General features: G+C 71.3%; 54 protein-coding genes and 2 tRNA genes (1 of these 56 cut by a window edge). 41 read left to right on the forward strand and 15 right to left on the reverse strand.

The window, feature by feature from the left end:
• Positions 1–72: 72 nt before the first annotated feature.
• From metG to IFT51_RS04185, 5 genes are read left to right on the forward strand one after another with little or no spacing between them, the layout of a single operon-like run.
• Positions 73–1,641, forward strand: coding sequence for a methionine--tRNA ligase (gene metG / locus IFT51_RS04165; RefSeq protein ID WP_192059520.1), 1,569 nt, complete (start codon positions 73–75; stop codon positions 1,639–1,641).
• Positions 1,642–1,697: 56 nt separating this feature from the next.
• The gene (locus IFT51_RS04170) at positions 1,698–2,621 is read left to right on the forward strand and encodes a TatD family hydrolase (protein WP_192060173.1); all 924 of its coding nucleotides are present in this window, start codon (positions 1,698–1,700) and stop codon (positions 2,619–2,621) included.
• Positions 2,621–3,496, forward strand: a complete 876-nt coding sequence (gene rsmA, locus IFT51_RS04175; protein WP_192059522.1) for a 16S rRNA (adenine(1518)-N(6)/adenine(1519)-N(6))-dimethyltransferase RsmA — start codon at positions 2,621–2,623, stop codon at positions 3,494–3,496. The genes IFT51_RS04170 and rsmA overlap by 1 nt, the downstream gene beginning before the upstream one ends.
• Positions 3,497–3,500: 4 nt before the next feature.
• Entirely contained in the window at positions 3,501–4,148 is a 648-nt protein-coding gene (locus tag IFT51_RS04180) for a hypothetical protein (RefSeq protein WP_192059524.1), read from the forward strand.
• Positions 4,149–4,161: 13 nt separating this feature from the next.
• Positions 4,162–5,100, forward strand: coding sequence for a 4-(cytidine 5'-diphospho)-2-C-methyl-D-erythritol kinase (locus IFT51_RS04185; protein WP_192059526.1), 939 nt, complete (start codon positions 4,162–4,164; stop codon positions 5,098–5,100).
• A gap of 12 nt (positions 5,101–5,112) precedes the next feature.
• Here IFT51_RS04185 and IFT51_RS04190 read toward each other — a convergent pair whose 3' ends face one another.
• Positions 5,113–6,789 (reverse strand): hypothetical protein, encoded by a 1,677-nt coding sequence (locus tag IFT51_RS04190; RefSeq protein ID WP_192059528.1) that lies wholly within the window; start codon positions 6,787–6,789, stop codon positions 5,113–5,115.
• Here IFT51_RS04190 and IFT51_RS04195 point away from each other — a divergent pair.
• Positions 6,788–8,062: a ThiF family adenylyltransferase gene (locus IFT51_RS04195; protein WP_192059530.1), complete on the forward strand. Its 1,275-nt coding sequence runs from the start codon at positions 6,788–6,790 to the stop codon at positions 8,060–8,062. The two genes, IFT51_RS04190 and IFT51_RS04195, sit on opposite strands and share 2 nt — an antisense overlap.
• Before the next feature lie 43 nt (positions 8,063–8,105).
• Here the strand turns inward: IFT51_RS04195 and IFT51_RS04200 are convergent, their stop codons facing one another.
• The 3 genes from IFT51_RS04200 to IFT51_RS04210 are packed head-to-tail and all read right to left on the reverse strand — an operon-like array spanning position 8,106 to position 10,984.
• A complete protein-coding gene (locus tag IFT51_RS04200; RefSeq protein WP_197981783.1) occupies positions 8,106–8,432 on the reverse strand; it encodes a MoaD/ThiS family protein in 327 nt (108 codons plus the stop codon).
• Between the two features lies 1 nt (position 8,433).
• Positions 8,434–9,528, reverse strand: a complete 1,095-nt coding sequence (gene moaA / locus IFT51_RS04205; protein ID WP_192059532.1) for a GTP 3',8-cyclase MoaA — start codon at positions 9,526–9,528, stop codon at positions 8,434–8,436.
• Entirely contained in the window at positions 9,482–10,984 is a 1,503-nt protein-coding gene (locus tag IFT51_RS04210; protein ID WP_371740676.1) for a glycosyltransferase 87 family protein, read from the reverse strand. The genes moaA and IFT51_RS04210 overlap by 47 nt, the downstream gene beginning before the upstream one ends.
• 66 nt (positions 10,985–11,050) lie before the next feature.
• Between IFT51_RS04210 and IFT51_RS04215 the strand changes: the two genes are divergently transcribed.
• A complete protein-coding gene (locus tag IFT51_RS04215; RefSeq protein WP_192059534.1) occupies positions 11,051–12,382 on the forward strand; it encodes a molybdopterin-dependent oxidoreductase in 1,332 nt (443 codons plus the stop codon).
• A complete protein-coding gene (locus IFT51_RS04220) occupies positions 12,382–12,888 on the forward strand; it encodes a hypothetical protein (RefSeq protein ID WP_192059536.1) in 507 nt (168 codons plus the stop codon). Before IFT51_RS04215 ends, IFT51_RS04220 begins: the two co-directional genes overlap by 1 nt.
• Here IFT51_RS04220 and IFT51_RS04225 read toward each other — a convergent pair.
• Genes IFT51_RS04225 through IFT51_RS04235 form a run of 3 tightly spaced genes read right to left on the reverse strand, consistent with a single transcriptional unit; the run spans position 12,834 to position 14,964 of the window.
• Positions 12,834–13,556 carry a class I SAM-dependent methyltransferase gene (locus IFT51_RS04225; RefSeq protein WP_192059538.1) on the reverse strand — a complete coding sequence of 241 codons (723 nt, stop codon included), beginning with the start codon at positions 13,554–13,556 and terminating at the stop codon, positions 12,834–12,836. The genes IFT51_RS04220 and IFT51_RS04225 overlap by 55 nt on opposite strands.
• Complete coding sequence (locus tag IFT51_RS04230) at positions 13,553–14,284, reverse strand: DUF2064 domain-containing protein (RefSeq protein ID WP_192059540.1); 732 nt, start codon at positions 14,282–14,284, stop codon at positions 13,553–13,555. Before IFT51_RS04230 ends, IFT51_RS04225 begins: the two co-directional genes overlap by 4 nt.
• Entirely contained in the window at positions 14,281–14,964 is a 684-nt protein-coding gene (locus tag IFT51_RS04235; protein ID WP_192059542.1) for a glycosyltransferase family 2 protein, read from the reverse strand. The genes IFT51_RS04230 and IFT51_RS04235 overlap by 4 nt, the downstream gene beginning before the upstream one ends.
• Positions 14,965–15,073: 109 nt before the next feature.
• Between IFT51_RS04235 and IFT51_RS04240 the strand changes: the two genes are divergently transcribed.
• Both IFT51_RS04240 and IFT51_RS04245 read left to right on the forward strand, forming a co-directional pair.
• On the forward strand, positions 15,074–15,403 hold the full coding sequence (locus tag IFT51_RS04240; RefSeq protein ID WP_192059544.1) for a hypothetical protein: 330 nt from the start codon (positions 15,074–15,076) through the stop codon (positions 15,401–15,403).
• The gene (locus IFT51_RS04245; RefSeq protein ID WP_192059546.1) at positions 15,400–15,819 is read left to right on the forward strand and encodes a type II toxin-antitoxin system VapC family toxin; all 420 of its coding nucleotides are present in this window, start codon (positions 15,400–15,402) and stop codon (positions 15,817–15,819) included. The genes IFT51_RS04240 and IFT51_RS04245 overlap by 4 nt, the downstream gene beginning before the upstream one ends.
• A gap of 81 nt (positions 15,820–15,900) precedes the next feature.
• Here the strand turns inward: IFT51_RS04245 and IFT51_RS04250 are convergent, their stop codons facing one another.
• Positions 15,901–17,001, reverse strand: coding sequence for an NAD(P)-dependent oxidoreductase (locus tag IFT51_RS04250; RefSeq protein WP_192059548.1), 1,101 nt, complete (start codon positions 16,999–17,001; stop codon positions 15,901–15,903).
• The gene (locus IFT51_RS04255) at positions 16,998–17,879 is read right to left on the reverse strand and encodes an MTAP family purine nucleoside phosphorylase (protein ID WP_192059550.1); all 882 of its coding nucleotides are present in this window, start codon (positions 17,877–17,879) and stop codon (positions 16,998–17,000) included. Before IFT51_RS04255 ends, IFT51_RS04250 begins: the two co-directional genes overlap by 4 nt.
• Positions 17,880–17,916: 37 nt before the next feature.
• Here IFT51_RS04255 and glp point away from each other — a divergent pair, with 37 nt between their 5' ends.
• Genes glp through IFT51_RS04280 form a run of 5 tightly spaced genes read left to right on the forward strand, consistent with a single transcriptional unit; the run spans position 17,917 to position 22,484 of the window.
• Positions 17,917–19,167 carry a gephyrin-like molybdotransferase Glp gene (gene glp, locus IFT51_RS04260; protein WP_371740677.1) on the forward strand — a complete coding sequence of 417 codons (1,251 nt, stop codon included), beginning with the start codon at positions 17,917–17,919 and terminating at the stop codon, positions 19,165–19,167.
• Positions 19,160–19,660: a cyclic pyranopterin monophosphate synthase MoaC gene (moaC, locus tag IFT51_RS04265; protein WP_192059553.1), complete on the forward strand. Its 501-nt coding sequence runs from the start codon at positions 19,160–19,162 to the stop codon at positions 19,658–19,660. The genes glp and moaC overlap by 8 nt, the downstream gene beginning before the upstream one ends.
• Positions 19,657–20,145, forward strand: a complete 489-nt coding sequence (locus IFT51_RS04270; RefSeq protein WP_192059556.1) for a molybdenum cofactor biosynthesis protein B — start codon at positions 19,657–19,659, stop codon at positions 20,143–20,145. The genes moaC and IFT51_RS04270 overlap by 4 nt, the downstream gene beginning before the upstream one ends.
• Positions 20,138–20,614, forward strand: coding sequence for a molybdenum cofactor biosynthesis protein MoaE (locus IFT51_RS04275; protein ID WP_192059558.1), 477 nt, complete (start codon positions 20,138–20,140; stop codon positions 20,612–20,614). The genes IFT51_RS04270 and IFT51_RS04275 overlap by 8 nt, the downstream gene beginning before the upstream one ends.
• Positions 20,615–20,669: 55 nt before the next feature.
• The gene (locus IFT51_RS04280) at positions 20,670–22,484 is read left to right on the forward strand and encodes an ABC-F family ATP-binding cassette domain-containing protein (protein WP_192059561.1); all 1,815 of its coding nucleotides are present in this window, start codon (positions 20,670–20,672) and stop codon (positions 22,482–22,484) included.
• Between the two features lie 118 nt (positions 22,485–22,602).
• On the opposite strand, the gene IFT51_RS04285 is transcribed toward IFT51_RS04280, so the two are convergent.
• Positions 22,603–23,097, reverse strand: coding sequence for a MarR family winged helix-turn-helix transcriptional regulator (locus IFT51_RS04285; RefSeq protein ID WP_192059563.1), 495 nt, complete (start codon positions 23,095–23,097; stop codon positions 22,603–22,605).
• A gap of 65 nt (positions 23,098–23,162) precedes the next feature.
• Between IFT51_RS04285 and IFT51_RS04290 the strand changes: the two genes are divergently transcribed.
• The 9 genes from IFT51_RS04290 to IFT51_RS04330 all read left to right on the forward strand — a co-directional run bounded on the left by IFT51_RS04290 (position 23,163) and on the right by IFT51_RS04330 (position 30,626).
• Positions 23,163–23,237 (forward strand) — tRNA-Gln (locus IFT51_RS04290).
• Between the two features lie 71 nt (positions 23,238–23,308).
• A complete protein-coding gene (locus tag IFT51_RS04295) occupies positions 23,309–25,219 on the forward strand; it encodes an alpha/beta hydrolase (RefSeq protein ID WP_192059565.1) in 1,911 nt (636 codons plus the stop codon).
• Between the two features lie 182 nt (positions 25,220–25,401).
• Positions 25,402–25,800: a hypothetical protein gene (locus IFT51_RS04300; protein ID WP_192059567.1), complete on the forward strand. Its 399-nt coding sequence runs from the start codon at positions 25,402–25,404 to the stop codon at positions 25,798–25,800.
• Positions 25,801–25,832: 32 nt separating this feature from the next.
• Entirely contained in the window at positions 25,833–26,351 is a 519-nt protein-coding gene (locus IFT51_RS04305; RefSeq protein WP_192059569.1) for a hypothetical protein, read from the forward strand.
• Between the two features lie 37 nt (positions 26,352–26,388).
• Positions 26,389–26,877, forward strand: a complete 489-nt coding sequence (locus IFT51_RS04310; RefSeq protein WP_192059571.1) for a hypothetical protein — start codon at positions 26,389–26,391, stop codon at positions 26,875–26,877.
• A gap of 94 nt (positions 26,878–26,971) precedes the next feature.
• The gene (locus IFT51_RS04315) at positions 26,972–27,460 is read left to right on the forward strand and encodes a DUF4126 family protein (protein WP_192059572.1); all 489 of its coding nucleotides are present in this window, start codon (positions 26,972–26,974) and stop codon (positions 27,458–27,460) included.
• Positions 27,461–27,578: 118 nt separating this feature from the next.
• Entirely contained in the window at positions 27,579–29,012 is a 1,434-nt protein-coding gene (gene glmU, locus IFT51_RS04320) for a bifunctional UDP-N-acetylglucosamine diphosphorylase/glucosamine-1-phosphate N-acetyltransferase GlmU (RefSeq protein ID WP_192059575.1), read from the forward strand.
• A 42-nt stretch (positions 29,013–29,054) separates the two neighbouring features.
• Positions 29,055–30,032, forward strand: a complete 978-nt coding sequence (locus tag IFT51_RS04325; protein ID WP_192059577.1) for a ribose-phosphate diphosphokinase — start codon at positions 29,055–29,057, stop codon at positions 30,030–30,032.
• Positions 30,033–30,137: 105 nt separating this feature from the next.
• Complete coding sequence (locus tag IFT51_RS04330) at positions 30,138–30,626, forward strand: SRPBCC family protein (protein ID WP_192059579.1); 489 nt, start codon at positions 30,138–30,140, stop codon at positions 30,624–30,626.
• Between the two features lie 467 nt (positions 30,627–31,093).
• On the opposite strand, the gene gndA is transcribed toward IFT51_RS04330, so the two are convergent.
• Positions 31,094–32,566, reverse strand: a complete 1,473-nt coding sequence (gene gndA, locus IFT51_RS04335) for an NADP-dependent phosphogluconate dehydrogenase (protein WP_308196172.1) — start codon at positions 32,564–32,566, stop codon at positions 31,094–31,096.
• A 403-nt stretch (positions 32,567–32,969) separates the two neighbouring features.
• Here gndA and IFT51_RS04340 point away from each other — a divergent pair, with 403 nt between their 5' ends.
• From IFT51_RS04340 to IFT51_RS04395, 12 genes are all read left to right on the forward strand, one after another.
• Complete coding sequence (locus IFT51_RS04340; protein WP_192059581.1) at positions 32,970–33,605, forward strand: 50S ribosomal protein L25/general stress protein Ctc; 636 nt, start codon at positions 32,970–32,972, stop codon at positions 33,603–33,605.
• Between the two features lie 45 nt (positions 33,606–33,650).
• Positions 33,651–34,241 carry an aminoacyl-tRNA hydrolase gene (gene pth, locus IFT51_RS04345; RefSeq protein WP_192059583.1) on the forward strand — a complete coding sequence of 197 codons (591 nt, stop codon included), beginning with the start codon at positions 33,651–33,653 and terminating at the stop codon, positions 34,239–34,241.
• 43 nt (positions 34,242–34,284) lie between these two features.
• Positions 34,285–37,899, forward strand: a complete 3,615-nt coding sequence (gene mfd / locus IFT51_RS04350; protein WP_192059586.1) for a transcription-repair coupling factor — start codon at positions 34,285–34,287, stop codon at positions 37,897–37,899.
• A gap of 31 nt (positions 37,900–37,930) precedes the next feature.
• Positions 37,931–38,695: a MazG nucleotide pyrophosphohydrolase domain-containing protein gene (locus IFT51_RS04355; RefSeq protein ID WP_192059587.1), complete on the forward strand. Its 765-nt coding sequence runs from the start codon at positions 37,931–37,933 to the stop codon at positions 38,693–38,695.
• A 336-nt stretch (positions 38,696–39,031) separates the two neighbouring features.
• Positions 39,032–39,622, forward strand: a complete 591-nt coding sequence (locus tag IFT51_RS04360; protein ID WP_192059589.1) for a TetR family transcriptional regulator — start codon at positions 39,032–39,034, stop codon at positions 39,620–39,622.
• Between the two features lie 243 nt (positions 39,623–39,865).
• Positions 39,866–41,110, forward strand: a complete 1,245-nt coding sequence (hisS, locus tag IFT51_RS04365) for a histidine--tRNA ligase (protein WP_192059591.1) — start codon at positions 39,866–39,868, stop codon at positions 41,108–41,110.
• An 88-nt stretch (positions 41,111–41,198) separates the two neighbouring features.
• Positions 41,199–42,479 (forward strand): phosphopyruvate hydratase, encoded by a 1,281-nt coding sequence (gene eno, locus IFT51_RS04370; RefSeq protein ID WP_192059593.1) that lies wholly within the window; start codon positions 41,199–41,201, stop codon positions 42,477–42,479.
• Positions 42,480–42,572: 93 nt separating this feature from the next.
• Positions 42,573–43,112: a septum formation initiator family protein gene (locus IFT51_RS04375; protein ID WP_192059595.1), complete on the forward strand. Its 540-nt coding sequence runs from the start codon at positions 42,573–42,575 to the stop codon at positions 43,110–43,112.
• Positions 43,109–43,660 (forward strand): DUF501 domain-containing protein, encoded by a 552-nt coding sequence (locus tag IFT51_RS04380; protein WP_192059597.1) that lies wholly within the window; start codon positions 43,109–43,111, stop codon positions 43,658–43,660. The genes IFT51_RS04375 and IFT51_RS04380 overlap by 4 nt, the downstream gene beginning before the upstream one ends.
• 3 nt (positions 43,661–43,663) lie before the next feature.
• Complete coding sequence (locus IFT51_RS04385; RefSeq protein ID WP_192059598.1) at positions 43,664–44,926, forward strand: S8 family serine peptidase; 1,263 nt, start codon at positions 43,664–43,666, stop codon at positions 44,924–44,926.
• Positions 44,927–44,966: 40 nt separating this feature from the next.
• On the forward strand, positions 44,967–46,439 hold the full coding sequence (locus IFT51_RS04390) for an FAD-dependent oxidoreductase (RefSeq protein WP_192059600.1): 1,473 nt from the start codon (positions 44,967–44,969) through the stop codon (positions 46,437–46,439).
• 93 nt (positions 46,440–46,532) lie between these two features.
• Positions 46,533–46,606 (forward strand) — tRNA-Leu (locus IFT51_RS04395).
• Here the strand turns inward: IFT51_RS04395 and IFT51_RS04400 are convergent.
• On the reverse strand, positions 46,581–48,911 hold the full coding sequence (locus IFT51_RS04400) for an Ig-like domain-containing protein (protein WP_192059602.1): 2,331 nt from the start codon (positions 48,909–48,911) through the stop codon (positions 46,581–46,583). The genes IFT51_RS04395 and IFT51_RS04400 overlap by 26 nt on opposite strands.
• A 217-nt stretch (positions 48,912–49,128) precedes the next feature.
• Between IFT51_RS04400 and IFT51_RS04405 the strand changes: the two genes are divergently transcribed.
• Positions 49,129–49,710 (forward strand): LemA family protein, encoded by a 582-nt coding sequence (locus IFT51_RS04405; RefSeq protein ID WP_197981786.1) that lies wholly within the window; start codon positions 49,129–49,131, stop codon positions 49,708–49,710.
• 43 nt (positions 49,711–49,753) lie between these two features.
• The gene (locus IFT51_RS04410; RefSeq protein ID WP_192059604.1) at positions 49,754–50,665 is read left to right on the forward strand and encodes a M48 family metalloprotease; all 912 of its coding nucleotides are present in this window, start codon (positions 49,754–49,756) and stop codon (positions 50,663–50,665) included.
• 29 nt (positions 50,666–50,694) lie between these two features.
• Here IFT51_RS04410 and IFT51_RS04415 read toward each other — a convergent pair whose 3' ends face one another.
• Entirely contained in the window at positions 50,695–51,885 is a 1,191-nt protein-coding gene (locus IFT51_RS04415; RefSeq protein WP_371740678.1) for a winged helix-turn-helix domain-containing protein, read from the reverse strand.
• 120 nt (positions 51,886–52,005) lie between these two features.
• Between IFT51_RS04415 and IFT51_RS04420 the strand changes: the two genes are divergently transcribed.
• Positions 52,006–53,181 carry an AI-2E family transporter gene (locus tag IFT51_RS04420; protein WP_192059606.1) on the forward strand — a complete coding sequence of 392 codons (1,176 nt, stop codon included), beginning with the start codon at positions 52,006–52,008 and terminating at the stop codon, positions 53,179–53,181.
• Complete coding sequence (gene ilvA / locus IFT51_RS04425; RefSeq protein ID WP_192059609.1) at positions 53,174–54,412, forward strand: threonine ammonia-lyase; 1,239 nt, start codon at positions 53,174–53,176, stop codon at positions 54,410–54,412. Before IFT51_RS04420 ends, ilvA begins: the two co-directional genes overlap by 8 nt.
• 24 nt (positions 54,413–54,436) lie before the next feature.
• On the opposite strand, the gene greA is transcribed toward ilvA, so the two are convergent.
• The gene (greA, locus tag IFT51_RS04430) at positions 54,437–54,928 is read right to left on the reverse strand and encodes a transcription elongation factor GreA (RefSeq protein ID WP_192059611.1); all 492 of its coding nucleotides are present in this window, start codon (positions 54,926–54,928) and stop codon (positions 54,437–54,439) included.
• A 129-nt stretch (positions 54,929–55,057) separates the two neighbouring features.
• Positions 55,058–55,507: a DUF4307 domain-containing protein gene (locus IFT51_RS04435; RefSeq protein WP_192059613.1), complete on the reverse strand. Its 450-nt coding sequence runs from the start codon at positions 55,505–55,507 to the stop codon at positions 55,058–55,060.
• Between the two features lie 70 nt (positions 55,508–55,577).
• Between IFT51_RS04435 and mca the strand changes: the two genes are divergently transcribed.
• Positions 55,578–56,394 carry the 5' portion of a mycothiol conjugate amidase Mca gene (gene mca, locus IFT51_RS04440; protein ID WP_192059615.1) on the forward strand. It continues 74 nt past the right edge of the window, so only the first 817 of its 891 coding nucleotides appear in the window; the start codon lies at positions 55,578–55,580; the stop codon falls past the right edge of the window.

The raw sequence follows: 56,394 nt of genomic DNA on the forward strand, positions 1-56,394 counted from the left end.
GGCTTCGACGACCGGAGCCGAGGAGGCGCGGGTCGCGTCGCGCCGTCGGTGCCCGCACCTAAGATGGTCCCCATGCCCGCCGGCGACTCCTTCTTCATCGCAACGCCCATCTTCTACGTCAACGACGTGCCGCACATCGGTCACGCGTACACCGAGGTCGCAGCCGACGTGCTCGCCCGGTGGCACCGGCAGCGGGGTGACGACGCCTGGCTGCTGACGGGCACGGACGAGCACGGCCAGAAGATCCTCCGCACGGCCACCAGCAACGGCGTGACCCCGCAGGAGTGGGCCGACAAGCTCGTCACCGAATCCTGGAAGCCCCTCCTCCAGACCGTCGACATCCGCAACGACGACTTCATCCGCACCACCGACGCGCGGCACGAGAAGGGCGTCCAGACCTTCCTGCAGAAGCTCTACGACGACGGCTTCATCTATCAGGGCGAGTTCGAGGGCTTCTACTGCGTCGGCTGCGAAGAGTACAAGCAGCCCGGCGACCTCGTCGACGGCACCGGTCCGTTCGAGGGTCAGCAGGTCTGCGCGATCCACTCGAAGCCGGTCGAGCTGCTCCAAGAGAGCAACTACTTCTTCCGCATGAGCGACTTCGAGCAGCGTCTGCTCGACCTCTACGAGCAGCAGCCCGACTTCGTCCAGCCCGACACGGTCCGCAACGAGATCGTGCAGTTCGTCAAGCAGGGTCTCCGCGACCTCTCGATCTCGCGGCAGAGCTTCGACTGGGGCGTCAAGGTCCCGTGGGACGAGAAGCACGTCGTCTACGTCTGGTTCGACGCGCTGCTCAACTACATCACCGCGATCGGCTACGGCGTCGACGACGACGAGTTCGATCGCCGCTGGCCGGCCGTCCAGCTGGTCGGCAAGGACATCGCGCGGTTCCATGCCGTCATCTGGCCCGCGATGCTCATGGCGGCGGGTCTGCCCGTCCCCAAGAACGTCTTCGGTCACGGCTGGCTGCTGGTCGGCGGCGAGAAGATGTCGAAGTCGAAGCTGACGGGCATCGCCCCGCAGCAGATCACGGACGTCTTCGGCTCCGACGCGTTCCGCTACTACTTCATGCGGGCCATCACCTTCGGTCAAGACGGCAACTTCAGCTGGGAGGACATCTCGGCCCGCTACCAGGCCGAGCTGGCGAACGGCTTCGGCAACCTCGCCTCCCGGGTCGTGGCCATGATCACGCGCTACTTCGACGGCACGGTCCCGCTCGCGGGCGAGCCGACCGAGGCCGACCTGGTCGTCCGCGAGACCGAGGTCCGCGTGACGGCCGCCGCCGACGCGGCGATCGACCGCTTCGCGATCAACGAGGCCCTCTCGTCCATCTGGGAGCTCGTCGACACCCTCAACGGCTACATCACCGAACAAGAGCCCTGGGCGCTGGCCAAAGACGAGACGAAGCGCGAGCGGCTCGCGACGGTGCTGGCCACCTCGCTGCGCGGTCTCGGCACCCTCACCGTGCTGCTCTCGCCATTCATCCCCACCGCCACGACCACGCTGTGGCAGAGCATCGGCCAGGGCGAGCTGACCAGCCAGCCCGTCGACCGAGCACCCGAGTGGTCGAGCGCACCCGAGGTGCTGCCGCTCGCCGCCGGGCTGTTCCCGCGCATCGAGCAGCCGGAGCCCGCGAAGTGAGCGGCCAGGGCGCCGACCCCGCGGGCGACGCGGCCCCCGCGGGCGAGGCGACGCCGATGCACGTCCGGCACCGCGCCTCCACCGAGTCCGGCGGCAAGAAGCGCGACCTCAGCTACCCGGCGCCTCCCAATCCGCTCGTCGTGCCGGTGTACGACAACCACACGCATCTCGAGATCGCCGACGGCCAGGGCGAGCCCGGGGCCGGCGGCGGCCCCCTCGACTACCGGGAGCACCTCGACCGTGCGTCGGCGGTCGGCATCCGCGGTGTCGTGCAGGTCGGCACCGACGTCGAGACCTCACGATGGTCGGCCGAGATCGCGGCCCGCGAACCGCGCGTGCTCGCCGCGGTCGCCCTGCACCCGAACGAGGCCCCGCGCCTCGCCGCCGAGGGCGGCCTCGACGAGGCGCTGGCCGTCATCGACGAGCTCGCCGCGCGACCCCGGGTCCGTGCCATCGGCGAGACCGGGCTCGACTTCTTCCGCACCGGGCCCGAGGGCCGGGCCGCCCAGCTCGACTCGTTCCGAGCGCACATCGAGATCGCCAAGCGGCACGGTCTCGCCCTGCAGATCCACGACCGCGACGCGCACGACGACGTCGTCGACCTGCTGCTCGAGGTGGGCGCCCCCGAGCGCACGGTCTTCCACTGCTTCAGCGGCGGAACCGAGCTCGCGAGCATCCTCACCGAGAACGGCTGGTACGCCTCGTTCTCCGGCACGGTGACCTTCTCGAACGCGCAGCCGCTCCGCGACGCGCTCGTCCAGCTGCCGCGTCACCTGCTGCTGGTCGAGACCGACGCGCCCTATCTCACCCCGGTGCCCTATCGGGGTCGTCCGAACGCGCCGTACCTGGTGCCGTTCACCCTCCGCTCGATGGCCGAGACCATCGGCACCGACGTGTCGATGCTCGCCGCGCAGATCTCGTCGAACACCGAGCTGGTCTACGGCACCTGGGACAGCGAACCGATCACGGTCGACGCCTGATGGCACGGGCGACCCTCCTGGGCCCTGCCGAGATCCGCGATCTCGCCGAGATGCTCGGCATCCAGCCGACCAAGAAGCTCGGTCAGAACTTCGTCCACGACGCCAACACCGTCCGGCGCATCGTCACCGCGTCGGGCGTCTCGGCCGGCACGTCGGTCGTCGAGATCGGTCCCGGTCTCGGCTCGCTCACCCTCGGTCTGCTCGAGGCGGGCAGCTCGGTCGTCGCGGTCGAGATCGACAAGCGTCTCGCCGCCCAGCTGCCGCAGACCGTCGGCATGCTGCAACCGGCCGCCGACCTCACCGTCATCGTCGACGACGCCATGCGGGTCACGACCCTGCCGGTCGCACCGACCCACCTCGTCGCGAACCTGCCCTACAACATCAGCGTGCCGGTGCTGCTGCACTTCCTCGAGCACTTCGACAGCCTGCAGCACGGTCTCGTCATGGTGCAGTCCGAGGTCGGTCTGCGACTGGCCGCCGAGCCCGGGTCCAAGATCTACGGCTCGCCGAGCATCAAGGCCGCCTGGTACGGCGAGTTCCGGGCAGCGGGGCAGGTGAGCCGGCAGGTGTTCTGGCCCGTGCCCAACGTCGACAGCATCCTGGTCGCGTTCGACCGGCGCACCGCCCGTGGCTCCGAGACCGAGCGCCTCGCGGTGTTCGCGCTCGTCGACGCGGCCTTCCAGCAGCGCCGCAAGATGATGCGGCAGTCGCTGTCGTCCCTCTACGGGTCGTCCGCCGCGGCGACCGAGACCCTCGAGCGGGCCGGCATCGCGCCGACCATCCGCGGCGAGCAGCTCACCGTCGACGACTTCCTGGCCATCGCCCGGGCGAGCGACGTCGAGCTGCTGGCCACGTCGCGGGTCGCCGCCGACTGATCCCATGACGCGTCGCACCGACCCACCGGCACGACCCGGGCGGTCGGCGCCGTCGGGGCGGTCCGCACGACCAGGGCGACCGGCGCGATCGGGCCGACCCGCGCCTCCTGCAGGGGTCGACCGGTCCGTCGAGATCAGCGACGCGCGACTCGGCTCGGGCACGGGGCGCAGTGCGGCCGACTGGTTCGCCCTGCTCGACCGGGCCGATGCGGCGCGACTGTCGCACGAGCGCATCGCGCGCCTCCTGATCGACGACCACGAGGTCGCGCCGTGGTGGGCGCAGGTGATCACGGTCCGCTACGAGCAGGGGCGCGGGCTGCCGTCGCCCGGGCTGCAGCCCGACGGCTCGTACGCGGTCGCGATCGGGCGGAGCCTCCGCGGCGAGCCCCTCGAGCTGCTCGAGCTGCTGGTCGATCGGCTCGCGGGCTACGTCGAGGGCGTGCAGGCGACGGTCGTCCGCTCCGCGACCCGGCCGAGCGCAGAGTGGACGCTGTCGAACGGCGACGTGCTCACCGTGGCGGTGTCGCCGTCGACCGGCGGCAAGTGCTCGGTGGCCGTCACGCAGGCCCGTCTTCGGCTGCCCGAACGCGTGCAGCCCGTCCGCGAGGGTCTGGCCCGGGCGCTCGGCGTCATGGTCGATCGCCAGAACTGACTAGGTTGGTGTCATGACGACCGAGGCCGCTCCGACCGTGGTCCACACGCGGGCCCCCGGCAAGATCAACGTGTTCCTCGCCGTCGGCGATCTGCAAGACGACGGGTACCACGAACTCGCCACCGCCTACCAGGCAGTGTCGCTCTACGAAGACGTCCGGGCGCGTCGCGCCGACACCTTCTCGGTGACCGTCACGGGCGGCCCCGCGGTCGACGTGACGGGGGTGCCGACCGACGGCAGCAACCTCGCGATCCGCGCCGCGCGCCTCCTCGCCGCCACCACCGGCTACCGCGGCGGCGTCGATCTGCGCATCGACAAGAACGTCCCGGTCGCCGGTGGCATGGGCGGCGGGTCGGCCGACGCGGCCGCGACGCTCCTCGCCTGCGACACGCTCTGGGGCACCGGCGTCGGCCGAGACGACCTGCTGCACCTCGCGGCCGAGCTCGGCGCCGACGTGCCCTTCGCCTTCGCCGGCGGCACGGCCATCGGCACGGGTCGCGGCGACGAGCTCAGCCCGGCCCTGGCCAAGGGCACCTTCCAGTGGGTGCTCGCCCTCGCCGACTTCGGGCTCTCGACGCCGACGGTCTACCGCGAGCTCGACGAGCACCGCAAGCGGCACTCGGGCGACATCTCGCCCGTCCGCCGCCCCGTCGTCGACGCCGGGGTGCTGCAGGCGCTCCGGGCGGGCGACGCCGGCATGCTCGCCGAGTCGATGCACAACGATCTGCAGGCACCGGCCCTGCACCTCGAGCCCGGTCTGGCCGAGGTGCTCGAGCTCGGCGAGGGCAACGGGGCGCTGGCGGGTCTCGTGTCGGGCTCGGGCCCGACCGTGGCGTTCCTCGCCCCCGACCTCGACGGCGCCCTCGAACTGCAGCTCGCCCTCACCTCGGCGCGACTGTCGGTCGTCCGCGCGACGGGACCGGTGCACGGCGCCCGGGTGGTCTCCGACTAGACGCCGCCCGCGTCAGCGCTCGTAGCGCAGCACGTTCGTGCGCGTCAGGTTCCACTCCTGGTCGAGTCGGAACCCCTTCGACGCCAGCTGCTCGGTGACGCGGGGCCGCCAGTCCTGGCGGTCGCTCGTGATCAGCCAGACGACGTCGAGGTCGTCGGTGCGGTCCAGCACGTCGCCGAGGGGGTGCTGGACCTCCCACAGGCCGTCGGTCTCGGCGCCCGGCGTCTCGAGGGTGAAGTCGGACATGCCGGCGAACGCGTCGGGGTAGGTGTCCTGGATGATGCGCGACGTCGCCTTCGGATGGCGTCGCACGGGCCCGAAGACGAGCCCCTCCTCGGTGCCGGCCGGCTCGTCGGCTCGCTCTCTCGCGACGAGGGCGGCGACCTGGTTCCAGGCGGAGCGGTCCTTCGCCTCGGGCTGCCGCTGCTCGACATAGGTGGGCGCGGTCAACCCGACGGCGACGAGCAGCACGAGGGCGATCACGCGCCTCCAGGGGATCGCGGCGACCGCGACGGCCATCGTCATCGCGATGGCGGGCGTGCCGAACGTCAGGTACCGGGGCGAGTAGAGGGGGCTGCCGACGAGCGAGACGACGACCAGACCGGCCGTCGGCACGATCATCCAGGGCAGCACGACCTCCGCGAACCCGCGGGCGGCGGGCACCAGCCGCAGCGACAGCACGACGATGCTCGCGCCCGCGCAGAGCAGACCGAAGATCGCGAAGCTCTCGTTCTGGTAGAACCACTGCGTCACGAGCACCGATCGGAGCGTGCCGAACGTGGGCCGCTCGATCCAGCTGATCTGGTCGTTCTGCGACGCGATGAACCAGGCCAGCGGCAGGCTGGCGAGCCCCGCGACGGCCGCGCCGACGAACCAGCCGAGCAGGGCGCGACGCGACGAGCGCACGGTCGGCCGCGCGCCTCCTTCGGGGTCGTGCACGACGGCGACCGCCCCGGTGCGGGCCCACTCGTCGACCCGGTCCCGCCGGAGGCGCTGGTCGTGCCGGTCGCGGAGCACCCGCACCAGCATGGTCACCGCGTGCCCGACCACGAGCAGCGCCAGGTACAGGAAGAACGCTGCCGAGACGACGGCGAGGACGGCGTAGGCCACCCACCAGCCGACGACGGAGCGGTGCGTGCGGGCGGCTCCCGACTCGGCGGTGCGGCGGGCCGCCACGACGAGCACGAGGGTCAGCGCTACCGCGAGCATCGCCGACAGGGCGTAAGAGCGGCCCTCGCCGCCCATCCAGGTGACTCGGGGCAGCAGGCAGAACAGCAGGCCGGCGACGATCGAGGTGCGCCGGTCGACGAGGATGCGCGTGAGGGCCACGGTGAGCCCCGCGGCGACGCCCGTCACGATCGCGCTCGGCACCCTCAGCGCGACGGGGGAGTACGGGAACACGTCGAACCAGAGATGCATGGCGGCGTAGTAGGCGGCGTGCACCAGGTCGACCGTCTGGATCATCGCCCAGAGCTGACCCCACGTGCGGGTCGCCGAGACGACCGTCGCGGCCTCGTCGTACCAGACCGACGGCACCCAGAGGAACGCCCCCGAGACGATCACGCCGAGCAGCCCGATCAGCACCGCGTCGGTGTGGCGGCGGTGGAGGAGGCCCCGAGGGGCGGTGGGCCGCGCCGAGGTTACAGTGGACGACGCGTGGTCCGCACGTCGTGTCTGGAGGTCTGCCATGTCGTCTCTGCCCCCTCTCGTCTCGGTGCCTGGTTCATCGACCGGAGCGGCTGCGTCCGATTCGCTCGAGGTGTCGGACCGCTACTCGCGGAGCGTCCGACTGCCGGGGTTCGGCCTCGATGCGCAGAGCCGACTGCTGGCAGCGCGGGTGCTCGTGGTGGGAGCCGGGGGACTCGGCGCACCGGTCATCGAGTATCTCGCAGCCTCCGGTGTCGGAACGCTGGGAATCGTCGACGACGACGTCGTCGACCTGTCGAACCTACAACGTCAGGTGCTGTTCCGCCCCGACCAGGTGGGGGTGCCGAAGGCCCGTGCGGCGGCCGAGTGGGTGCGCTCGTCGGCACCCGACGTGCGCGTCGTCGTGCACCCCGTGCGCCTCGGCGCCGACAGCGCCGCGCTGCTCGACGACTACGACCTCGTCGTCGACGGCAGCGACTCGTTCGACACCTGCTACGTCGTCGCCGACGAGGCCGCCGCGCGCGGGCTGCCCGTGGTGTGGGGCAGCGTCAACCGGTTCGACGGGCAGCTCAGCGTCTTCTGGGACGATGCGCCCGATGGCCGCGCGGTCGACTACCGCGACCTGCATCCGGCACCTCCCGCCGCCGGCTGGGACGAGTCGTGCGCCGACGTCGGGGTCCTCGGCCCGCTCTGCGGCACCGTCGGCACGGCCATGGCCACCGAGGCGGTCAAGCTGCTCACGGGCGTGGGCGAGCCCCTGCTCGGGCGCGTGGTGACCATCGACGCGCTCGACGCGACCTGGCGCGAGAGCAGGCTGGCACGGGCGCCGCATCGGGCCGAGGCGCGGGCCACGGCGAACGGGCTGCGCCGCGCCTCCTCGGCCCCCGCGTCCGTTCCCGACTCCGCTTCGGAGGCGAGCACCGCCCCCGACTCCGCCGCTGTCGCCGTCGGCAACTCAGGCGCAGAGGCCGCTGAGCGGAGATCCGCCCGCTCAGAGGTCGCCGCACCTGAGTTGTCGACGATGCTGCAGGCGAGGGAGGCGGGCGGCGCCGACTTCACGCTGCTCGACGTGCGCGAGGTCGACGAGCACGCCTTCGCCCACATCGACGGCGACGTGCAGGCCCCCGGGTACGGCACGCGCACCCGTCAGCGACCCGAGCTGGACCGCTCGTTGCCGGTGGTCGTCTACTGCGCGCGCGGCCCCCGGGCACGCTCCGCCGCCGAGCTGCTCGCGCGCGACGGGTTCGACGTCACCGTGCTGCACGGCGGCATGCTGGGTTGGCAGCTGGCGCAGCAGGGCGCCACCGCCGGCTGAGACGGCGGGGTCGAGAGGTGGAGCCGCGTCGACCCGAGGGGCGTCAGCCTCCGGCGAAGGGCGGCATGACGTCGATCACGGCACCGTCGACGACGAGCTGCTCGCGGTCGCGCGTGGTGATCCCGTCGACCAGGAACGAGCAGCGCAGCATGACGTCGCGGAAGACCGCCGCCGACATCCCCTCGACGGGGCGCACCTCGGTCAGCAGTCGACCGATGGTGGGGCGTTCGCCGGTCGGCACCGCGACGCGCTGCTCGTCACGTCCGACGGCGGCGCGCGCCGCCGCGAAGAACCGCAGCGTCGCGGTCGTCGACCCGTCAGCCTGAACCGAGTCGCCCGAGCGTCCCGTGTCGTCGGTCAGTGTCGTCATGTCAGCCTCCGATGGCGCTCATGGTGCGGGCGGGTTGCACGAAGTCGGGGTCGTCGATGCCGTGACCCTTGGGCTTGGCCCACATCGCGGCCCGCCAGGCGTCGGCCAGGTCGTCGTCCGAGCCGCCGGCGCGCAGCAGATCGCGCAGCCCGGTCTCGCCCTCGCTGAACAGGCAGCTGCGGATCCCGCCCTCGGCCGTCATGCGGGTGCGGCGGCAGTCGGCGCAGAACGGTTCGCTGACCGAGGCGATGATGCCCACCCGGCCGTGCAGTCCGGCGTCGGCGTCGCGCCCGACCGCGTCGAACAGCTCGGCCGGGGCGCCGTCGCGCTCGACGTCGGCGGGGCGCAGGTCGAACCGGGTCGCGAGGAGCGAGTGGATGTCGCGCGAGGTCACGAAGGAGGCGCGGTCCCAGCTGCGGTCGGCGTCGAGGGGCATCTGCTCGATGAAGCGCAGCTCGTGGCCGCCGCGCAGAGACCAGGCGAGCAGCTCGGGCGCCTCGTGGTCGTTGACCCCGGGCAGCAGCACGGCGTTGATCTTGACGGGGGTCAGCCCGGCCGCGGCCGCGGCGTCGACACCGGCCAGCACCTTGTCGAGGAACGGCCTGCGCGAGACCTTCATGAACGTCTCGGCGTGCAGCGAGTCGAGCGACACGTTGACGCGGTCGAGACCGGCGTCGGCCAGGGCCTGCGCGCGGTGGGCGAGACCGATGGCGTTGGTGGTCAGCGAGACCTCGGGTCGTGGCTCGAGGGCGGCCACGCGCCGCACGATGTCGATCAGGTCGGCACGCAGCAGCGGCTCGCCGCCGGTGAACCGCACCTGGCGGATCCCGAGGAGGCGCACCCCGATGTCGACCAGCCGCACGATCTCGTCGGCGTCGAGCGCCTGTTCGCGGGGCAGGTTCGGCAGGCCGTCGGCGGGCATGCAGTACGTGCACCGCAGATTGCACTTGTCGGTCAGCGAGACGCGGAGGTCGGTGGCGCTGCGTCCGAACCGGTCGAGCAGCCAGGGCGCCGTCTCGGCGGACGGCCGGGGCACCGGGGGGAGGGTGTCACGAGCCCGACCGGGCATCGTGGGCAGTCCGAGTGAGACGGTCATCTGTCGAGGTTAAGCCCCGCCGCCGGGATCCGCGCCCAGGGAGCAGCCTCCGCACCCGAAGGGCGTCGTCCGCGAGACCGTCCAGCAGCCGATCGGCGAACCCCGGCCGGGCGCGCCAGAGCGACACGAGCAGGATGACCAGCACCGCCGTGGCCAGCGACGACCGCTGCAGCGCGAGCCCCGGTTCGAACTGCCGCACGAGCAGCGCCACCGGGATCGCCAGCCACTCCCACCGGCCGGTCATGGCCACGAACGGCACGAGCAGCAGGGCGTACCAGGGGTACCGCGGGCTGACGGCGACGAGGGTGACCCCGATCATGACGAGCTGCCCGAGCCAGGGGTCGTCGGGGTCGGTCTTGAGCCAGACGAGCAGACCGGTGACGCCGACGACGAGCGCGACGACCGGTGTGGCCCAGGCGTCGGGCACCCAGGCGGACACGAGGGCGAACCGGCTGCCGTCCTCGTAGCCCTCCTCCGTGAGGTAGCCGGGCAGATAGCCGAGAACGGCCAGGCCGGTCGACACGACGTAGGGCACGTAGAGCACCGCGAAGGTGAGGACGGCGCCCACGATCACCTTGTGCGGCTGGCGGCGGAGCAGCGCCGGCGCCGCGATCACGGGGATGAGCTTGGTGGCGATGGCCGCCCCGAGGGCGATCCCGCCCCGCCATCGACGCCGCGTCGAGACGAGCAGCGACGCGGCGAGCACGAGCACCCCGCCGAGCAGATCGACGTGCGAGTTCGTGACCCCTTCGCTGTACACGAGCGGGCACCAGCCCCAGAGGGCGGCCCACCGGGGGTCGAGTCCGCGGCGACGGAGCGCCACGAGCAGGGCGGCGGTGGTGGCCAGCACCATGACCAGGCCGAGCACCTGCAGCGGCGCGAACTCGGCGTCGGGCCCCACGACCGCCCGCACGGCCCAGAAGTACAGCTCGGCGGTGGGCGGGTAGATCGTGGGCACGTCGGGTCGGTTGATGGCCGTGCAGACGACGTCGCCCGTCTCCGTGTCGTAGCCGCGGTGGATCTGCCGGGTCTCCTGTCCGCAGCGGAGGCCGATCGTGCCGTCGTCGCGGGTGAACTCGGCGGCGGGCGGGAAGATCCACTCGGGGCGGAGGTCGCGCAGCTCGCCGGCCTCGGGCGTGTACTCGTACGGCGACACCCCGTCCGCCTGCACGATGCCGTCCCAGGCGTAGCGCGCGGGGTCGGTGCTCGTGTTGGGCGGGCTCAGCAGCGACGCGCCGCCGACGACCGCCGCGCCGATCAGCACGAGCGCGGTGACGGCCCGCGCGGGCACGCGACGCAGCAGCACGAGGGCGACGGCGAAGAGCAGCCAGCAGATCGTCGTCCAGTAGACGAAGTCGTCTCGCGTCTCCTTCGCGACGAATCCGAGGGTCAGCAGCCCCCAACCCACGGCGACGGCCAAACCGCCGACGGCCACCGCCGCGAATAGAGTACGCACGAGACCCAGTCTGTCGGACGCCCGCCCGGGTGTCCGATGTGTCGGGCCAGACCCCGAGGCGCACCCATGAGAAGTCTTCTCTTCACCCTCCGCCTCGCGGCGACGTCGCCGACGCGGAACGCCCGGACGGCGACGGTGCTCGGGCGACTGCTCGGCATCGCCTTCCTGGTCTGCCTGCTGACCGGTCTCTACAGCCACTTCCTGCAGGAGCCCGCGGAGTGGATGCGCTTCCCGACCCGCCCGGTCTGGCTCTACCAGGTCAGCCAGGGCGTGCACATCACGGCGGGCATCGCCTGCATCCCGCTGCTGCTCGGCAAGCTGCACGCGGTGTTCCCCCAGCTGTTCCAGTACCCGCCGGTGCGGCACCCGGTGCAGGTGCTCGAGCGCGCCTCCATCGCCCTGTTCATCGCGACGTCGGTGCTGCAGCTGGTCACCGGTCTGCTGAACACGTTCCAGTACTACCCGTGGCCGTTCCCGTTCAGGCAGGTGCACTTCGCGCTGTCGTTCGTGATCATCGGGTCGCTGGCGATCCACATCGCGGTCAAGCTTCCGCTCATCACCCGCTACTGGCGGGCCCGCGACAGCTACGACGCCGACGGCGCCTTCGTCGAGCCCGCCGGCGCCCTCGACCCGGCTCGGGCCGAGTTCACGGCCACGCGCGAGCTGACGCGACGGCGGGAGGCCGAGGAGGCGCGGGTCGCCTCGTCGACCGGCACCGCGCCTCCTCGGCCCCGCGGGCTCGTCGGTCGGATCGTGCACTGGATCGACACCGCGCACGAGGGCGACCGCGATCCGCACCGCGCGCGGGTGTCGCGACGCGGCTTCTTCGGCGCCGTCGGCGTCGCGACGGGCGGAGCGGTGGTGCTCACCGCCGGTCAGTCGTTCACCGCCTTCGAGCCCTTCAACGCGTTCGCCCCCCGGCAGCGCGGCATCGGCCCGAACGACCTGCCGATCAACCGGACGGCCGCGGCGGCGCGGGTGCTCGAGAGCGCGATGGCGCCCGACTGGGCCCTGACGGTCTCGAACGGCGACCGGTCGCGCTCGTTCAGCGCCGACGACCTGACGGCCATGACGCAGGACGAGGGCGACCTGCCCATCTCGTGCGTCGAGGGCTGGAGTCAGACCGGCCGGTGGCGCGGGGTCCGCCTCGTCGACCTCATGGCGACGGTGGGTGCGCCCGCCGACCGGCGTCTCCGCTTCACGAGTCTCGAAGAGCGCGGCGGCTACCGCGTGATGCTGATGGGTTCCGAGTACGCCACCGACCCCGCGACGCTGATCGCGCTCGAGCTCAACGGCGAGCGGCTGAGCATCGACCACGGGTACCCCGCCCGGGTGATCGCCCCCGGCAGACCGGGTGTGCTGCAGACCAAATGGCTGACCACGATCGAGGTGCTGTGATGACCACCGTGAAGACCACCAGGACGGGCCGGGCCGCCCCCATCGCGGGCCGCGGCGTCCGCGTCACCAGGGGCGTGCTGATCGTCGTCGGGATCGCCCTGATCGGACTCGGCGGCTACGTGCTGACCGAGACCGTCAGCCCGACGCGCTACTCGGGGCTGCTCGTCTGGCTGATCGGCTCGGTGATCGTGCACGACGCGATCATCGCGCCCGTCGTCGTCGGCGTCGGTCTCGCCGTCCGGCGGACGGGTCGCCGCGTGCCGGCCGCGGTGATCGCCCTGGTGCAGAGCGCCGTCGTGGTCGGCGTCGTCCTGTCGATGATCGTCGTCCCCGAGATCGTCGCGAAGGCGAAGGGGCCGAAGAACGACACCGTGCTGCCGTTCGACTACGCCTCGCGTCTGGGTGCGATGTGGGTCGTGATCGCGGTCGTGACGGCCCTCGCCGTGGCGATCTACCTGGTGCGGACCAGGCGGCAGAAGGTCCGCGAGTCGACCGACCAGGTCTGAGCGACCTCGAGGCCGGCGCGGCGGGCGTGACCGGGCAGGGCCGCCCGACCCACCTCGGCCCAGGGGAACGTCGCACTCGTGAGACCGCGGTCGTCGACGACGTGGGCGTCGTAGAACTCGTCGGCGGAGTCGTCGTGCGCCGTCTCGACCACGACCGATCCGTTCGAGGCGATGACCTCCGAGCAGCGGGTCAGGAGGGCCGTCGGGTCGCCGCCGATGCCGATGTTGCCGTCGAGCAGCAGAGCGACGTGCCAGCCGCCCTCGCCGTCGAGCGGGTCGAAGACGGAGCCGGCCGCGACGGGCAGCCCGGCGTCGACCGCCATGGCGACGGCCGTCTCGGACACGTCGATGCCGAGGGCCTCGATGCCGAGGCCGACGGCCGCGCGGACCATGCGGGCCGGCCCGCAGCCGATGTCGAGCACCGAGCGCGCACCGGCGAGCGTCGAGAGATCGGCAGCGTCGGCGGCGGAGCTCCAGCGGGCGACGTCGAACGGTCCGTAGACGTCGGCGGCGCCCGTCGACGGGGCGGGTGAACCGGGTGCGACGGGCGCGTCGGCCCGGACGAGCTGCAGGCGCCCCTCGCGGCGCAGAGCGCGGGCGTAGGGCTCGGCCCCGCCCGAGCCGAAGGTCGCGACGGGGTGGGTGTTCGTGTCTGCGGTGAGTGTCACGAGAGGGGCTCCTCGGGAGTCGAGCGGGCCGGCGACGGGGTCTGAGCAGCGGCGGTGGATGAGGGGGAGGTCGAAGCCGAGGAGGCGCGGGTCGGGCCCGTCGGGGCACCACCCGGGTCGGCGAGACGGAGGGCCGCGGCGAAGCGGCTGCGCGGCGCGGTGGCGGCGACGAGGCGGGCGTCGTCGATCGTGTCGACGTCGACGAGCTCGGGGAGGGTCCGCACGCGCAGCCCCGCCTCGGCGAGTCGCCGCAGCTGGTGGGCGCCGGTGTCGTCGCGCGACATCGGGACGCCGCGCAGCAGGTCGCCGGTGGGTCGGGCGAGACCGAGGGCCCAGAAGCCGCCGTCGTTGGCCGGGCCGAACCAGGCGTCGACGTCGTCCGTCCAGTCGGCGAAGACGGGGGTCAGCGTCTCGACGGTCACCTGCGGCGTGTCCATGCCGATCAGCACGGTCGGGCCGTCGACCTCGTCGAAGAGGGCTCCGAGCCGTGCGTCGAGGTCGCCACCGATCTGAGGGATCACATCGAACTGTTCGGAGCCGGGCGGTGTTCGGTTGCCGTCGAAGAGCAGCACCCGTCGGGTGGCGGGCAGTGCCGAGGCGACGGCGAGGGTGTCCTGGATGGCGGCCGCGGCGACGTCGGCGGCCTGCTCGAGGCTCAGGGGCGGGTGGAGGCGCGTCTTGACGCGACCGGGGATCGTCTCCTTGGCGATCACGACGATGGTGGTCATCGACCCGCCTCCCGCAGCAGTCGGGACATGTCTCTGACGGCGACGCTCGTGCCCCTGATGGTGCCCGTCACCTTGCTCCGCCCGACCCGGGGCGAGTAGGGGGTGTCCTGTTCGCGGATCCGCCAGCCGGACTCGGAGGCGCGGAGCACCATCTCGAGCGGGTAGCCGCTCCGTCGGTCCTTCAGGTCGAGGGCGAGGAGCTCGTCGCGTCGGGCGACCCGCATGGGGCCGAGGTCGTGCAGGGCGACGCCGCTGGCACGCCGCATCAGCCGCGCCAGGGCGAGATTGGCGATGCGGGCGTGCACCGGCCACGCCCCGCGGGTGGTCGGGCGACGCCGACCGAGCACGAGGTCGGCGTCGCCCGACATCACCGGCTCGGCGAGCGCGACGAGGTCGGCGGGGTCCATCGAGGCGTCGGCGTCGCAGAAGGCGACGTAGGGGGCGGTGGCCGCGACGAGACCGGCGTGGGCGGCGCTGCCGAAGCCGCGCCGCGCCTCCTGCACGACCGTGGCCCCGTGCTCGGCGGCGACGCGCGCCGACCCGTCGGTGGAGCCGTTGTCGACGACGATCGCGTGCCAACGGTCGGGGATGCGCCCCAGGACCCAGGGCAGCGCGCCCTCCTCGTCGAGACAGGGCAGCACGACGTCGACCAGCGGGACGTCGACGGGTGAGGTGCTCATCATCCCGACTGTACGGCTGACATGCCATGAAGGTGATGAGAGGGCCGCATCCTGTACATCGGCCGATCCGCTGTCATTCTGCTAGCATCCCCGCCAGGAGGTGATCACCATGTCGACGGTGACTGTTCGCGGGCTCGATCCCGATGTGGTCTCGGGGCTCAAGGCGCTGAGCGCGAGACACGGGCGGTCGATGGAGGCCGAGGTGCGCTGGGTGCTGGGGCGGTACGTCGCCGACGCCGAGTTCCCGACGGCCGAGGTCGTGCTCGAGTTCGACGGCACCCCTGGCGCCCCTGGCGCTCCCGGCGTTGCGGAGAACTGGGTCGTCGCTCTCCGCCGCCGGCTCGCTGAGAACGATGCGCTCCTCGACGACGACTTCATCGAGATCCTCGAACGCAACCGTCGTGAGCAGATTCCAGCGAAGATCGTCGACTTCGAGTGATCGTCGTCGACACCCACGTCGTCTCCGAGCTCTCACGAGTCCGACCGGCTCCCGAAGTCCTGTCCTGGTACGCCGAGCAGCGAGCAGGCGACCTCTTCCTGAGCGTGGTCTCCGCAGCCGAGATGCTCGCCGGTGTCCTCTGCTTGACTCCTGGCGCTCGGCGTGATGTCGTCGAGAGAGGGGTCGTCGATGCTCTCCAGACGCAGTTCGCGGGTCGCGTCCTCGCCTTCGGCGCAGCGACCGCCCTCGAATACGCGGGGGTCGTGCGTCTCCGGACGCGTCTCGGTCGCCCGGTCGCGACGGCGGACGCCATGATCGCGGCGACGGCGCTCGCGACCGGTGCGAGCCTCGCGACTCGCAACGTCCGCGACTTCGAGGGGGTCGGGCTCGAGATCATCGACCCCTGGTCGGCGTGATGCAGGGGCGAGCAGGTCGAGGCGACCGAGCGCGGGGCGGGCCGTCGCCGTCGACCCGACCCGCGCCTCCTGCCCTCCGGTCTAGTTCGTGACCGCGGCGCGCAGGGGTGCGGTGGCGAACTCCCGCATGCCCTCGTCGAAGCTGACGGCGGGCTCCCAACGCAGTTCGTCGCGCAGCCGGGCCGACGACGCCGTCACGTGCCGCACGTCGCCGGCGCGGTACTCGCCGGTGACGACGGGCTCGGGCCCGCCGGCCTCGCGGGCGAGCGCCGAGGCCATCTCGCCGATGGTGTGCACGACGCCGCTGCCGACGTTGAACGCCCTGAACGTCTCGGGCTCCTGCTCGGCCGTCCAGTCGAGCGCCGCGAGGTTGGCCGACGCGATGTCGCGGACGTGCACGAAGTCGCGGCGCTGGGCGCCGTCCTCGAACACGCGGGGGGCCTCGCCGCGCTGCAGCGCCGAGCGGAACAGCGACGCGACACCGGCATAGGGGGTGTTCTGCGGCATCCCCGGCCCGTAGACGTTGTGGTAGCGCAGGGCCGCCGCGCGGCCCCCGGTGCTCCGCGCCCACGAGGTCGCCAGGTGCTCCTGCGTCAGCTTCGTGATGGCGTAGACGTTGCGCGGGTCGAGCGGGGCGTCCTCCGCGATGAGCTGCGGCTCGAGCAGGTCGCCGGCGTCGTCGCGCGGGTCGAAGACGCCGGCGTCGAGGTCGGCGATGCGACGAGGCGCCGGGCGCTCGGTGGCGCCGGCCGAGGTGCGGTAGCTGCCCTCGCCGTAGACGACCATCGACGAGGCGACGACGAGTCGGTCGATCCCCGCACGATCGAGGGCGGCCAGGACGACGGCGGTGCCGAGCTCGTTCGACGAGACGTAGTCGGGGGCGTCCTGGAAGTCGACGCCGAGCCCGACCTTGGCCGCCTGGTGGCAGACCGCGTCGACGCCCTCGAGCGCCCGGTCGACCACGTCGGCGTCGCGCACGTCGCCGAGCACGAACTCGACCCGCGGGTCGAACTCGGGCTCGCCGCCGTGCACGTCCGAGCGCAGCGAGTCGAGCACGCGCACCGTCCAGCCGCGATCGAGGGCCTGGGCGACGACGGCCGAGCCGATGAACCCGGCGCCGCCCGTCACGAGCAGCCGCCCGAGGGGGCCCGGGTCGGTCGAGGCGCCGCGAGCGTCGGTCATAGCGCGGCCCGGCGCGACTGCACGGGGCGGGCGAGCACGGCGGCGACCGCCTCGGCGGGAATCAGCTCGCGCGGCTCGTAGTCGCTCGGCAGCCCGGCGACGATCGACTCGATGGCAGCGACGATGCGCGGCTGGGCGGCGGCGAGGCGCTCCATGACGAGCTGGTGGCTGACGGCGTCGTCGTCGTCACCCTCCTCCGGCGAGATGCCGGCGTCGCTGTCGGTGACGAACGAGATGTTGACGGCGCCCATGCCGAGCTCGAGGGTCAACGGCACCTCGGGGTACATCGTCATGTTGATCGTGTGCGCGCCGGCGGCTCGGAACCAGAGCGACTCGGCCCGGGTCGAGAACCGCGGGCCCTGGATGACGACGCAGGTGCCCGTCGCGGCGAACGGCTCGCCCTGCTGCTCGAGCGCCGACACGGCGGCCGCCCGCAGCACCGGGTCGAACGGGTCGGCGGCCATCAGGTGCTGCACCGAGCCCTCGACGTCGTAGAACGTGTCGGGGCGGCCCCAGGTGCGGTCGATGAACTGGTCGGTCACGACCATCGTGCCCGGCGGGTACTCCGGGCTGACCCCGCCGACGGCCGACGACGACACGACGGCCTTGGCGCCCAGCGACGCGAGCGCCCAGACGTTCGCCCGGAAGTCGATGCGGTGCGGCGGCACGGAGTGCCCCTTGCCGTGACGGGTCAGGAACGCGACGCGCTTGCCGCCGAGCTCGCCGATCGAGACCTCGCTCGAGGTCGGGCCGTACGGCGTCGCGACGACATGGCTGGTCGCCGTGCCCGGCGCGAAGAGGGAGTAGAGGCCGGAGCCGCCGATGACGGCGACGTCGACGCGGGGCGGGGACGAGGAGGCGGGGGTGGTGTCGGTCACCCCCGCTACGCTACTGGCGACAGCCGAGAGGATCCGCGTGCGCACGATCGAACAGCACCAGAACGACGTGGCCGAGCTGGTCGAGGCCGCCCTGGCGGCACGGCCGCACGAGGGTCTGCGGGTCGATCCGGCGCTCGTCGCGGCCCAGCCCGACCGGTACCGGAGGCGCGAGGTCGCCGTCGACGTCGTCGCACCGATCGACCTGCCTCCGTTCGCCAACTCCCAGATGGACGGCTTCGCCGTCTCGTCACCCGATCTGACCGACGACCGGGCGACGTCGCTCGTCGTCGTCGACCGCATCCCCGCGGGTCGCGTCGGTCCGGCGCTCCGACCCGGCACGGCGGCGCCGATCATGACCGGTGCGGCGGTGCCCGACGGCGCCGACGCGGTGGTGCCCGTCGAGCAGGTCGATCCACCGCTGTTCCCCGCCGAGGGCGCCGACAGCCGCGTCTCGATCACGGGGCCCGTCGCCTCCGGCACGTTCGTCCGCGACGCGGGCTCCGACGTGCGGGCCGGCAGCGTGCTGCTCGGCGCCGGCACGATCCTCACCCCGGCCCGCTGGGGGGTGCTGGCCGCGGCGGGCGTGCGCGAGGTCGTCGTCCGACGCCGCCCGCGCCTCCTGCTGGTCTCGACGGGCGAAGAGCTCGCGGCACCCGGCGCCGACCTCGGCCCCGGTGCGATCCACGACGCGAACGGCACGGCGCTCGCCGCGGCCCTGGCCGAGGTCGGCGTCGACGTCGTGACCGAGCGCGTGACCGACGACGCGGCCACCCTGCTGGCGGTCGTCGCCCGGCACGGCGCCGACGTCGATCTCGTGCTCACGACCGGCGGCGTCAGCGCCGGTGCCTACGAGGTGGTGCGCGACGCCTTCGAGGCCTCGGGCGTCGTCTTCGGCTCCGTGGCCATGCAGCCCGGCGGCCCGCAGGGTCACGGCACGCTCACCGTCGGCCACCGGGCCCTGCCGATCGTCTGCTTCCCGGGCAACCCGGTCAGCGCCCTCGTCTCGTTCGAGGTGTTCCTCCGCCCTCTGCTGCAGACCGCGACCGGTGTCGGGAGGCCGCGTGCGCAGCGGGCCGCGCCCATGGCCGAGTCCGCCGACTCTCCCGTCGGCAAGCACCAGCTCCGCCGCGGCCGCCTCGACGTCGACGGTCGCGTGGCCCTCGTCGGCGGCCCCGGCTCGCACCTCCTGTCGAACCACGCGGCGGCCACTGTGCTGGTGCACGTGCCCGTCGGCGTCGACCGGGTCGAGGAGGGCGACGAGGTCGTAGTGTGGGCGCTCGATGACTGATCGCGAACCGCCCGCCGACACCGCGCCTCCCGGGCTCACCCACGTCCGTGACGACGGGACGGCGCACATGGTCGATGTCACCGGCAAGAGCGAGACGACCCGCGTGGCGACCGCCCAGGCGCGGCTGACCACCCGCGGCGACGTCGTCGCCCGCCTCGTCGAGGGCACCCTGCCGAAGGGCGAGGCGCTCGGCACGGCCCGCATCGCCGGCATCATGGCGGCCAAGCGGACCTCGTCTCTCATCCCGCTCTGCCACCCGCTGCCCATCGGGTCGGTGACCGTCGACTTCGAACCCGGCGACACCGACGTCGTGGTGCTCGCACGGGTCAAGACCCACGGCAAGACGGGTGTGGAGATGGAGGCGCTGACCGCCGCCTCCATCGCCGCCCTGACCCTCTACGACATGATCAAGGCCGTCGACCCGCTCGCCGAGATCCACGACGTCAAGGTGCTGGCGAAGCAGGGCGGCAAATCGGGGGACTGGGCGCGATGACCACCCTCCCCGTCCGCCGGGCCGTCGTCATCGTCGCCTCGACCCGTGCCGCGGCGGGACGGGCCGACGACCTCACCGGCCCCGTCATCCGAGAGTGGTTCGAGGCGCGTCGCTACGACGTGCCCGCCCCGGTCGTCGTCGCCGACGGCGAGGCCGTGGGTCGCGCGCTCGCCGAGGCGCTCGCGACCTCGCCGGACGTGATCGTCACGACCGGCGGCACCGGCGTCTCGCCGACCGACGCCACCCCCGAGCAGACCCGGCCGCTGCTCGACAGAGAGCTGCCGGGCGTCGCCGAGGAGCTGCGTCGTCGCGGCGTCGCGGCGACCCCCACCGCCGTGCTCTCGCGGGGCGTCGCGGGTGTCGCCGGTCGCACGTTCGTCGTCAACCTGCCGGGGTCGCGCGGGGGAGTCCGCGACGGGCTCGAGATGCTCGGCGACATCGTCGACCACGTGGTCGACCAGCTGGATGGAGGGTCGCATGACTGACGCCGCGGCGGCCGACGCCGCCGGCCCCGCCCCCGCATCGGCCGGTGATCGCGTGCTGCTCGCCCGCGTCGTCGACGAGGCCCTCTCGGTCGCCGGCTGCTCCGCGCTCGTGGCGAGCCGTGCCTCCGGGGCCGTCGTGACCTTCGAGGGCGTCGTCCGCGATCACGACGACGGGCGCGGGGTGACCGCGTTGCACTACGAGGCGCATCCGAACGCGACCGAGGTGATCCGCGAGGTCGCCCTCTCGATCGCGACCGCGCACCCCGAGGTGCGGGTGGCCGTCGAGCACCGCTACGGCGACCTCTCGATCGGCGACGTGGCGCTGGCCTGCGCGGTCTCGTCGGCCCATCGAGCCGAGGCGTTCGCGGCCTGCGCGGCCCTCGTCGACGAGGTCAAGGCGCGCACCCCGATCTGGAAGCGGCAGGAGTTCGCCGACGGCTCCGACGAGTGGACCGCGTCGCTCGGCTGACCGCCGCCCGCCCGTGCCCGTCGGAGCGTCCGGCTGGGCCGACTACGCTTCTCGGGTGGCACATCTACTCGGCGCAGAAAACCTCCGTCTCGAATTCCCGACCAAGGTCGTCCTCGACGGGGTGACTCTCGGCATCGACGAGGGCTCCCGCATCGGCGTCGTCGGCCGCAACGGCGACGGCAAGTCGACCCTCATGTCGGTGCTGGCCGGTCGCCTGCAGCCCGACGACGGTCGCGTGACGACGCGTCGCGGTCTCACCATCGGCATGCTCGACCAGCGCGACGTGCTGCCCACGGGCGCCACGGTCGGAAGTCTCATCGTGGGCGACCGTGACGAGCACGAGTGGGCCGGCGACGCGCGCATCCGCGACGTCATCTCGGGTCTCGCCACCGACATCCCGTGGGAGGCCGCGGTCGAGGACCTCTCCGGTGGTCAGCGCCGCCGCGTGGCCCTGGCGACCCTGCTGGTCGGCGACTGGGACGTCCTCTTCCTCGACGAGCCCACCAACCACCTCGACGTCGAGGGCGTCGCCTGGCTGGCGCAGCACCTCAAGCGCCGCTGGTCGGCGAACTCGGGCGCGCTCGTCGTCGTGACCCACGACCGGTGGTTCCTCGACGAGGTCTCGACCGACACCTGGGAGGTCCACGACGGCATCGTCGAGCCCTTCGAGGGCGGCTACGCGGCCTACGTGCTGCAGCGCGTCGAGCGCGACCGCATGGCCTCGGCGTCCGAGTCGAAGCGCCAGAACCTGATGCGCAAAGAGCTCGCCTGGCTGCGCCGCGGCGCCCCCGCCCGCTCGACCAAGCCGAAGTTCCGCATCGACGCCGCCAACGAGCTGATCGCCGACGAGCCGCCCGTGCGCGACGCCGTGCAGCTGTCGCAGATGGCGACCGCGCGGCTCGGCAAAGACGTCGTCGACCTCGTCGAGGTCGGCGTCTCGTTCGGCGACAAGCGGGTGCTGCAGGGCGTCGAGTGGCGCATCGCGCCCGGCGAGCGAACCGGCGTGCTCGGGGTCAACGGCGCCGGCAAGTCGACGCTGCTCAAGGTCGTCACCGGCGTCATCGCCCCCACCGAGGGTCGGGTGAAGCAGGGCAAGACCGTCAAGTTCGCGATCCTCGACCAGCAGCTCGCCGATCTGCACGAGGTCGCCCACGAGCGCGTGAACGACGTCATCGGCCGGCAGCGCACCTCGTACGTCACCGCCGGCAAGGAGATGACGCCGGGTCAGCTGCTCGAGCGCCTCGGCTTCACGAGCGCTCAGCTGCAGACCCCGATCAAAGACCTGTCGGGCGGTCAGAAGCGCCGCCTGCAGTTCCTGCTCATCCTGCTGAACGAGCCGAACGTGCTCATCCTCGACGAGCCCACCAACGACCTCGACACCGACATGCTCGCCGCGATGGAGGACCTCCTCGACGGCTGGCCGGGCACCCTGCTGGTCGTATCGCACGACCGGTACCTGCTCGAGCGGGTCACCGATCAGCAGTACGCGGTGCTCGACGGGCGCTTCCGGCACCTGCCGGGCGGTGTCGACCAGTACCTGCAGCTGCGCAAGCAGGCGACGGACAGCCAAGGAGGCGCGACCGACCGACCGACGGCCGTCCAGGGGGCCTCGGCATCCGTCGCAGCCTCCGCCGCCGCCTCGGGTCTCTCGGGCGCCGAGAAGCGCAACGCCGAGAAGGAGCTCGGGTCGATCGACCGCAAGATGGCGAAGGCCGCGACCGAGCGCGAGTCGCTGCTCGCGCAGTTCTCGACGTTCGACCAGTCCGACTTCGACGGCCTGGCGGCGCTGCAGGCCAAGCTCACGGCGCTCGACCACAAGACGGCCGAGCTCGAGGTGCGCTGGCTCGAGCTGAGCGAGCTGCTGGCCTGAGAGCTGGGGCCCTCGGGCCCGGGCCTGGGGCCCGGCCCTCGAGAAGCCCGGTCGATGAGTCATGACACGCCGCGCCTCCTCGGCTCCTGACGGCGTGTCGTGACCCCTCGACGGGCGGCTACCCGCCCAGGGTCAGGCTGAGGGTGCGCAGCAGGTCGGTGAGGCGGCTGCGGTCGTCGGCGTCGAGGTCGCTCAGCAGGGCGTCCTCCTCGGCGAGGAGGCGCTCGATCGCGGCGTCGACGGCGCTGCGGCCGGCTGTGGTCATCGTGACGAGGATGCCTCGGCCGTCGTTCGGGTCGGTGCGGCGTTCGACGAGACCGCGGTCGACCAGGCGGTGGATGCGGTTGGTCATCGCACCGCTCGAGACGAGCGTCTGCTGGAGGAGCGTCTTCGGGCTCAGCTGGTACGGGGCCCCGGCGCGGCGGAGGGCCGAGAGCACGTCGAACTCCCACGACTCGAGGTCGCTGGCCTGGAAGGCCTCGCGGCGGGCGCGGTCGAGGTGCTTCGAGAGGCGGGCGACGCGCGAGAGCACGTGGAGCGGCGCGAAGTCGAGGTCGGGTCGCTCGTGGCGCCACGCCTCGACGATCCGGTCGACCTCGTCATGCTCGGGCATCCGACCATTATGTCGACCGGTGCCGTGCGCGCCGTCTGGCAGAATGAGCGGGCGCATGAGCGCGGTCCGCCATGGTGTAACGGCAGCACGACAGCCTTTGGAGCTGTTAGGTCCAGGTTCGAATCCTGGTGGCGGAGCCAGGGGTGTTCCCGCGAACCAAGACTGACTAGTCTCTTTCCGTGCGCAGTCGCGCGCTCATCGGGGGGATGACATGACGACCATCGAATTCGACGCCGATACGGCTGAGCGCTTGGCGAAGGCCGCCGACGGAGCAGCCGACACGCTGCGGGGGCAGGCAGGCTCTCGACGTACGGCTGCGGACGAGGCCGCCGAAGACTTCAAGGGCGCGTACGCGGCACGATTCACCGAGTCGGCGATCGCCGAGGCGGCGGACCGGCCCAAGGCGGCGACGGCGCTCGAAGATCTCGCATCGCAGGTCCGCGCCGTGGCGGAGCAGGCGGCCGCAGAGAAGAAGCGACTGGCCGATCTCGACGCGTGGCAGCAGCGGGAGGACACCCGGATCGCCGAGGCCAAGGCCGCCGCCGAGTCCGACGAGCTGGTCGTGCCCTGGCTGCTGACGCCGGGGTCCGGAGCCCCGGCGTTGTTCGATCCGAAACCGTCCGAGGTGGCCATCAAGCCCGTGCCGATCGACGCGACCTTCTCGGCGCAGGGGCGTCCGCGGACCGGTCTCGGCACGGGTGACGGTCGCAGCTCGGCCGATCCAGCGGCCCTCCATGGCTTCGCCACGACGACCCGCGGCCTCGACACCGGCGCGTCCGACTCCGTCACGGGCGTCGAGAACGCGTGGGTGGCCTTCGTCAGCGCCTGCGCGTGGGCCGAGATCGGAACGGTCACCGTCTTCGACGGGATCCGCCGGCTGCTCGAAGAGAACGCGGCCGATGCCGCCTGGCTCGACAGCATCGCCGACGCGTTCGAGCGGGCCGGCGGAACGGGCGAGCTCTCGGACGCGACGCTCGACCTGGCGGTGGCGGACGCCGTGCCGGCACCGTTCACCAAGCTGTTCGACGACTCGCTGACGCCGTCCGAGGTCGCGGAGCTGTGGGCCACGATGGGCTACACGGCCGCCGACCGGCGAGAGCTGGCCGCCCTGCCGACCTCGGCCCTCAGCGAGCTCGGCAACCTCGAGGGCATCCCCTACTGGGTTCGGAGCACCGCCAACGTCGCGGTCCTCGACCAGCGCATCGCCGAGGCGAACGACTTCTTCGACAACATGGGTCTGCCCGCCTACCAGAACGCCCCCGACCGAGCTCAGAACGCCCGCAACATCATCGCCCTCGAGAACATCAAGGCGTCTCTGGTGCAGGGTGAGGAGCTCGGGGCACGGACCCTCATCTCGCTCACCTCCGACGAGCCTCCTCTCGCCGCCGTCGCCATCGGAGATCTCGACACCGCCACGAACGTCACGTGGGCGGTTCCCGGCATGGGGTCGAGCACTCGAAAGATGACCGACTGGACCGATGCCTCACAGAGCGTCTACGACGAGCAGGGCCGCGTCCACGGCGACGAGGACCGCGCCGTGATCGCCTGGATGGGCTACGACTCGCCTCCGCAGCCCGGTGTGTTCGACTTGGACATCGGCGTGCTCGGTACGGGTGCGGCCCGAGACGGGGGCGACAGGCTGGCCGCGTCCATCGAGGGCATGAATGCGGTTCGAGGGGACGACGGACCGACCACGAACGTGCTGGCGCATTCGTACGGCACGACGACCGCCGCCTTCGCGCTGACGAAGCAGGGCGTCGAAGTCGACACCTTCACCACGATCGCCTCGGCGGGACTGCCCGATGCCGTTGACGCGGCTGAGAAGATCAACGCCGGCGAGGTCTTCGCCGGCCAGGCGGAGAACGCCACACCCTTCATCGGCGGTGCCGGCGACCAGTGGGCGCAGTTCGGTCGTGACCGCAGCTTCGACCACCACCAGGATCCGACGGACGCGGGTTTCGGTGCGACGACGTTCGGCGCCGACGGTTCGGGCCCTCTCGTCGCCGTCGACAATCACGCTGTCCACACGGACGACCACACGGGTTATCTCGACAAGGGGACGGAATCCCTCCGAAACGTGGCCTACGCCACCACGGGTCAAGGCGACAGGGTCACCGGGTGACCCGCGCTCGCGAACCGAGAACCGTGACGTCGGCCCAGACGCCGACGGCCACCGAGAAGAGAGGGCACCGCCTCATGCCGGACCCCGCACGAAGAAGCCGTCGGGCCTTGGGCTCGTCGATCGTCCTCACGACGATGCTCCTGGTCTCAGGATGCGCAGCCGCAGATACAGGAGGAACGATCATGGATACGGACCAGGCGAAGGAGGCGGTGGTCACCGTCGTCGACGACACGACCGTGGCGATCGGGGGCGAGTGGGAGGTCTACAGCGGCCCCGCCGTGCGGGCGTGCACGCAGGAGTCCGGGGGAGACGGCGCCGCGTACTCGTACATCACGACGCAGGCCGCCGCTCCGGGTGATCCGACCGCTCACATCGACGCCGTCGAGAAGCTCTGGAACGACCAGGGCATCACGACCGAGCGCTATCAGAGCGGCGGCGACGATCCCATCCTCGGTATCCGGGGTTCCGGCGGTCCGACGACGTCCATCGACTTCCTCGCCGACGAGCGCGGCTACAGCGTCGACGCCCTGTCCCCCTGCGCGGACGGCGACCCGGTCGAGCTCAAGGAGCAGGGCGAGTAGCCGCGCGCACCGGGTCCATCCGAGACGAGATCATGCACCAGCGTCATCCGAGTCGACGACACCCGTGGTCGTCGATCCCTGCAGCCCTGATCATGACGGCGACGCTCTCGCTCGCCGGCTGCAGCGCTGACGACGGGAGGAACATGGTGCCGCAGGACGTGGACGACGCAAGGGGAGCGGTCGTCGCGTTCGTCGACGAGTCGAGTTCGGCGCTCGGCGGCGAGTGGCGTGTCTCGAGCGGCCCCGCCGTCGAGAGCTGCGACCGGGACGGCGGCGGCGCGGGCGCGGCGTACGGGTACCTGGTCGCCATCGACCAGCCCGGCGGCGACCCCGAGCAGGACATTTCCTCCCTCGAGAGGCTGTGGACCGAGAGAGGTCTGACGACGGAGCGGTATCAGAGCGGGGGATCGGACCCCGTCCCGGGCATCCGCGGCTCAGGTGGGTCGGTCGCGACCGTCGACTTCCTGGCCGATCCGCGGCGGTACAGCATCGACAGCCTCTCGAGCTGCGTCGATGGGGACGCCGACGAGATGCAGCGCGACGGTGAATGAGCTGCTCGGCCGTCGACGACGTGTCCAGCCTCGGCTGATGCGTGTCCGTCCCGCCGGCACCGCGACCACGGTCATCCTGATCGGGGCTGGTGTTCTGACCGGTTGCTCCGCCCCTGGTGAGGCGACGTTCGCGACAGGCGATGCGAAGCGCGCCGTCGTCACCGTCGTCGACGACACCACCGCGGCGATCGGCGGCGAGTGGGACATCTACAGCGGCCCCGCCGTCGAGGGCTGCACGATATCTGACGGTCGCGACGGCGCCCCATACTCGTACATCACGACGCTCCGGCCCGGCGGTTCGGATCCCGAGGCCGATGTGGTCGCCGTGGAGCGCCTCTGGAGAGATCGGGGCCTGACGACGGAGCGCTACGAGAGCGGTGGGAGCGACCCCATCCTCGGGGTACGCGGTGTCGGGTCTGCAGCCGACTCGCTCGACTTCCTCGCCGACGTCCGCATGTACAGCCTCAGCGGGCTGTCGGCCTGCGCCGAGGGCGACGCCGTGCAGATGCAGAACGACGGCGAGTAGCCGCGCGCACCGGGCACCGACGGTCTCCCGTCGATAGCCTGCGATCTCACCCGCCGGTCGTGCCGGCACCGCCCCCGACGACGAGGACCCCGCGATGTCGACCACCAGCACCCTCCCGCCCCTCGCCCGTGCCGCCCTGCTCGGCCTCCTCAGCGGCTCCCGTTCGGCGACCCCGCTCGCCGTGCTCGCCCTGAACCAGGGAGCCGAGGAGGCACGGGGCGCCTGGCAGAGCTGGCGCCTGTTCCGATCGTGGCCGGGTCGCGCGGCGCTCATCGCGGCGGGCGCCGGCGAGCTGGTCGGCGACAAGCTCCCCGCCACACCGAGCCGCGTCGCGCCGGGGCCGCTCTTCGGGCGGGCCGTCGCCGGGGCGGTGGTCGGACTCGCCGTCGCCGATCCCGATCACGGCGGGCCTCGCCTCGCGGGCGCGGTCGTCGGCGCCGTCGGGGCGCTCGCAGGGAGCTGGCTGTTCTACCTCGCCCGCAAGAGCGTCGTCGATCGGACGGGACTGCCCGACCTGGTCGTCGCGCTCGCCGAAGACGCCGTGACGGTCTCCAGCGCCTTCTCCGTGGTGCGCTCCCGCTGAGTCCTCCCCAGGGCCGATCATCCGCTTCGCCGCACCGATCCCGCCTGCCCTTTCGCGCCTCCTCGGTCACCCGTGGGAGGATCGCCGCAGATCACGCACCACCTCACCAAGGAGCACCATGTCTGAACGCAGTCTCGCCGTCGTCGTCCTCGCAGCAGGGCAGGGCACGCGCATGAAGTCGTCGACGCCCAAGGTGCTCCACCGCCTGGCGGGCATGCCGCTCATCCAGCACGTGCTCGAGTCGGCCGGCGCGTTGAACCCCGAGCACCTCGTCGCGGTCGTGCGGCACGAGCGCGACGTCGTCGTCGCGAGCGTGCTCGACACCTCGCCCGCGGCCCTCATCGTCGATCAAGACGACGTCCCCGGCACCGGGCGGGCGGTCGAGCAGGCAGTCGAGGCCCTGCCGGCCGAGTTCGACGGCGACGTCGTGGTGGTCAGCGCCGATGTGCCGTTCCTCGACCACGCGACCCTCGAGGCGCTGCTCGACCAGCACCGCGAGGCGTCCGCGTCGGCGACGCTGCTGTCGGCCGTGCTGCCCGACGCCACGGGCTACGGGCGCGTCGTCCGCCGCGCCTCCGGCGACGTCGACCGCATCGTCGAGCACAAAGACGCCACGGCCGACGAGCGGGACGTGCGCGAGATCAACTCGGGCACCTACGTCTTCACCGTCTCGGCGCTGCGCACCCACCTGCCCCGCATCGGATCGGCGAACGCCCAGAACGAGAAGTACGTGACCGACATGGTCGGTCTGCTGACGGCCGCCGGCGAGATCGTCGCCGCTCGCGCAGTCGACGAGACCTGGCGTCTCGAGGGCATCAACGACCGCGTGCAGCTCGCCGCCGCGGCCCGTCGCCTGAACGACCGCATCGTCGAGCACTGGCAGCGTGAAGGCGTCTCGATCGTCGACCCGCAGACCACCTGGATCGACCGCGACGTCTCGCTGAGCCCCGACGTCGAGCTGCTGCCCGGCACCCAGCTGCGTGGCGCGACGTACATCGCGGCCGGCGCCGTCGTGGGCCCCGACACCACGCTCGTCGACACCGAGGTGGGCGAGGGTGCGATCGTGAAGCGCACCGACGCGACCCTCGCCGTGATCGGCGCCCGCGCCTCCGTCGGTCCGTTCGCGTATCTGCGACCTGGCAGCGTGCTCGGAGCCGGCGGCAAGATCGGCACCTTCGTCGAGACCAAGAACGTCGAGATCGGCGAGGGCTCGAAGGTGCCGCACCTCAGCTACATCGGCGATACCGAGGTCGGCCGCGACTCGAACATCGGGGCCGGCACGATCACGGCCAACTACGACGGCGTGAACAAGCACCGCACCCAGGTGGGGTCCCATGTGCGGACCGGGTCGCACAACGTGTTCGTCGCCCCCGTTAGGATTGGCGACGGAGCGTACTCAGGTGCGGGAACGGTCGTCCGCAAAGACGTACCGGCAGGTGCCCTGGCGCTGAGCATCGCTCCACAGCGCAATGCGAGCGGATGGGTCGAGGCGAACCGCCCCGGCTCGGCGGCTGCCGAGGCCGCCGCTCGCGCCGAACGAACGACCGACTGAACCCCGGTCGGGTTGGCCCCTCGGGGCCGGAGAGCGAGTGACGTGTCCGGAATCAAGATCACCGGCGAGAATCGACTCGTTCTGATCTCGGGGCGTGCGCACCCCGCACTCGCCGATCAGATCGCGTCCGAGCTGGGCTCCGAGTTGATCCCGACCGACGCCCGCACCTTCGCCAACGGCGAGCTGTACGCGCGGTTCGACGAGAGCGTGCGCGGCTCCGACGCGTTCGTGATCCAGTCGCACTCGGCGCCGATCAACGAGTGGCTGATGGAACAGCTGATTATGGTCGACGCCCTCAAGCGCGCCTCGGCCAAGCGCATCACCGTGGTGGCGCCGTTCTACCCGTACGCGCGCCAAGACAAGAAGGGCCGCGGGCGCGAGCCGATCTCGGCCCGCCTCGTCGCCGACCTCTTCAAGGCCGCCGGTGCGCACCGCATCATGAGCGTCGACCTGCACGCCCCGCAGATCCAGGGGTTCTTCGACGGCCCCGTCGACCACCTCTTCGCCATGCCGGTGCTGCTCGAGCACTTCCGCGCCAAGCTCGACAACACGACGCTGACCGTCGTCTCGCCCGACATGGGTCGCGTGCGCGTCGCCGACATCTGGAGCGAGAAGCTCGACGCCCCCCTGGCAATCATCCATAAGCGTCGCGACCCGCTCGTGCCGAACCAGGTCACCGTGCACGAGATCGTCGGCGAGGTCGCCGGCCGCGTCTGCCTGCTCGTCGACGACCTGATCGACACGGGTCGCACGATCGTGAAGGCCGCCGAGGCTCTCAAGGCCGCCGGCGCCATCGGCGTCGTCGTCGCCGCGACGCACGCCGTGTTTAGCGACCCGGCACCCGAGATCCTCAACAGCGAGTTCATCGACTCCGTCGTCGTCACCGACACCCTGCCGCTCACCGAGCACCAGAAGTTCGACAAGCTCGAGATCCTCCCGATCGCGCCCTTGATCGCCCGGGCGATCCACGAGGTCTTCGACAACGGCTCCGTGACCAGCATGTTCGACGGCGCGGCTTAGGCTCCGACCGTCCGCCTGAGGGGGCGCCCGACCACCGGATCCGGTGGAGGGCGCCCCCTTCTGCGTCCCTCTCGAGTCAGCCAGGCATCGTGACAGGATGTGGCCATGCCTGTCGTCGAATCCCGTGTGGTCGTCCCGGTGAGCCCCGAGGTCGCCTTCGCGGTGTCGCAGACGCAGGGTGAGGCACGGAAGCGCTGGGATCCGTTCATCCGCCACCAGCACCTCCTCGGCGGCGCGACCGGGCCCGCCAAGGGCGTCCGCACCCTCACGGTGCAGCGGTTCGGGTTCCGGATGGAGAGCGAGTACGTCTCGTACGCGCCGCCCACCAACGTCGGGATGAAGATGACGAAGGGCTCGTGGTTCTTCGAGCGCATGGGCGGCGGGTGGCGGTTCAGCGCGGTCGAGGGCGACCCCGGCAGCACGCTCGCGATCTGGCGCTACAACTTCACCTGCCGGCCGAAGTGGCTCGCGCCGCTGGCCGAGCGCGTCGGCGCCGTCATCCTGCAGCGGGACATCGATCGACGCATCGAGGGGTTCGCCCGCGGCTGCGCAGACCCGCTGGTCCTCGCAGCAGCCGTCCCCGCACGCCCCTGACCTGCGGTCGCGCCTGCTCCCCCCCCCCCCCCCCCCCATGCCGGCTCGCGTCGGCAACTCAGGCGCAGAGCGGTGTTCCCGTACAGAACGCCCAGAGCAGCCCCGCTGCGCCTGAGTTGCCGACCGGTGCGCGGCAGAGAATCCTGGTGGCTGCCCGCGTGCGTCCGAACCGGCTTCCACTGATCGCCCGGCCCGCTCTCGCGTCGGCAACTCAGGCGCAGAGCGGTGTCTCCGTGCAGAACGCCCAGAGCAGCCCCGCTGCGCCTGAGTTGCCGACGCGACGGCCGTCTCGGCGACGCACAGACCCGGCGGAGGCTGAGCCGGCCCCCGCTACTGGATCCGTCCGCCCCAGCGACGCGAACGGGCGTGTCCGTCCGACCGGCCCGCCGAAGCAGTCCGGTCGCGACGAACACGCCCGTCAGGCCCGATCCCCGAGCACCCGGATCACGCCATGATCACCGGAGAGGTCAGTGGGTCGACGGCTCCGTCTCGATCTCCGACCGGTCGCCCGACCACAGCGTGTGGAACACGCCCTCCTCGTCGACCCGCTTGTAGGTGTGGGCGCCGAAGAAGTCGCGCTGCCCCTGGATGAGCGACGCCGGCAGTCGGGTGGACGCGAGCGAGTCGTAGTACGACAGCGCCGAGGCGAACCCGGGCACGGGGATGCCCGAGAGGGCGGCCTTCGCGACGATGCGGCGCCAGGCGTCCTCCCCGTCGCGGACGGCGGCGGCGAAGTAGTCGTCCTCGAGGAGGGTCGCGATGGTGGCGTCCTTCTCGTAGGCGTCGACGATGCGGTTCAGGAACTGCGCGCGGATGATGCAGCCGCCGCGCCAGATCTTGGCGATGGCGCCCTTGTCGATGTCCCAGCCGTATTCGAGGGCGCCGGCGATGATCGCGTCGAACCCCTGGGCGTAGGCCACGATCTTCGACGCGTAGAGCGCCTTCTGCACGTCGTCCTCGAAGCCGTCGCCGGCTTCCTGCACCTCGGGCCGGCCCTGCAGGGTCGCCTGCACGGCGGCGCGCTGGTCGGGCTTCGACGACACGGCGCGCGCGAAGACGGCTTCGGCGATGCCGCCGACGGGCACGCCGAGTCCGACGCTGTTCTGCACCGTCCAGACGCCGGTGCCCTTCGACCCGGCGGCGTCGACGATCTGGTCGACGAGCGGCCCGCCCGTCTTGGCGTCGACCTGGCGCAGCACCTCGGCGGTGATCTCGATCAGGTACGACTCGAGCTCCCCCTTGTTCCACTCGTCGAAGACGGCGGCGATGGCGGCGGGCTCGTGTCCGCCCACGCGGCGCAGCAGGTCGTACGACTCGGCGATGAGCTGCATGTCGGCGTACTCGATGCCGTTGTGGATCATCTTGACGAAGTGTCCGGCGCCGTCCGACCCGACGTGCGTGACGCACGGCTCGCCCTCGGCGACGGCGGCGATCGACGAGAGGATCGGGCCGAGGGTCGCGTACGCCTCCTTCGATCCGCCGGGCATGATCGACGGCCCCTTGAGCGCGCCTTCCTCGCCGCCCGAGATCCCGGCGCCGACGAAGTTCAGGCCGCGGTCGCGCAGTGCGGACTCCCGGCGGCGGGTGTCGAGGAAGTTCGCGTTGCCGCCGTCGACGATGATGTCGCCCTCCTCGAACAGGTCGGCGAGCTGGTCGATGACGGCGTCGGTGCCGCGTCCGGCCTGGACCATGATGATCGCGGTGCGCGGCTTCTGCAGCGAGGCTGCGAAGTCCTCGATGGTCTTCGACGCGATGAACCCGGCGTCGCCGTGCTCGCTCATCAGCGTGTCGGTGCGTTCGGGGGAGCGGTTGTACACGGCGACGGTGTTGCCCTCGCGGCTCGCGAGGTTGCGGGCGAGGTTCGAGCCCATCACGGCGAGCCCGACGACTCCGATGTTCGCCTGCGGGGTGGTCGACGTTTCTGTTCCCTGTTCGGTCACGGTGACTTCCTCTCGATGGGGTGGGTAGCCGCAGACTATGCCCCCGTCCCGAGCGTGTGACGGGTACTGTCCGTACCCGTCCCGGCAGTCGCCTCCCGGCCCGCCGACCGGCCCTCCGACAGGTTCCCGAGCGTCGCCGCGGCACAGCCCGGGGGCCACGAGCCGAGGAGGCGCGGGTTGGCGACACGCGCGGGCCCCGTGTAACCTCGGAAGCTGAACTTCGGCGAGGGATGCGCATGCATCCGTTATCGACGCGGTAGGCAGGCGCTCAGTCTCGGACGAGCGGGTCCTTCGGGGCCCGTCACCTCACGGCTGCGGGGTCTTTCCTCACGCGATACGCGTTCGAGTTGAAACCGACCACACATCCGGTCCGCCCCCGCGGCGGCCTCAGAAGGAGACACACATGGCTGACGCCAACAACCTGTCCGCTCTCGTCCGCACCAGCTTCGGCAAGGGCGCGGCTCGCAAGATCCGTGCGAACGACCAGATCCCCGCGGTCATCTACGGTCACGGCACCGACCCCCAGCACGTCACCCTCCCCGGTCACGAGACCATGCTGATCACGCGTCGTGCGAACGCCGTCATCACGCTCGACATCGAGGGTACCGAGCAGCTCGCCCTCGTCAAGGACATCCAGCGCGACCCGGTCAAGCAGACCATCGAGCACATCGACCTCATCGTCGTGCGTCGCGGCGAGAAGGTCACCGTAGAGGTGCCCGTGCACGTCGAGGGCGAGTCGTACCCCGGCACCATCCACGTGCTCGAGCTCAACGCCGTCGAGCTCGAGGTCGAGGCCACGCACATCCCGCAGAACGTCGTCGTGTCGATCGAGGGCCTCGAAGAGGGTGCGCAGATCACCGCGGCCGACCTGAAGCTGCCCTCGGGCGCGAACCTGGTCAGCGAGCCCGAGACCCTCGTGCTCGCCATCTCGGTGCCCCAGCTCGACCTCACGACCGACGCGGTCTCCGACGAGGACGGCGAGGCCGCCCCCGCCGAGGGCGACGTCGACTCGATCGAAGACGAAGAGCGCTCCGAGTAACACCCCCTGCCGGCGCAGAACCACTGAAGAGACGATCGACGGACGATGGCATCAGACGATCAGTGGCTCGTGGTCGGGCTCGGGAACCCCGGGCCCGGCTACGCCGGCAACAGGCACAACGTCGGGCAGATGGTGCTGGCCGAGCTGGCCCACCGTCTATCCGTCGGCTTCAAGCGCCACCGCACCAACGCGACCGTCGCCGAGGGTCGCCTCGTGCCGGGCGGCCCGCGCTTCGTGCTCGCCAAGCCCGACACGTTCATGAACGTCTCGGGCGGCCCCGTGCAGGCGCTGCTCCGGTTCTACGACCTCGACGTGTCGCGGTTGATCGTCGTCCATGACGAGCTCGACATCGACTTCGACACCCTCAAGCTGAAGCACGGCGGTGGTCACGGCGGGCACAACGGTCTGCGCGACATCATCGCGGCGACCGGTTCGAACGAGTTCACCCGGGTGCGGGTCGGCATCGGCCGCCCGCCCGGGCGGCAACCCGCCGCCGACTTCGTCCTGAAAGACTTCGGTGCCTCCGAGCGTCAGAACCTCCCGATCCTCCTCGCCGACGCCGCCGACGCGGTCGAGATGATCGCCGCCGACGGGCTCATCGCGGCGCAGCTCAAGTTCCACACCGCCAGAGACTGACGCTCGCGTCCCGCTCCAGGTCGGCACGGGTACCATCTATCGCGTGATACTCGCGGGCTTGATTCCGGCGCTTTCGCGCGCCTCCACCTTTTCGGCTGCCCTCGACCGGCACGGCAAGAGCACGGACTTCTCCGTCGTCGACGGGTTGCGCGTCCCTCTGCTGGCGGGTCTGCTCTCGCGGCGCGAGGGCCCTCAGGCTCTGCTCGTCGTCACGGCGACGGGGCGTGAATCCGAGGCCGCCCGGGGGTCGCTGACGAGCTTCCTGCCCGAGGCCGAGATCATCGAGTTCCCCGCGTGGGAGACCCTTCCGCATGAGCGGCTCAGCCCGAGCGCCGAGACGGTCGGGAAGCGCATCCACGCTCTGCGGCGACTCGCCGCGTGGTCCGAGCAGGCGGCTTCCCAGCCTGAGGCGACGAAGCCGATCGTCGTCGTGGCCGGTGTGCGGGCGGCCCTGCAGCCCCTGGCCGACAATCTCGCGTCGATCGAGCCGGTGGTGCTCACCGTCGGCGATCGCGGGCACGACCTGTCGGCCATCGCCCTGCGACTCGTCGACCTCGCCTACGCGCGGGTCGACATGGTCACCCGGCGGGGCGAGTTCGCGGTGCGCGGCGGCATCCTCGACGTGTTCCCGCCGACGGCCGAGCACCCCGTCCGTGTCGACTTCTTCGGCGACGAGGTCGACCAGGTGCGGCGCTTCTCCGTCGCCGACCAGCGGAGCCTCGACGGCGAGGTCACGACGGTCGACCTCCCGCCGAGCCGCGAGATGCTCCTCACCGAGCAGGTGCGTCAGCGTGCCCGCGAGATGCAGCACGAGTTCCCGAGCCTCGCGCAGATGCTGGCGAAGATCGGCGAGGGCATCCCCGTCGAGGGCATGGAGTCCCTCGCTCCGGCCCTCGTGCACGGTCTCGTGCCGCTGACCCACTACCTCCCGGAGGGGGCCGCCATCGCCGTGCTGTCTCCCGAGCGCGTCGTGTCGAGGGCCCGCAGTCTGGCCGAGACGAACCGCGAGTTCCTCTCGGCAGCATGGAGCGCCGCGACCGCCGGCGCCGAGGCACCGATCGACCTCGACGCGGGCGACTTCATCTCCCTGCGCGATCTCCGCGACTCCGCGGGCGACCGCACGTGGTTCTCCCTGAGCACCTTCGACAGCGGCGAGGTCCTCACCGACGAGGAGGCGATCGCGTCGGCGGGCGACTACGTCCGTCTCGCGGCCGACGCGGTGCCGAGCTTCAGCGGTCATGCCGAGGGCGCCCTCGACCATGTCGTGTCGCGCCTCGCCGACGGCTGGAGCATCGTCGTGACCTCGCGCGGCGTGGGCCTCGTCGAGCGGGCGCGCGACGTGCTCGCCGAGCGAGGGGTCGCCGCGCGGCTGCATGAGTCGCTGCCCGAGTCGCTCGAGGCGGGGGTCGCGCACCTCGTCGCCGGTGGTGTCGAGGCCGGCTTCGAGATCCCCGACGCGAAGCTCGCCGTGCTGGGCGAGAGCGACTTCTACGGTCGATCGGCGAACTACGACTCGCGACAGGTGACGAAGCTCGCCAGTCGACGCAAGAACGTGGTCGATCCGCTGCAGCTCAAGCCCGGCGACGTCGTCGTGCACCAGACGCACGGCATCGGCAAGTTCATCGAGCTCACCAGCCGTGTCGTCAGCACCGGCGGCAAGAACGCCGTCAAGAACAGCCGCGAGTACCTCGTGCTCGAGTACGCGCCCTCGAAGCGCGGGTACCCCGGCGACAAGCTCTACGTGCCCACCGACCAGCTCGATCTGCTCAGCCGCTACGTCGGCGGCGAGGCGCCGTCGCTCAGCAAGATGGGCGGCAGCGACTGGGCCTCGGCCAAGAGCAAGGCGCGTCGCGCCGTCCGTGACATCGCCGTCGAGCTGGTCAAGCTGTACTCGGCGCGGATGTCCAGCAAGGGCCACTCGTTCCCGCCCGACACCCCGTGGCAGCGCGAGCTCGAGGAGGCCTTCCCGTTCGCGGAGACCGCCGACCAGCTGACGACCATCGACGAGATCAAGGCCGACATGGAGCGCCCGATCCCGATGGACCGCCTCCTCTCGGGCGACGTCGGCTACGGCAAGACCGAGGTCGCCGTTCGCGCCGCGTTCAAGGCGATCCAGGACGGCAAGCAGGTCGTCATGCTCGTGCCGACCACTCTGCTCGTCAAGCAGCACTTCGACACGTTCTCCGACCGCTTCGCCGGGTTCCCCGTGCACCTCCGCAGTCTCTCCAGGTTCCAGACCGCGAAGGAGTCCCGCGAGACGATCAAGGGCCTCGGCGACGGCACGGTCGACATGGTGATCGGCACGCATCGCCTCCTGAGCGAGGGCATCGCGTACAAAGACGTGGGTCTCGTGATCATCGACGAAGAGCAGCGTTTCGGCGTCGAGCACAAGGACGCCTTGAAGAAGCTCAAGACCAACGTCGACATCCTGGCGATGTCGGCCACGCCCATCCCGCGCTCGCTCGAGATGGCGGTCACGGGCATCCGCGAGATGTCCACCCTGACGACGCCTCCCGAAGACCGCCACCCCATCCTGACCTTCGTCGGTCCCGAGAGCGATCGGCAGAAGGCGGCGGCGATCCGGCGCGAGCTGCTGCGCGAGGGGCAGGTGTTCTTCGTGCACAACCGGGTGTCGAGCATCAACCGCGTCGCGGCGCAGATCGCCGAGCTGGTTCCGGAGGCGCGGGTGGCGGTCGCGCACGGACAGATGGCCGAGTCGTCGCTCGAGCAGGTCATGGTCGACTTCTGGGAGCGCAAGTTCGACGTGCTCGTCTCGACCACCATCATCGAGACCGGTCTCGACATCGCGAACGCGAACACGCTGATCATCGATCGCGCGGACAAGTACGGGCTCAGTCAGCTGCATCAGCTGCGCGGGCGCGTCGGCCGGGGCCGTGAGCGCGGGTACGCGTACTTCCTGTACGACGCCGAGCGACCGCTCAGCGAGACCGCTCAAGACCGCCTCGAGACGATCGCGGCGAACAACGAGCTGGGCGCGGGCATGCAGGTCGCGTTGAAAGACCTCGAGATCCGCGGCGCGGGCAACCTCCTCGGCGGTGAGCAGTCGGGGCACATCGCCGGGGTCGGCTTCGACCTGTACCTCCGCATGATCGGCGAGGCCGTGGGGGCGTTCCGCGGCGACGTGGCCGAGGGGCAGACCGAGCTGCGACTCGAGCTCCCCGTCGACGCGCACATCCCCGACGAGTACGTCGAGAGCGAGCGACTTCGTCTCGAGGCCTACCAGAAGCTGTCGACGGCCAGCTCGCCGACCTCGACCGACGATCAGATCGACTCGGTCCTCGACGAGCTCACCGACCGGTACGGCACGCCGCCGGCGTCGGTCCTCGCACTCATCGAGGTGTCGAGGCTGCGCCGTGCCGCGCAGAAGATCGGTCTCAGCGAGGTCGTCGTCATGGGCGCCAACCTCCGTGTCGCCGGTCTCGATCTGCCCGACAGCATGCAGGTGCGGTTGCAGCGCATGTACCCGGGCTCGCGCTGGTTCGGTCAGACGAAGTCGGTCAGCGTGCCGCTGCCCCGTCCTCACGGCGAGGCCCTGCCCGACGGCGAGCTGATCACCTGGGTCGAGCAGCTGATGACGGCGATCTTCGGTGCGGAGACGCCGCGTCCCGCCACGGACACCGCGGCGACCGCCGGCTGACGACGCGACGGAGCAGGCCGAGGAGGCGCGGGTGACCCACGACGACACCACCGGGACCGAGATCGCCGAGCTGGTCCGCGTGGTCGCCGCCCTGCTGTCCGACGACGGCGGCTGCGACTGGAACCGCGGGCAGACGCACGGGAGTCTCGTGACCTACCTGGTCGAGGAGACCGCCGAGCTCGTCGAGGCGATCGAGGAGGGGACGACGGCTGATCGCCGGGAGGAGCTCGGCGACGTGCTGTACCAGGTCGTCCTGCACTCCGCTCTGGCTGAGCGTCAGGGGGCGTTCGACCTGGCCGACGTCGTGCGCGACGTCACGGCGAAGACCGTGCGTCGTCATCCGCACGTCTTCGGAGACGACGAGGCCCGCGACGTCGACGACATCGTCCGGCTCTGGTCCGCCGCGAAGGCGCACGAGAAGTCCGAGCGGACGAGTGCCTTCGACGGCGTGCCCGGCGGTCTGCCGGCCTTGGCCCGGGCTCAGAAGATCGACGGCCGACGTCGGGCTGCGGGTCTGCCCGCCGACGAGCCGCCGAGGGCGTGCGAACCGGGGGAGGAGGCCGCCGGGTCCAGGTCGGACGGAGGCTCGACCGGCAGGCCCCCGGTCGACGACCCGACCGAGGGCGTTGCGGTGGACGACGAGCTCCTGCTCGGTCGTGAACTGGCGCGGATGGTCGACGTCGCGACGAGTCGGGGCATCGACGCAGAACGCGCACTCCGACGTGCCGTACGAGAGCGTGAGGCACGGCTGCGAGCGGTCGAGACCGAGGGTAGGGCGCCCCACCAACCCGAATAGGCGGGGCGCCCTCACGTGAACCCCCCACGAGCGACCCCGATCGCGAAGAAGGAAGTCGTCTGGCTGGTGTGTCACGTCGTCGCTGCCGGCACGCCAGAGAGGGATCAGACTCCATGGGCCTTGCAGCGATAGAGATAATGTAGAGCATCGTGCAGTAAAATGTCAAGGGTCATCCGACGAAACACACGAACGCAGACCAGGCTGTCCGCTCGATGTCCTGCCATCGACCGACCGGTTGGTTCCTGTGCGGCGTCGGCACACGTCTGTTATGGTCGCCAGACGACGGTCGGGGCCGCGCAGGGCGTCCCGACACGTCCGCACGAAGGAGTGGCATTCATGCCTCGCAAGCCCGATCCGACACGCAAGCCCGAGCTGCTCGGCCAGATCATCGACCACCTCCGGTCGCGGAGCATCGCGACCGTCTCGTTCCGCACCCTCGCCGAGGCTCTCGGTGTCAGCACCTACGTCTTCGTCTATCACTTCGGCAACCGTGCCGAGCTGATCGCCGAGATCGTCCGAGCGGTCGTCGGCCGCCACGATCACCTCCTCCCCGCCGACGCCGCGTCGCTCGACGCGGCCGCGTTCCGCGGGCACCTCGTCTCGTACTGGGACGAGGCGTCGAGCGAACGGGGTCTCGACCTCCAGCGTCTCGAGATGGAGTCGGCGCTGCTCGAGGTCGTCGCCGGCGACGAGCCGGGTGTCGCTCGGCAGGCGGGCGCCCGTTGGCGCGAGGCCGTGTCGACGTGGCTCGTCGCCCAGGGCACCTCGTCGGAGGACGCCACCGTGCAGGCGCGGGCCTTCGTCGCCGAGGTCGAGGGGCTGCTCTACGACGCCGTCGTCGCCGGTGGCGCCGACGAGCCCGGTGCGGTGTTCGTGCACCGGGTCGACGCGCTCGTCGAGAGTGCCGGGGCGGCGTCCCGCGGCTGACTCGCCGCTCGGCGGGTCGTCTCCGAGCAGGTGTCGCGACGCCGTCAGACGAAGAACGGGCCAGGTGCTCAGCACCTGGCCCGTTCGGGCGCCCTCACCGCAGGGAAGGTAGGGCGCCGTGACCCGGCGGCATGCAACCCGATTCACGCCGCTTGGTGCTCATACTGTACGTGGAATCTCACATGGAGCGCAAGTCGGGTCGGGGCGGGCTCGTCGCGCCCTCGGCTCTGAGAAGATGTCCCCATGCCGTCACACGTGAGCCCGCCCCGCGGGATGAGAGACTTCCTCCCCGCCGAGAAGCGTCGCCGGGAGCGCGTGCTCAGCACCATCCGCGACGTATACCGCTCGTACGGCTTCGACGAGATCGAGACGCCCGTGGTCGAGTCGACCGACTTCCTCTACTCGGGTCTCGGCGGCGACAACGAGAAGCAGGTCTTCGCCGTGCTGAAGCGCGGTCTCGACGTCGACGACCTCAAGTCGGCCGACTCCGCGCTGGCGCTCGCCGACCTGGGGCTCCGATTCGACCTCACCGTGCCGCTGGCCCGGTTCTACGCCTCGCACCGCGCCGAGCTGCCGGCGGTCTTCCGATCCGTGCAGGTGGCGCCCGTCTGGCGGGCCGAACGTCCGCAGAAGGGTCGCTACCGGCAGTTCGTCCAGTGCGACATCGACATCCTCGGCGAGGCCGGCCCGCTCGCCGAGATCGAGCTCATCTCGGCGACCACGGCCGTCCTCTCGGCGCTCGGCCTCGAGGGCACGTCGATCCGCATCAACGACCGCCGGGTGCTGCTCGGGGTCCTCTCGCACTGGGGTGCGCCCGCCCACCTGACGGAGCAGGCGCTGATCGAGCTCGACAAGCTCGACAAGATCGGCGTCGAGGGCGTCGTCGCGCGTCTCCACGAGATCGGGGTCGAGCACGGCGGGCTGGAGGATGCGCTGCGCGAGCTCTCGACGGCCGACTGGTCGACGATCACCGGCACCGAGCCTCCTGCCTGGCTCGACGTCGCCGCCGCCGCCGATCTGGTGGCGCTCCGCGAGGCCCTCCCCGGCGCGCGTCTCGTCTTCGACCCGACGCTCGTGCGCGGCATGGGCTATTACACGGGCACCATCTTCGAGGTCGCGCACCCCGAGTTCGGCTACTCGCTCGGTGGCGGCGGCCGCTACGACGGCATGATCGGGCGGTTCCTCGGCGCGGACGTCCCCGCCGCCGGCTTCTCGTTGGGGTTCGAGCGCATCGTCGACCTCGTCGACCAGGGCGACCCCGATCACGACGGTCTCGCCCTCGTGCACGACGCGGGCGTGCCCGCGGCCGAGCTCACGGCCCTGCGGGCGGCGCTGCTCGAACGGGGGGAGGCGCGGGTCCGTCTCGATCGGCGCGTCAAGAACCTCACGCGCCAGCTCGACACCCTCGCCGAGTCCGGCTACACGCGCTTCGCCGTCGTGCGGGGCGGAGAAGGCGTCGACGACCTGCAGATCAAGACGCTCGGCTGACAGCGGGCCGTCCGCTGCGGCGCGGTGCCTCGCTAGGATTGGCGCGGACCTCGGTCCTGCGAACACAACGACTACTAAGGAGTTCTCCGTGGCAGCAATCGACGCCGTAGGCGCCCGCGAAATCCTCGACTCGCGGGGCAACCCGACCGTCGAGGTCGAGGTCCTGCTCGACGACGGGACGGTCTCTCGGGCCGCCGTCCCCTCGGGCGCATCGACCGGGGCCTTCGAGGCCTACGAACTGCGCGACGGCGACGCGAGCCGCTACCTCGGCAAGGGCGTGCTCAAGGCCGTCTCGGCGGTCATCGACGAGATCGGCCCGGCCGTCGAGGGCTTCGACGCCACCGACCAGCGCCTGATCGACGCGGCGATGATCGAGCTCGACGGCACCGACAACAAGAAGCGCCTCGGCGCGAACGCCATCCTCGGCGTCTCGCTGGCAGTGGCCCGTGCGGCCGCCGACTCGGCCGATCTGCCGCTCTTCCGCTACCTCGGCGGGCCGAACGCGCACACGCTCCCCGTGCCGATGCTCAACGTCATCAACGGCGGTTCGCACGCCGACAGCAACGTCGACATCCAGGAGTTCATGATCCTGCCGATCGGCGCTTCGACCTTCGCCGAGGCGCTCCGATGGGGCGCCGAGACGTACCACGCCCTCAAGAGCGAGCTCAAGGCCAAGGGCCTCTCGACCGGTCTCGGCGACGAGGGCGGCTTCGCGCCGAACCTCGACAGCAACCGGGCCGCGCTCGACCTGCTCGTCGACGCGATCACCAAGGCCGGCTTCACGCCCGGTGAGGACATCGCGCTCGGTCTCGACGTCGCCTCGAGCGAGTTCTACGCCGACGGCTCGTACACCTTCGAGGGCGAGAAGCGCGACTCCGCGTTCCTCTCCGGCTACTACGCCGACCTGGTCGCCTCGTACCCGCTCGTCACCATCGAGGACCCCCTCGACGAAGACGACTGGGAGGGCTGGGCGCACCTCACGCGCGAGATCGGCTCGAAGACGCAGATCGTCGGCGACGACCTGTTCGTCACGAACCCCGAGCGCCTCGCGAAGGGCATCGAGGCCGGCGCCGGCAACTCGATCCTCGTCAAGGTCAACCAGATCGGCACGCTGACGGAGTCCCTCGACGCCGTCGCGCTCGCACAGCGCAGCGGCTACACGACCGTGCTGTCGCACCGCTCGGGTGAGACCGAAGACACCACGATCGCCGACCTCGCGGTCGCCACCGACGCCGGTCAGATCAAGACGGGGGCCCCGGCCCGCTCCGAGCGCGTCGCGAAGTACAACCAGCTGCTCCGCATCGAAGAGGAGCTCGGCGACGCGGCGGTCTACGCCGGTCGCTCGGCCTTCCCCCGCTTCCGCGGCTAGGCACGGCTCCGAGGGGCCCGTCCCGCTTCGGCGGGGCGGGCCTCTCGGCGTTCCGTGACCGACTCGACAGGGCGGTCGTCTACCCTCGGAGTCATGTCCCGAGAGTCGAAGAGCAGGCGTCTGCCCGTCATCCTGCCCGAGACGGAGTCGGCCACGAGCGGCTGGCTCCGCAACATCCGCTTCTCGGGCTTCAGTCTCCTGATGCTCGTCATCCTGGTCCTGTTCGTCGTGATCCTCGCGCCGTCCCTCCGCACCCTCGTCCAGCAGCAGCAGCAGATCGCGGCCATCCAAGACGAGGTCGAGCGGCAGAAGGCCGACGTGACGGATCTCCAGGGCGATGTCGCGCGGTGGAGCGATCCCGCGTACATCGAGGCTCAGGCGCGCGACCGCCTGCTCTACGTGTACCCGGGCGAGTACAGCTACCTGGTGATGGGCGACGCGACGACCGACGCCGAACGGCCGCAGGCACCCATCAGCGACGAGCTGCAGACCCCCCAGGTCGACTGGATCGCCGCCATGACCTCGTCGGTGATCGACGCCGGTCTCAGCGACGAGCCGGCAACCGAGCTGATCGCCCCCGACATCGACGGCAGCGAGCTCCCCACCTCGACCCCGACAGGCGGCACCCCGTGACCACCCCTCCGTTCGACCCCGTGACCGAACTCGACGTGCGGATCGTCACCGCGCAGCTCGGGCGCCCGGCGCGCGACGTCATCGGCATCGCCGCCCGGTGCGCCTGCGGCAACCCCACCGTCGTCGCGACGAAGCCGCGACTCGGCGACGGCACGCCGTTCCCGACCCTCTACTACCTGTGCCACCCGGGCGCGACGGCGGCCGTCTCGACCCTCGAGGCGAACGGCGTGATGGCCGAGTTCACCGACCTGCTGGCCGCAGACGCCGATCTCGCCGCACGCTACCGGTCGGCCCACGAGGCCTACCTCGCCGACCGCGAGAGCATCGAGCACGTCGGCGAGATCGCTCACGTCACCGCGGGCGGCATGCCCGAGCGCATCAAGTGCCTGCACGCCGTGGTGGGTCACTCCCTCGCCGCCGGCCCCGGGGTCAACCCGCTCGGCGATCTCGCGCTCGACCGAGCGACGTGGAGCCCCGACGTGTGCCGGTGCCCCGACTACCTGGCCGACGGCGACTCGGCCGAGCGCGCCTCCGGCGGGGATGTCTGACCCGTGCCCGAGCTGACGCTGCGGACGACCTCGGCGACGATCGCGGCGCTGGCCCTGGCGGCCGTCGTCGTGGTCGCCCCGGGGGGCGCGGCGCGAGCCGACGCCATCCGCGACGACCAGTACTGGCTCGCCGACTACGGCATCGAGCAGGCCTGGCAGTCGAGTCGCGGCGCGGGGGTGACCGTAGCCGTGATCGACACCGGCGTCGACTCGTCGGTCGCCGAGCTCGAGGGCGCGGTCGTCGGAGGCACCGACGTCTCGGGTCAGGGCTCGGCGGACGGCCAGACGCCCGTCGGCACGGACGACCCGACGCACGGAACCCTCGTCGGCTCGATCCTCGCGGGTCGGGGGACGGCGTCCGGTGACGGCGTCATCGGCGTCGCTCCCGAGGCCGATCTGCTGTCCGTCTCGGTCGGCTTCGGGTCGGATGCCGTCGACTCCGACACGCAGATCGCCGAGGCCGTCCGATGGGCGGTCGACAACGGGGCCGACGTGATCAACATGTCCCTCACGCGCAACACCCTCGACTGGCCGACGAGCTGGGACGACGCGTTCCTCTACGCGATGCAGCACGACGTCGTCGTCGTGGCCGCGGCGGGCAACAGGGGCAGCGGCACGACCGAGGTCGGGGCGCCGGCCACCATGCCGGGGGTGCTCACCGTCGCCGGCGTCGACCGGTCGGGTCAGGCGAGCTTCGACGCCTCGAGTCAGGGCATCACCATCGGCGTCGCGGCGCCGAGCGAGAAGCTCGTCGGGGTCGGACCGGGCGACGTCCACTACAGCTGGAGCGGCACGAGCGGCGCGACCCCCATCGTCGCGGGCGTCGTCGCGCTCGTGCGGGGTGCGCACCCCGAGCTCGATGCCGACGACGTCATCAACCGGGTGATCTCCACGGCCGACTCGCGCGGCACGACCACCCCCGATCCGCTCTACGGCTACGGACTCGTCGACGCCTCGGCCGCCGTCGGCGATCAGGTGGCCCCGGTCGAGGCGAATCCCATGGGCGATCTCGCCGAGTGGATCCGACTGCACCGGCGGGCCGAGGTCCCCGTCGCCACCCCGTCGTCGACGGCCGAGGCGGCACCGGCTCCCGTCCCCACCCCGAGCGTCGACCGCGACGACCGCCTCCAGGCGCTCATCCCGACGATCGAGTCGATGCGCTCGACGGGCATCCCGCTGATCGTCTTCGGGCTGTTCGGGGCGGCCCTGCTCGGCGTCGCGCTCGGCGCTCTCCGCCAGTTCAGGAGGCGACGCCACCAGGAGTAAGGTCTTTACGGACAACCCCACCTCAAGGAGATCATCCCCCGTGCCCAAAATCCTGATCGTCGGCGGCGGCTACGCCGGTTTCTACACCGCCTGGAAGCTCGAGAAGTGGCTGCGCAAGGGTGAGGCCGAGGTCACGATCGTCGACCCGCTGCCCTACATGACCTACCAGCCGTTCCTGCCCGAGGTGGCTGCCGGCTCGATCGAGCCGCGTCACGCCGTCGTCGCCCTGCGACGTCACATGAAGAAGACGAACGTCGTCACGGCGAAGGTCACCCGCGTCGACCACGCGACGAAGACCGCCACGATCACGCCCGAGGTGGGCGACGAGTGGACGATGGAGTACGACCAGGTCGTCATGACGGCCGGCGCCGTCTCCCGCACGTTCCCGATCCCGGGCGTGGCCGACGAGGCCATCGGTCTCAAGACCATCGAGGAGGCCGCGGCGATCCGCGACAAGCTCCTCACCAACTTCGCGAAGGCTGCGAACCTCCCGGCCGGGCCCGAGCGCGACCGCCTGCTGACGGTCGTCGTGGTGGGCGGCGGCTTCGCGGGCATCGAGGTGTTCGCCGAGCTCCGCAGCTTCGCGAGCGACCTGATCAAGAGCTACCCCGGTCTCACCGTCGACGACACGCACTTCCACCTCATCGAGGCCATGGGGCGCATCATGCCCGAGGTGTCGCTCGAGACCAGCCACTGGGTGCTCAAGAACCTCGCCGAGCGGCAGGCCACGGTCCACCTCGACACGCAGCTGCAGTCCGCGGTGGGCGGCAAGCTCGAGCTGTCGACGGGCGAGTCGTTCGAATCCGACCTCATCGTCTGGACCGCCGGGGTCATGGCGAACCCGATGGTCCGCAACACCGACTTCCCGCTCGAGCAGCGTGGCCGCATCACCGTCAAGCCCGACCTGCGCATCGTCGACGGCGAGACGATCGTCCCCGACGCCTGGGCGTGCGGCGACGTCGCGGCGACCCCCGACCTGACCGGCAAGGGCGTCGGCGGCTTCTGCGTCCCGAACGCCCAGCACGCCGTCCGGATGGGCAAGCAGCTCGCCAAGAACCTCGTCGCCTCGCTGCGCGGCGAGTCCGTCACCGACTACCGGCACGACAACCTCGGCGCCGTCGCAGGTCTCGGGCTCAACGTCGGCGTGTTCCAGAGCGGCAAGATCGCCGTCAAGGGGTTCCCGGCCTGGATCGCCCACCGTGGCTACCACGGCATGGCGATGCCCTCGTTCGAGCGCAAGTTCCGCGTCGTGGGCGGTTGGTGGAACAACCTCTGGCTCGGTCGCGACATCGTCTCGCTCGACAACCGCGAGCGTCCGCGCGCCGCCTTCGAGGAGTTCGCCTCGCGCCCCAAGCCGGCAGCCGAATCGGCCCCTGCCGCCGCGCCGGCGCCCGAGGTCGGGACGCCCGCCGGCGAGCCCGGTCCGGCCTACGCGAACCCCGCCGACGAGAAGGGCGCCGCCGAGAAGGGCGCCGCCGCCGAGACCGAGACGGTCGAGACCAGCGCCAAGTAGTGAGCCCAGCCCGACGACTCAGACGGCGCCCGCCCGCGGATCCCCGCGAGGCGGGCGTCGTCGTCCGTCAGGGCTTTGTAGTCTGAGAACCGGGCCCCCATAGCCCAATCGGCAGAGGCAGGCGACTTAAAATCGCCTCAGTCAGGGTTCGAGTCCCTGTGGGGGCACTCGGAGGGGTCGGCGGCGGCGCCGGAGCATGATCACCGAGGCGAGCGCGAATGCCGCGAAGGTGGCGACGGCGACCGTCGTCCAGACGCCGGGTGCGACGGGGGCGCCGACGAGGACGAGTGCGGCAGTCGTCGCCCCGATCATCGCGACGCCGCTGTAGGCGACCTTCGACCACGCCCACAGGGCGTGCCCGGGCAGCGTGCCCAACGGGAGGATCGACAGCACGAGCGATCCGATCCCGGCGAGGCACATCGTCGTCGCGATCTCCAGCAGCAGTTGCGAGAGGAACCCGTCGCCGAAGCCTCCCCAGCCATGGGCCGCCCAGGCGGCGAACGAGACGACGAGCAGGGCGCCGATCTGAGCCACGGCGACCATGCCCCGCGCCGCCGTCGACGGCTCCCGTGCGGGCGCGGGCTGTTCGACCGTCGACGCGGCCGTCCGTGCGACGACAGCGCCCGTCACGAGCACCCCGAGGACGAGGGGCGGGTCGAGCGACAGCACGCGGGTGACGGCGCAGGCGACGAGGGCCGCCGTGAGGAGGGCCGGCGACATGCGGATGCTCACGCCGAGGCCGGCCCGACGACCGACCAGCACCGCGGGGAGGACCACGGCGAGAGCGTTCAGGGCCAGGACGCCGACCACGACACCGAGCAGGAGACGCGCGTACTGCACCTGGCCGTCCACCCCGGCCGCGACGGCGATGGCGACGCTGCCGACGGCGAGGGCGACCCCGACGCTGACCCGAGGGTCGATGCTCCCTCCACTGAACGAGGTCGGCGGCTCGGCGGCCCTGTTGCGGCCCGTCAGTCGAGGAGCGGGGCGATGCACGCGTGCGCCGAGGGTCCGTGCGACCACCCGGATCGGCCCGGCGACCACGACCAGGAACAGCAGACCCAGAGCGAGCGCCGACGGCCACACGGGGCCGCCCAGGGTCTGGGTGAGGCCCGGCAGATCGCGACCGAACGAGGTCGCGGTCGCCCAGGTGCCCGTCGTCGGGTTCTGGACCGGCCCGGGGTCGCCCGCCGCGCCTCCTGGAGGCACCGCCGCCCCGCCCCCGCCGCCGTCTCCTGGCGTGACGGAGCCGGGCACCGGCGTCGCGGAGGGGTCGTCGTCGGCCGGGACGGGTGCCGGCGTCGCCGTGGTGCCGTCGGGGCTGCGCGAGGGGGTGGGGGTGACGCCGGGAGCCCCGGGGGAGGCGCTGGGCACGTCCGTCGGGCCTCTCGCGCCGACGACGACGGTCACGCTCCGCGACACGGGACCGTAGTTGCCCGCCGCATCGACCTGAGCCGCCGTGATGGTCCGCGAGCCGTCGGGGAGGGCGGAGCCCGTCGAGTCGCAGCTCCAGGATGCGCCGGCGATGGTCGCCTGGCACACGGGCGAGCCGTCGACGTAGACCGTCACCGTGGCACCGCTCTCGCCCGAGCCCCTGATGACCACGGGCTGGGCGTCGACACGGCTTCCCGAGCCCGGAGAGGTGATGACCGGGGCTCCGGGCGCCTCGCGGTCGATCGTGGCGACGACCGCGGCCGACGCACCGGATCGGGGGATCGGGATGGCGTCGCTCCGCTGCGTCGCGGTCAGCGAGTATCGACCGGACGGGAAGGACCCGGCGTCGAGCACGGCGCTCCACTCGCCCGCGGTGTCGGCCGTGCCGGATGCGCTCGCCCCTGCGGCCGTCGTCACCGTGACCACCGCGCCCGGTTCGGCGGAACCGGTCACCTTGGCACCGAGCAGCAGGCCGCCGCGAACGGTGGGAGCCCCGAGGACCGCGAAGGAGGCGCTGCTCACGTCGGGCAGATCGGCATGGGTCGTGTCCCGAGCCGTCAGGACGATGTCGGCACCGTTCGCGACGGTCACGGTGCACGACCACCGACCCGACGGGGCGGCGGCGGAGGAAGGCACGGTCGTCTCGCAGAGCGAGCGGGAGGGGACCTCGGGGTCGAGGACCCTCACCGACGAACCCGAGGCGGCCATGCCCCCGATCGCGAAGGTGTTCACCGTGCGTCCGCCGACGTCGTCGATGGTCGGTGCGGGGGGATCGGCCGGCGCGGTCGGGCCGGGGGCCGGCTCCGTGGGGGCGCCGAGGCCGGGCGAGGGGGCGCCCGACTGCCGGTCGGGCTCGGGCGCCGCGGGTGTCGACGTCGGCGCACCGGCCGCCTGCGCCGACGGGGCGGGCACGACGGCCAGGGCGGTGCCCGCGAGCAGCGGGAGGGCGATGAGGAGGGCTCCGACGGCACGCAGAAGAGGGCGTCCGGCGCTGGCAGCCGAGGGACGCGGCGGGATCGGGGTCGGAGAAACGGGCACTGCCCACCATTCAGCACGTTCGCGGGCGGCAAGTCAATCCGCTGAGAGGGGGAGGTCGGGTGCGCTCGTCGTGAGTTCGCTCCGAAGACGCTCAGACGACGTCGAGGCGGCATCCGGCGCATTTATAGTGAAGATCTGACTGCGACGGCCCGAATACCGTCCGAGACGACCGACATCTCTCGCGTCTTTCGCGTCGTACCCCAAGGAGTGACACGTCATGCAACCGGCCACGATCGGCATCCTGGTAGCCGTCGGCATCATCGTCCTGCTCGCGATCATCGCCGGCATCTACCTCTGGGCGACCTACAACTCCCTCGTGACCCTCAAGGTCCGCGTCGACGAGGCCTGGAGCGACATCACGGTCCAGCTCAAGCGGCGAGCTGATCTGATTCCGAACATCATCGAGGCGGTCAAGGGCTACGCGACCCACGAGTCGAAGGTGTTCCAGAACGTGACCGAGGCCAGGGCCGAGACCCTGGGGGCTCAGACGCCCGCCGAGGCGTCGGCGGCCGAAGGTCACATGCAGACGGCCCTGAAGAGCATCTTCGCCGTGTCCGAGGCCTACCCGCAGCTCCAGGCGAGTCAGAACTTCCTGCAGCTGCAGTCCGAGCTCGTCGACACCGAAGACAAGATCCAGGCCGCGAGGCGGTTCTTCAACGGCGGTGTCCGAGAATTCAACACGAAGACGCGGGTGTTCCCGAACACGGTCTTCGCGAAGCGCCTCGGCTTCACCGAGCGGGACTTCTTCGAGGTCGCCGAGCCGTCGGCGATCGCCGAACCCCCTCGCGTCCAGTTCTGAGCCCGCCCCACCTCGACGCCGCGCCCCGAACGGACATCGGCCCATGTACTCAGCCGTCTCGCGCAACAAACGCTTCACCGTCCTGATCGTCCTGATCTTCCTGGTCATCATCGGCGCACTCGGCTTCGGGGCGGGTGCCCTGTACGGCAACTACTCGATCGGGTTCGTCGTCCTCGCCGCGGCGTCGATCTACGCTCTGATCCAGTACTTCGCCGCCAGCGGTCAGGCGCTGTCCCTCAGTCACGCGCAGCGGGTCGACGGTACGACGGCCCCGCGGCTGTTCCGCACGGTCGAGAACCTCAGCATCACCATGGGCATGCCGATGCCCCAGGTCTACGTCGTCGTCGACCCCGCCCCGAACGCCTTCGCGACCGGCCGCGACCCCGAGCACGCCGTCGTCGCCGCGACCACCGGGCTGCTCGAGATCATGGACGACACCGAGCTGGAGGGCGTGATGGCCCACGAGCTCGGACACGTCAAGAACTACGACATCCGTGTGTCGATGATGGTCTTCGGCCTCGTCGTCGCCGTCGGATTCCTGGCCGACATCCTGCTGCGCATGTCGTTCTTCGGTGCGTTGACCGGCGGCAACCGCAATTCGAACAACGGCAACGGCGGAGGGGGTGGCGGCAACCCCGTCTTCCTGGTGCTCGGACTGGTCGCCATGATCATCGCTCCGATCGCGGCGGCCGGTGTGCAGGCGGCGGTCTCTCGTCAGCGGGAGTACCTCGCCGACGCCACGGGGGCGCTCACCACCCGGTACCCCGAGGGTCTCGCTCGAGCCCTCGAGAAGCTCGGCGCGTACGGCCGCCCGATGGCGACGCAGAACACGTCGATGTCGCATCTGTGGATCAGCGACCCGATGAAGCCGGGCGCGATGGACCGCCTCTTCAGCACCCACCCGCCCCTGGCCGACCGCGTCGCGCGTCTCCGCGAGAGCGCCGGCACCTTCTGAGGCGCGGTCGCCGACGCCCGCGCATCGACTCAGCCGAACCGGCGGCCCAGCTCCGCTGCGAGGTCGCCGCGTGGCATGACCTCGACCGACTCGAGACCCTGCCAGTGCGCCGCGCGCCGGAGGAGCGACGCCAGGCGATCGCAGTCGACGTCGAGATCCCGCTCGCGCCAGGCGGCCTGCACCCGCAGGACGCCCGCCTGCCGGTCGCTCTTCAGATCGACCCGGGCGACGAGGCGGTCGTCTTGGAGGACCGGCAGGACGTAGTACCCGTGGACCCGCTTCTCGAGCGGCGTGTAGATCTCGATGCGGTAGTGGAATCCGAAGACGCGTTCGGCGCGAGGGCGCGTCCAGACGACGGGATCGAAGGGCGACAGGAGCGCGTCGGCCTCGAGGCGGCGGGGGAGTCGGGCGTCTCGGTGCAGCCAGGCGGGTCGGCCCCAGCCCGGCACCTCGACGGCCGAGAGAACGCCCTCATCGTGGAGTTCGCGGAGGGCCGGCACGACGTCGGCCGTCTTGAGCCGGAAGTAGTCGGCGAGATCCGCCGTCGTTCCGACGCCCTGTGCGGAGGCCGCATGCGCGAGGAGGCGCCTGTGCGCCTCGTGCCGGGAGATGTCCGTGTCGAGCAGCTCCTGTGGGATCACCTGCTCGGGGAGGGCGTAGACGCGTTCGAAGCGTCTCCGCCCCGCGCTCACCAGCTCGCCGACCCGGAAGAGCGACTCGAGACCCTGCTTGACCGAGCCCCAACCCCACCAGGGGCCCGTGCGGACGTTCGACTCGTGCTCGACGAGGCTGGCGGGCACGGGGCCGCCCTCCCGCACCAGATCGAGCAGCCAGCGGGCGAGGCGGGGGTTGGCCGACAGCCACGAGTCGTCGTCGGCCAGCCAGCGGCGCCGGTAGTCGGCCATCCGCCACCGGAAGAGGGGCCAGGTCGCCACGGGGACGAGGGCCGCCTCGTGCGCCCAGTACTCGACGTAGCGACCGGGGCCCTCGAGCGTGAGGCGATCGAGGTTCGCCCGGTCGTAAGCCCCGAGTCGGGCGAAGAGCGGGAGGTAGTGGCTGCGCTCGAAGACGTTCACCGAGTCGATCTGCAGCAGCCCGAGTCGGTCGATCGTCGCGTTCAGGCGACGTGTGCCCGCCGGAGCCGTCGAACCCGAGCCGAGACCCTGGGCGGCGAGCGCCACTCGACGCGCGAGGGCGGGTGAGAGCTGATCGGGGGGCACGCCGACGACTGTAGCGTCGGCCTCCGACACCGTCCCTCCCCATCCAGGGCCCGGCACGTATGCCGACCGCGGAATATCACGGGTGGCTCGGCACCAGGGCGAGGGTCTTACACTGAGCGCATGATGCGGCGAAGCAGGCCCCCGCGCAGCGCGGCCGAGTCCCCTCCCCCTGGCGCCGCCCCGGTCGCTCGGGGTGCCGACCCGTCCGTGTCGCGGAGCATGGTCATCGCCGGTGCCTGGTCGTGGCGGATCCTCGTCGTGGTCGGCGTCATCGCCGTCTTCGTCTGGCTCGTCATCCAGCTGCGCATCATCGTCATCCCCTTCATGGTCGCCCTCCTCGTCTCGGCGCTGCTCGTGCCCTTCTCGAGCTGGCTGCAGCGCCACCGCTGGCCCAAGTGGGTCGCCGTCGTCGTCAGCCTCGTGGGTCTGATCGTCGTCGTGGCCGGTCTGTTCTACGCCGTCGTCGTCCAGATCATCGACGGCGCGCCCGAACTGCGCGACCGGTCCATCGCCTCCTACGGCCAGTTCCGCGACTTCCTGCTGACCTCCCCGCTCCATCTCACCGAGGGGCAGATCAACGGCTACCTGAGCGACGCCCTCGCCGCGCTGCAGCAGGACTCCCAGCCGCTCCTGCAGGGGGCGCTCTCGGTCGGTTCGACGGCGGGTCACATCGCGGCCGGGCTCGTCCTGATGCTCTTCGCGACGATCTTCATCCTGGTGGGCGGGTCCGACATCTGGCGCTGGCTGGTCCGCATCTTCCCGTCGAAGTCCCGTCGCGCCATCGACGGCGCCGGGCGTGCCGGGTGGCTGACGCTGACGAACTTCGTCAAGGTGCAGATCTTCGTCGCCTTCGTCGACGCCGTCGGCATCGGGCTGGGCGCCTTCTTCCTCGGTCTGCCCCTCGTCGTCCCGATCGCGATCGCGGTCTTCCTGGGGTCGTTCGTCCCCGTGGTGGGCGCGGTGGCCACGGGAGCCGTCGCCGTCGTGATCGCGCTCGTCTACAACGGCTGGGTGGTGGCGCTGCTGATGCTCGCCGTCGTCATCCTCGTGCAGCAGATCGAGGGGCACCTCCTGCAGCCCTTCGTGATGGGCAGCGCCGTCAAGGTGCACCCGCTCGCGGTGGTCTTCGCGGTCGCCGCGGGCACCCTGCTCGCGGGCATCCCGGGAGCCCTCTTCGCCGTGCCGGTCGTCGCCGTCCTCAACGTCATGATCACCTACGTCGCCAGGGGGGCGTGGCGCGAGTCGCCGCCGGCCTCCCTCGACGTCGTCACAGAAAGCCGTGCAGCCGATGTCTGACCTCACCCTCGCGGGCCCCACCCTGGCCGAGATGAAGGAGGCGCGGGTCCGGGTCTCGCAGGTCGCCCGCGTCACTCCGATGGAGAGCTCGAGGTTCCTCGCCGAGGTGCTCGGCTCGCCGGTGTACCTCAAGTGCGAGAACCTGCAGCGCACCGGCTCGTACAAGATCCGCGGCGCGTACAACCGGCTGACGCAGCTGACCGACGCGGAGCGCGCGCGGGGAGTGGTCGCGGCGTCGGCCGGCAACCACGCCCAGGGCGTCGCCTTCGCGGCACGTGAGATGGGTGTCCGCGCGACCATCTTCATGCCGGTGGGCGTGGCGCTGCCCAAGCTGCAGGCCACGAAAGACTACGGAGCCGACGTCGTGCTGAGCGGGCACTCCGTCGAGCAGGCGCTGAGGGCGGCGCAGGAGTTCTCGGACTCGACGGGCGCCGTCTTCATCCCGCCCTTCGATCACCCCGACGTGATCGCCGGGCAGGGCACGGTGGGGCTCGAGATCCTCGAGCAGGTGCCCGACGTCGACACCGTCATCGTCCCGATCGGCGGCGGCGGGCTCATCTCGGGGATCGCGAGCGCACTCGCCCAGACCAGCGCCGAGACCGGTAAGAAGATCCGCATCATCGGGGTGCAGGCGGTCAACGCCGCCCCCTACGCGGTCTCGATGAAGCGCGGCGTCCGCACCGACATCGAGACGCAGCCCACCATCGCCGACGGGATCGCCGTGGCGCGACCGGGGGTCCTGAACTTCGAGATCGTCCGCGAGACGGTCGACGAGGTCGTCACCGTCGGCGACGACGACACCGCCCGGGCGATCCTGGTCATGCTCGAGCGCGCCAAGCTCGTGGTCGAGGCGGCCGGCGCGGTGGGCGTCGCGGCCGTCATGACCGAGCAGGTGCGCGATCTCGGCACGACGGTCATCGTGCTGAGCGGCGGCAACATCGATCCGCTCATGATGGAGCGCGTGATCGGACGAGGCCTCGCCGCCGCCGAACGGTACCTGAAGATGCGGATCGGCCTGCCCGATCGCCCCGGGCAGCTGGCGCGGGTGTCCGAGATCCTGGCCGACGCGAACGCGAACGTCGTCGAGGTGCTGCACACCCGACACGGCCGCGGGCTCCAGATCAGCGAGGTCGAACTCGAGCTGAGCATCGAGACGCGCGGGCCCGACCACGTCGAAGAGGTCATCCGGCGTCTCCGCGACGCGGGCTACACGCCCGACGTCGACTTCTGATCGAGGGCGACGTCGGGCCGTCGGCTACGGCGTGTAGGTGTCGACGGCGGTGATCTCGACGGTGATCTCCTTGCCGTTCGGCGCGGTGTAGCTCGTGGTCGTGCCGACGGCGAGGCCGTTGATGGCCTGGCCGAGCGGGCTGGTCTCGCTGTAGACCGAGAGGTCGCTGCCGGCGGCGATGATCTCGCGGTTGCCGAGGAGGAACGTGCTCGGATCGCCGGCGATCGTCGCGGTGACGACGGTGCCCGGCCCGACGATGCCGGCGGCGGCCGTCGACTCGCCCACCGTGGCGTTCTTCAGCAGGTTGGTCAGCGTGCGGATGCGCGCCTCCATCTTGCCCTGCTCGTCTTTGGCGGCGTGGTAGCCGCCGTTCTCCTTCAGGTCGCCCTCTTCGCGGGCGGCCTCGATGCGGCTGGTGATCTCGTGGCGGCCTTCGTTGCTGAGCGTCGCCAGCTCGGCCTCGAGGCGGTCACGGGCGTCGGGGGTGAGCCACGTGGTGGCGTTGTCGTTCGTCATGGTGTTCTCCGTTCGTACGGCGGATCTTCCGATGCGCTGAGGATCGGACCGTTCGGCACGGCGACCGGGAGGCGCGCCCACCGAAAAAAGGAGACCGGCCGACTGGCCGGTCTCGTCATTCAGAGCAGTCTAGGGAAGCCAGCACTGGTAGATCAAGCCCGTGACGGCCCGTTCGGAGGTCGCGAGCGTGGTCGTGTAGGTCGACGTGAACTGCGGCGCGGGGGGCAGGTCGACGACCTTCCAGCCGACGATCGCGAACTTGTCGCTCTGCGCCTGCACCGCGCAGCTGACCCGGGTGCCGGCCTCGACGCTGATCGTGTACTGCACGTCGATGCTGTCGTCGCCGCCGACCGTGTAGCCGAGGTCGCGGGTCTCGAGCTTCGAGCCGTTGCCGTCGAATGCGGCGAAGACGACCCACGCGCCGAAGACCACGACGAAGGCCGCGGCGACGACGATCGCGATCAGTCGGCGTCGACGCGTGGCGGCGGGAGTGCGCCCGTAGCGCGCGTCGAGATGACCGTCGACGGGCTGGGCCGGATCGGCCTCGGTCGACGGGGGTGCGGGGGGCGTGGACGCCACTCTGATCTCCGTCCGATTATCCTTAGGGGGAGGGTAGCAACGTCTGCTCTGCACGAATTGCGAGGAACATGTGACCCTGCGCCTCCTGGCGGTACACGCCCACCCGGACGACGAGTCGAGCAAGGGCTCGGCGACGTACGCCCTCTACCGCAGTCTCGGAGTCGAGGTGCTCGTCGTCAGCTGCACCGGCGGAGAGCAGGGCTCGATCCTGAACGAGCAGATCGAGGCGCGGCACCACGCCGAACGCGACATCGCCGGTCTCCGGGTGCTCGAGATGCAGCGGGCGCAGCAGGCCCTCGGCGTCGACCACCTGTGGCTCGGCTACGCCGACTCGGGGCTCCCTCCCGAGGGTGAGCCCGTCGCGGTCAACAGCTTCGCGACGATCCCGCTCGAGATCAGCACCGAGCCCCTCGTCGCCGTCATCCGCCGGTTCCGGCCGCAGGTGCTCGTCACGTACGACGAGAACGGCGGGTACCCGCACCCCGACCACATCCGCAGCCACGAGATCTCGATGGCCGCGTATCGCGCCGCCTCCGACGCCGATCGCTACCCGACCGCGGGCGAACCCTGGCAGATCGACAAGGTCTACTACGACCGCATCATGAACACCGCCCGCCTGAAGTCGATGCTGACTCACCTGCAGCAGGCCGACGCCGAGTCGCCCCTCATCGAGCGCCTCACCGAGATGCTCGAGTGGATGGGCGCCCGACCCGACCTGGCGACCACGCACGTTCCGGCGTCCGACTTCTTCCCGGTCCGCGACGAGGCGCTCCGCGCGCACGCCAGCCAGGTGCCCCTCGACAGCGCGTTCTTCTTCTGGCCTCACGAGCTGCAGGTCGCGGCGTGGCCCACGGAGGACTTCCAGCTCATCGAATCGAGAGTCGAGA

The organism is Frigoribacterium sp. CFBP 13712, from assembly GCF_014842255.1.
Classification (GTDB): domain Bacteria; phylum Actinomycetota; class Actinomycetes; order Actinomycetales; family Microbacteriaceae; genus Frigoribacterium.

Bases quoted from the DNA above. Each gene is read 5' to 3' on its own strand.
- IFT51_RS04220 (WP_192059536.1), top strand. From the start codon at position 12,382: ATGACCACCGTGAAGACCACCAGGACGGGCCGGGCCGCCCCCATCGCG.
- IFT51_RS04235 (WP_192059542.1), bottom strand. From the start codon at position 14,964: ATGAGCACCTCACCCGTCGACGTCCCGCTGGTCGACGTCGTGCTGCCC.
- IFT51_RS04310 (WP_192059571.1), top strand. From the start codon at position 26,389: ATGCGTGTCCGTCCCGCCGGCACCGCGACCACGGTCATCCTGATCGGG.
- IFT51_RS04405 (WP_197981786.1), top strand. From the start codon at position 49,129: ATGCAACCGGCCACGATCGGCATCCTGGTAGCCGTCGGCATCATCGTC.
- IFT51_RS04185 (WP_192059526.1), top strand. From the start codon at position 4,162: ATGACGACCGAGGCCGCTCCGACCGTGGTCCACACGCGGGCCCCCGGC.
- greA (WP_192059611.1), bottom strand. From the start codon at position 54,928: ATGACGAACGACAACGCCACCACGTGGCTCACCCCCGACGCCCGTGAC.
- IFT51_RS04275 (WP_192059558.1), top strand. From the start codon at position 20,138: ATGACTGACGCCGCGGCGGCCGACGCCGCCGGCCCCGCCCCCGCATCG.
- IFT51_RS04330 (WP_192059579.1), top strand. From the start codon at position 30,138: ATGCCTGTCGTCGAATCCCGTGTGGTCGTCCCGGTGAGCCCCGAGGTC.
- IFT51_RS04315 (WP_192059572.1), top strand. From the start codon at position 26,972: ATGTCGACCACCAGCACCCTCCCGCCCCTCGCCCGTGCCGCCCTGCTC.
- IFT51_RS04195 (WP_192059530.1), top strand. From the start codon at position 6,788: ATGTCGTCTCTGCCCCCTCTCGTCTCGGTGCCTGGTTCATCGACCGGA.
- IFT51_RS04300 (WP_192059567.1), top strand. From the start codon at position 25,402: ATGGATACGGACCAGGCGAAGGAGGCGGTGGTCACCGTCGTCGACGAC.
- IFT51_RS04305 (WP_192059569.1), top strand. From the start codon at position 25,833: ATGCACCAGCGTCATCCGAGTCGACGACACCCGTGGTCGTCGATCCCT.
- IFT51_RS04190 (WP_192059528.1), bottom strand. From the start codon at position 6,789: ATGGCAGACCTCCAGACACGACGTGCGGACCACGCGTCGTCCACTGTA.
- IFT51_RS04200 (WP_197981783.1), bottom strand. From the start codon at position 8,432: ATGACGACACTGACCGACGACACGGGACGCTCGGGCGACTCGGTTCAG.
- glmU (WP_192059575.1), top strand. From the start codon at position 27,579: ATGTCTGAACGCAGTCTCGCCGTCGTCGTCCTCGCAGCAGGGCAGGGC.
- IFT51_RS04180 (WP_192059524.1), top strand. From the start codon at position 3,501: ATGACGCGTCGCACCGACCCACCGGCACGACCCGGGCGGTCGGCGCCG.
- IFT51_RS04340 (WP_192059581.1), top strand. From the start codon at position 32,970: ATGGCTGACGCCAACAACCTGTCCGCTCTCGTCCGCACCAGCTTCGGC.
- hisS (WP_192059591.1), top strand. From the start codon at position 39,866: ATGCCGTCACACGTGAGCCCGCCCCGCGGGATGAGAGACTTCCTCCCC.
- IFT51_RS04420 (WP_192059606.1), top strand. From the start codon at position 52,006: ATGATGCGGCGAAGCAGGCCCCCGCGCAGCGCGGCCGAGTCCCCTCCC.
- IFT51_RS04215 (WP_192059534.1), top strand. From the start codon at position 11,051: ATGAGAAGTCTTCTCTTCACCCTCCGCCTCGCGGCGACGTCGCCGACG.
- IFT51_RS04375 (WP_192059595.1), top strand. From the start codon at position 42,573: ATGTCCCGAGAGTCGAAGAGCAGGCGTCTGCCCGTCATCCTGCCCGAG.
- rsmA (WP_192059522.1), top strand. From the start codon at position 2,621: ATGGCACGGGCGACCCTCCTGGGCCCTGCCGAGATCCGCGATCTCGCC.
- IFT51_RS04285 (WP_192059563.1), bottom strand. From the start codon at position 23,097: ATGCCCGAGCATGACGAGGTCGACCGGATCGTCGAGGCGTGGCGCCAC.
- ilvA (WP_192059609.1), top strand. From the start codon at position 53,174: ATGTCTGACCTCACCCTCGCGGGCCCCACCCTGGCCGAGATGAAGGAG.
- moaA (WP_192059532.1), bottom strand. From the start codon at position 9,528: ATGACCGTCTCACTCGGACTGCCCACGATGCCCGGTCGGGCTCGTGAC.
- IFT51_RS04170 (WP_192060173.1), top strand. From the start codon at position 1,698: ATGCACGTCCGGCACCGCGCCTCCACCGAGTCCGGCGGCAAGAAGCGC.
- pth (WP_192059583.1), top strand. From the start codon at position 33,651: ATGGCATCAGACGATCAGTGGCTCGTGGTCGGGCTCGGGAACCCCGGG.
- IFT51_RS04250 (WP_192059548.1), bottom strand. From the start codon at position 17,001: ATGACCGACGCTCGCGGCGCCTCGACCGACCCGGGCCCCCTCGGGCGG.
- IFT51_RS04240 (WP_192059544.1), top strand. From the start codon at position 15,074: ATGTCGACGGTGACTGTTCGCGGGCTCGATCCCGATGTGGTCTCGGGG.
- IFT51_RS04360 (WP_192059589.1), top strand. From the start codon at position 39,032: ATGCCTCGCAAGCCCGATCCGACACGCAAGCCCGAGCTGCTCGGCCAG.
- IFT51_RS04230 (WP_192059540.1), bottom strand. From the start codon at position 14,284: ATGACCACCATCGTCGTGATCGCCAAGGAGACGATCCCCGGTCGCGTC.
- IFT51_RS04410 (WP_192059604.1), top strand. From the start codon at position 49,754: ATGTACTCAGCCGTCTCGCGCAACAAACGCTTCACCGTCCTGATCGTC.
- moaC (WP_192059553.1), top strand. From the start codon at position 19,160: ATGACTGATCGCGAACCGCCCGCCGACACCGCGCCTCCCGGGCTCACC.
- metG (WP_192059520.1), top strand. From the start codon at position 73: ATGCCCGCCGGCGACTCCTTCTTCATCGCAACGCCCATCTTCTACGTC.
- IFT51_RS04295 (WP_192059565.1), top strand. From the start codon at position 23,309: ATGACGACCATCGAATTCGACGCCGATACGGCTGAGCGCTTGGCGAAG.
- IFT51_RS04270 (WP_192059556.1), top strand. From the start codon at position 19,657: ATGACCACCCTCCCCGTCCGCCGGGCCGTCGTCATCGTCGCCTCGACC.